This is a genomic window from Hydrogenophaga sp. (genome assembly GCF_048549895.1).
Classification (GTDB): Bacteria; Pseudomonadota; Gammaproteobacteria; order Burkholderiales; family Burkholderiaceae_C; genus Hydrogenophaga.
On sequence record NZ_JBLYYB010000105.1, the window covers coordinates 1 to 54,509 of the forward strand.

Genomic DNA, 54,509 nt, shown 5'->3' on the forward strand with positions numbered 1-54,509 from the left:
CATCATGTAGACCACCGGCTCGGCCACCGCGCTGTTGATGCGCTCGTTGGTCTGCACACCCTCTTGAATGATCACCTCGCTCACCGACTGACCGCCCTGCGTGACCGCCATGTTGGCCTTGGTCTTGGCGGAGAGGTTGTCGATTTCCCGGGCGTCGCGCACGGTGAGGATGCCCATGCCGCCGGTGCCGTTGTCGGCCTTGACCACCACGAACGGCTTCTCGTTGATGCCGTACTCCTTGTACTTGCGGCGGATCTTGCCCAGCAACGCGTCGGTGTTGCTGCGCAGGCATTCCAGCCCTGCGCTGGTGTTGAAATCGACCTGGCCGCACTGGTTGAACATCGGGTTGATGAGCCAGTGGTCCATGCCCAGCAGCTTGCCGAAGCGCTTGGACACCTCCTCATACGCCTTGAAGTGGTGGCTCTTGCGGCGCGTGGACCAGCCAGCATGCAGCGGCGGCAACAGGTACTGCTCGTGCAGGTCTTCCACGATGCCGGGCACGCCGGCGCTGAGGTCGTTGTTGAGCAGGATGGTGCAGGGGTCGAAGTTTTTGAGGCCCAGGCGCCGCTTGGTGCGGATCAGCGGTTCCAACACCACCTTTTCGCCGCCGGGCAGCTCGATGGTGGTGGGCGCCTTGATGTCGTTGGACATGGAGCCCAGCCGCACGTTGAGCCCGGCCATGTAGAAGATGCGCTGCAGCTGGGCCAGGTTGCTCAGGTAGAAGGTGTCGCGCGTGTTTTCGGGAATCAGCAGCAGGTTCTTGGCCTCGGGGCAGATCTTCTCGATCGCCGCCATCGCCGCCTGCACCGCCAGCGGAATCATCTCGGGCGTGAGGTGGTTCCAGCCGCCGGGGTACAGGTTGGTGTCCACCGGCGCCAGCTTGAAGCCGGCGTTGCGCACGTCCACCGAGCTGTAAAACGGCGGCGTGTGCTCCATCCACTCCAGCCGGAACCAGCGCTCGATGACCGGCGTGGACTCGAGGATGCGCTGCTCAAGCTCGTTGATGGGGCCGGTCAGGGCGGTGACAAGGTGGGGGACCATAGGAAAAGGCCTGCGGCGGCAACGGGTGGGGGTAGTCAGTGTAATGGGGCCGGATGACGGGTTTGCAAGGCTTGCCGACGTTTGCCCGTCTCACAAATTGTGCATACAATTTGGCTCCGTGCACATCACCTTCGATCCTGGAAAAAATGAACGGAACATCCTCGAACGCGGTCTTCCGTTCGGGCAGGCAGCGGAGTTTGATTTTGAGAACGCGCTCATCCAGATTGACACCCGGCAAGCGTATGGAGAAACCCGTTACGTGGCGCTGGGTGAACTTCACGGTCGATTGCATGTTCTGTGTTTCACGGAAACCGTTGAGGGCATTCGTGTCATCAGCTTTCGAAAAGCCAACGAGCGAGAGGTAAAACGCCATGCCCAGAGCCAAGCCCCTGACTGACGCCGCAGGCGAAGTGCGCGAACTGACCGTTGCCGACGTGAAGCGTTTCAAGCCGGCGAAGCATGCGCTGCCCGGCAGTTTGTTGGCGAAACTGAACGTGCGCGGGCCGCAGAAAACACCCACCAAGGAGCGGATCACGATCCGCCTTTCACCGGAGGTGGTTCAGGAATTTCGTGACACCGGTGACGGCTGGCAGACGCGCGTGGATTCAGCGCTCAAGGACTGGCTCCGTTCGCACGATCCAGCCAACGTCTAAGCCCCGAAGCGCGCAGCCGTCCGAGCCCGGGCTTTGGCCGCTTCCACCTCCCGATCCCGGGGCGCGGCAGTGGTGCGCATGGATGCGATGAGTTCGCGCGCGGAGTCCGCCACCTGCGCCACCGCGTGGTCGAACGCGGCTTCGTTCGCTTGCGACGGCACATTGAAACCACTGAGCTTGCGCACGAACTGCAGCGCCGCGTCGCGGATTTCCAGCTCGGTGGCGGGTGGCTCGAAGTTGAACAAGGTCTTGATGTTGCGGCACATGGACATCTCCCTCCCGATGGGGCGTTGATCAGCCCCGAACTTCACCCTCGCCCAGCACCACGTACTTCAACGAGGTCAGGCCCTCCACACCCACCGGCCCGCGCGCGTGGAATTTGTCGGTGCTGATGCCGATTTCGGCGCCCAGGCCGAACTCGAAACCGTCGGCGAAGCGGGTGCTGGTGTTCACCATGACGCTGGCCGAATCCACCTCGCGCAGAAAGCGCTGCGCGTGCATGTGGTCTTTGGTGAGGATGGCGTCGGTGTGGTGGCTGCTGTAGCGGTTGATGTGGGCAATGGCCTCGTCCACGCCCTCGACCAGCTTGATGCTGATGACCGGGGCGAGGTATTCCTCCGACCAGTCGGCCTCGGTGGCGTCTTTGAGGTCGGCGCCCGGCACCGCCGAGAGAATCGCCTTGCTCTCGGGGCAGCAACGCATCTCCACCTCCTTGGCCGCGTAGATGGCGCCGATCTTCGGCAGGAACTCGGCCGCCACGCCGCGCGCCACCAACAGGCTCTCGGTCGCGTTGCAGGGGCTGAACTTCTGGGTCTTGGCGTTGTCGGCCACGGTCACGGCCATGGCCACGTCACACGGGTCGTCCACATAGGTGTGGCAATTGCCGTCCAGGTGTTTGATCACGGGCACCTTGGCCTCGGCGCTGATGCGCTCGATGAGACCCTTGCCGCCGCGCGGAATGATCACGTCCACGTACTGCGGCATGGTGATGAGCTGGCCCACGGCGGCGCGGTCGGTGGTGGGCACAAGCTGCACCGCGTCGGCAGGCAGGCCGGCATCCAGCAATGCGCGCTGCACCAGAAGATTGAGCGCGCGGTTGGATTCGATGGCTTCCGAACCGCCGCGCAAGATGGCCGCGTTGCCGCTCTTGATGGACAACGACGCAGCCTCGATGGTCACATTGGGCCGGCTCTCATAGATCATGCCGAACACGCCGATGGGCACACGCATCTGCCCCACGCGGATGCCGCTGGGCATCTGCTTCAGGCCGGTGATGTCGCCAATGATCTCGGGCATGGCCGCGAGCTGCTCGCAGCCCTGGGCACAGGTCTCAATGACTTTGGGTGTGAGCTTGAGGCGGTCCACCATGGGCTCGGCCAGGCCCGCCGCGCGGGCGCGTTCCAGGTCCTTGTTGTTGTCCAGCTGCAGCGCGTCCACATTCGCGCGCAACAGGGCGGCCAGGCCGAGCAAGGCGCGCTGTTTGGTGGCTGCGCTGGCCTTGGCCATGAGCGCCGAGGCCGCCTTGGCCTGCTGGCCCAGGGTGTGCATGAGTTCGGTGGTGTTGGTCGCATTCATGCGAGAGATTTTCGCAGAGGGGCGGTGCTTGTGTCCGACCAGGGCTCAAGTTGCCTTTGCACCGGCCGATACACCGCTTGAGATCCCCACCCATCTGCCCACCATGTCCATGTCGGTCACACCCAGCAGCTCGGCCAGCGCCATCGGCCTGAGCGGCATGCGCGCCGCGCAGCGCCAGCTGGACTCGCACGCCCACAACGTGGCCAATGTGCAGACGCCGGAATTCCGGCGGCAGGTGACGACGCAGGCCGCGCGACCCGACAGCGGTGGCGTGGACACACAGACGGCCCGCGAGACCGGCGTGTCGGCACCGTTTGACCGGCTGGCCGACGACCTGGTGGGCCAGCGCATGAGCCTCTACAGCTTTGCGGCCAACCTGCGCACCGTGCAGACGGAAGACCGGATGTTGGGGACCTTGCTGGACACGCGGGCCTGAGGCTTTACAGGCAGCAGGCGCTCACAACAGGTTGACCACATCTCGAAGGTGCGCAGCGGTTTGCGGCAGACCACGCCGCTCCAGCAAGTCCACCAAAGCTTCTGCGGTGTATTGCGGTCGCTCCCACCGCTCGCGCATGCCTTTGATGGCGGTGAGCGCGACACTGCCCCGCAACATGATCTGGTTGAGCACAAATTCATCGGGTGTTTGCAGCTCGATGCCGAAACGATCCAGCACGCTCGACGGAAAGTCTTTTTCGTTCCACGTGATGATGGCATCGGCATGCCCGGCGATGGCCGCCGCCAGCACATGACGATCGTCCGGGTCGGGCAGATGGAGGCCGTCGATGAGATGCTCGTAGCCCGCCACCAGACAGTCGGGAATCGCAACTTCCATGGCCTCGACCGCAGCTGCGATCCTTTCGCCCTGATCAGGTCGGTCTTTCAGCAGCGAGGCGTCCATTCAGCGCGAATGTGCGGTGTCCATTTGGCGCTGTAGAGATCGGCATGCGCCAGGCTGAGCAACACGTCGCGCAGCAGCGCGGGGTAAAGAACGTTGGCATCCAGCACCGCCGTGTAGCGTGAGCTGCCCGCCATTTACAGCTCTTCCCCCATCTCCTGGGACAGTTTGCTCAGTTTCTTGAGCGCCTCTTCCGACCGTTGCTTCTGCGCCGACTGGTACCGCAACAGTTCTTCAAACTCGATCCGGCGGTGCCGATTGACCAGCCGACAGGCCAGCCGGCTGGCTTCGATTTCCTTGATCACGAAGGGGCGCGACACGTTGAGGAAGGCCGCCGCCTCCTGCGTGGTCAGTTCCAGCTTTTGGGGCACCAGCAGCATCGGCTCGCGTTTGGCCATCTGCCTCAACACATCCGCAAAAAACCGAAGTGCCCGAGGCGGCAGGATCAGCACGGGCGCTTCCCCGCTGTTCACCTCGATGGTCACCTTGATCGACTCGGCCTTCGAATGATCCAGCGCCGCCACAAGGCACGCGCGAGCAGCCCCCGCCATCTCGGCTTCGGCTTCGCTGGCCGGGTCCAGTATTTGTTGGGTCATGGGGGTTTCCTGAACACGTCTTGTTGAAATGCGTGGGCTGGTGAAGCCTGCATGAGGCGCAATATACGCATCATTCGAATTATTCGCAACGCGTTCGATCGCTGATCTCGGGTTCCCCCGCCAAGCCCAGCAGCCACCGGGCCTGGCGGGAGTTCGTCAGAAGGCGGTCAGATCCGCCGCTGGAAAGCTGCACAACTCCCGCTCAGAAGTGAGCGGTTATGAGGAGGCGTCCGTGTGCTCCCCTCAGCGCGTGCCCGCCCCCACCAGCATCTCGCATGGCCCCACGAAGCCCTCCGCCGGGGTTTCGAAGCGGAGCAAGGCTTCTTCGATTTCGCGCCAGGTGTCGGCCCGTTCGTCTTCACCCAGGCCCGCCATCATCTGGTGCAGGGCGCCAAACGACTCGCGCTCGAAGCGCACGCACTCGGCGGCGCTCGGCAGGCGCACGGGGGAATCGACCCGGCGCACCTCCACGTCGCGGAAGCCGGCTTGCTCCAGCGTTTTCGCCAACACGCCTTCGGCCCCCAGGGAGAACGGCCCAGGTTGACCAGGCAGGGGTGGCGGCAGCTGCGCGCGGCGCCGGATGATGCCGACCGGCAGCGCGAAGAAGGGGTTGCGATCGGCGGTGGAATACACCACCGCGGCGAAGCGCCCGCCCGGCTTCAGGGCATGGCGGATGCCGGCCAGCGCGCGCTGCTGGTCGGGGAAATAGATCAGGCCGACGCGCGAGATCGCAGCATCAAACGACGCGCCGGGCACCAGGTCGTGGCGCTCGCCATCGAGCTCCAGGGTGTCCACGTTCGACAGCCCGGCCTGCGCGGCCGCCGCCTGGGCGTGGCGCAGGATGGCCGGCGAGATGTCGGTGGCCAGCACGTGGCCGTGTGCGCCCACACGGCGCGCGGCGACCAGGGTTTGTTCGCCCGCGCCGGCGGCCACGTCGAGCACACGCGAGCCGGGGCCCACCGCCGCCATGTCCAGCATGGCCTCGGTCGAAGGGCCCAGCCAGCGCGCCAGCAAGGGGCCCCATCGGTTCCAGGCTTCGGCGGTGTTCTCCCACTGTGCGCGCGTGGTCTGGCGGAACTTCTCGGCGTCGAAGACGGCCGGTGCAGCGGGGGCGGAAACGAGGGCTTCGGTCATGGCAATGCTCCTTGGGTCTCGACCGGTGCGACATGCACGGTCGGTCGTCAAGGTATGCCCGGTGCCGGGCGCGCTCAAGTCCAGAATCTGGAGTAGGCGTTCCGATGGCCCACGACTAGACTGGTCCGCATGATCGATTACATGCAGTTCTGTACCGTCGCCCGGGGCGCCGAGGTGTTGGGCGAACTGTGGACGCCGCTGGTGGTGCGCGAGCTGCTGTGCGGCAGCCACCGCTTCAACGACATCCACCGCGGCGTGCCGCGCATGTCGGCCACGCTGCTCACGCAGCGCCTGCGCAAGCTCGAAGAGATCGGCGTCATCGAGCGCCGGCGCGTCGAAAAGAACTGGGAGTACCACCTGACGCCGGCCGGGGAGGAACTGCGGCCCATCGTGGTGGGTCTGGGCCACTGGGGCGCGCGCTGGATCGGCAGTCGGCTGCGGCCCGAGCAACTCGACGCCGGGTTCCTCATGTGGGACATCCGCCGCTTCGCGCGCATGGAGGAGTTCCCCGACGCCGAGCGCACGGTGGTCCATTTCCGGTTCAGCGACGGCCCGGCGACCGAGCGGCAGTGGTGGCTGGTGGTGGAAGACCACGTGGCCGATCTGTGCCGGGACGACCCGGGCCACGACGTGAGCGTGCAGGTCGATTCGACGGTGCGCGCACTCACCGAAATCTGGACCGGCGACAGCGCCCCAGAGCGGGAGATCCAGTCGGGCGATCTGACGGTGCAGGGTGCGGGGCGCAATGGTCAGCGGCTTTGGCGCTGGCTGGGGCGCAGCATGTTTGCGCCGACGCGGGCTACGCAGCCTCGTTGAGCCAGCGCGTTGGCCGCGCTGTCCCTCCAATCGGCACCGTTACCACTGGGGAAGCATTGACATATGTAGCTCACAGGCTACACTTGCGCCATGCGTATCGAGCAGACGGATGACTACCGGCAATGGATCAATGGGTTGCGAGATCACGTGGTGCGTGCCCGGATCCTGGTGCGTGTCGACCGGCTGATCCACGGCAACCCAGGCGTGCATCGCAACCTCACCGAGGGGGTTTCCGAACTCAAGATCGACGTCGGCCCTGGCTACCGGGTGTACTACATGCAACGCGGCAATGTGCTGTTGTTGCTGCTGGCGGGTGGAGACAAGTCCACCCAAACCAAAGACATTGCCAAAGCCATCACCTTGGCTAACGGCTACGAGGAGTAACCCATGCGCAAAACCACCAAGACCCAGACCACCGCCTACGACGTGACAGAGTATCTGCGCTCGCCGGAAGACATGGCCGCCTACCTCGACGCCTGGCTCACCGACGCGCCTGACGACGCGGCGGGCATTGCCCGCGCCCTCGGCGATATCGCTCGCGCCAAGGGAATGACGCAGGTAGCCAAAGACTCAGGGCTCAGTCGGGAAAGCCTTTATCGCGCGCTGAGCCCAGAAGGAAATCCGAGCTTTTCGACTGTGCTCAAGGTAGCGCGGGCTTTGGGGGTGAGGTTGCATGTGGAAGCAGCGTAACCCGATGAGGCAGTTTGTGTGATGGACGCAGCACTTTGGGGTTTGCTTGGAACCATCGTGGGGGCACTGGCCAGTTTGGGGGCAACGTGGCTCTCAGGCCTGCACACACTTCGTCTTCAACAAGAAGTAAAGACGCAGGAAAGACAAGAACTCGCGCGTGTTTTCCAGCGCGAAAATCTCCTGGCCCTGCAAGAGGCGTTACATGATGCGATGCGCTTAGTCGCCAGATCACACTTGGAGGATCTGGCTGCTTTTCGCCAAGGCACTCCCTGGGGCAAGTCATACCTCGGTGATGACCTGAGTGAAAGCATGCGACTTGCCAACAGAAAGCTCTGGATACTCATTGAACGAGTAGCAGACGATTACCTTCGGACGGCGCTCAAAACCACCTCGGGCGATCATGGCCTTGTCTGTTCGGCTGAAAGCCATCTTGATGCTGAAGCCGCGTTCATGAAGGCGGCCAACAGCACCAACAAAACCTTGGAACAAATCGGCACTGCCCTTAGAGGTCTCTACTGAGAGCATCCAATCCAGCGGCAGCTTCCAAATATCAAAACGGGTAGTGCCGCGGCGTCGTCTGCACCGTGATCCAGCGCAGTTCGGTGAATTCGGCAATGCCGGCCTTGCCGCCGAAGCGCCCGATGCCCGAGCCCTTGACGCCGCCAAACGGCATCTGCGCTTCGTCGTGCACGGTCGGGCCGTTCACGTGGCAGATGCCGCTGTCGATCTTGCGGGCCACGTTGAACGCGCGGGCGATATCGCCGCCGAACACGGCGGCACTCAGGCCGTACTCGTTGTCGTTCGCGCAGGCAATGGCCTCTTCCACGCCGCTCACGCGCACCACGCATTTCACCGGGCCGAAGGTTTCCTCGTGGTAGATGCGCATGGCGGGGGTGACAAAGTCGAGCACGGTGGCAGGCATGAGCGTGGTGTCGGCCTTGCCGCCGCAAGCGAGCTTGGCGCCCTTGGCCAGCGCGTCGTCGATCAGTTCGTTGCAGTGGTGCACCGTGCCCATGCCGATCACCGAGCCCAGCACCACCGGCTCGGGCTTGCGTGGGTCGCCCAGCGGCAGGGCCTTGGCCTTGTCGGCGAACTTCTTCACGAAGGCGTCCGCAATCTTGTTGTCCACGATGATGCGTTCGGTGCTCATGCAGATCTGGCCGCTGTTGGCAAACGCGCCGAAGGCCGCACCGTTGACGGCGTCGTCGAGATTGGCGTCGTCCAGCACCACCAGCGGTGCTTTGCCACCCAGCTCCAGCACCACGGGTTTCAAGTACTTCGCGCAAGTCATCGCGATGATCTTGCCGACCTTGGTGGAGCCGGTGAAGTTCACGCGGCGCACGGCCGGGTGGGCCACCATGGCTTCAACCACGGCGCCCGCGTCGGCCGGCGCGTTGGTGATGTAGTTCACCACGCCGGGCGGGAAGCCCGCGTCCTGGAACGCCTCGATGATCAGCTGGTGGGTGCGCGGGCAGTTCTCGCTGCCTTTCAAGATGACGGTGTTGCCGCACGCCAGCGGCACACAGATCGCGCGCACGGCCAGGATGATGGGCGCGTTCCAGGGCGCGATGCCGAGCACCACGCCGGCCGGCTGGCGGATGCCCATGGCGAGCGAGCCGGGCACGTCCGACGGGATCACCTCGCCCGCAACCTGGGTGGTGAGCGCGGCGGCTTCGCGGATCATGCCGGCGGCCAGCATCACGTTGAAGCCGCCCCACATGCCGGTGGCGCCGGTCTCGGCCGACACGGCTTCGATGAACGCGGGCGTCTTGGCTTCCAGCGCGTCGGCGGCCTTGAGCAGCAGCGCGCGGCGCAGGCTCGGGCCGGTTTCGCTCCAGGTCTTGAAGGCTTCGGCGGCGGCTTCCACCGCCATCACGGCGTCGGCCGGTGAGGCGGCGGGCGCGCGCGTGGCCACGCTGCCGTCGAGCGGGTTGCGGCGTTCGAAGGTGGCGCCTTTTTCGGCGGTGACCTTGAGGCCGTTGATGAGCATGGACATGTCGGACATGGGGTTCTCCTTGAGGTTGAAATGACACCGTTCGGGCTGAGCCTGTCGAAGCCTTCACACCACTGGGTGGGTGAGCCCTTCGACAGGCTAAGGGCGAACGGAGTGGGGTTGGATTCAGGTTGTGGCCAGGGCCTTCTTTCGCTGCACCGCATCGGCCGCGCTGGTGGTGCCCGTGGCGGGGTCTTTGTCGGCGCCCAGATACGCCTCGCGGATCACGGTGGAGCGTGCGAGCAGCTTGGCCGGGCCGCTGGCCACCAGCATGCCGCGCTCCATCACGTAGCCCCGGTCGGCCACCGCGAGGGCTTTCTTCACGTTCTGCTCCACCATGAGCACGGTGGTGCCCGCGTCGGCAATGCGGCGCACGATGGTGAGCAGCTCGTCCACCATCTTGGGCGCGAGACCGAGCGAGGGTTCGTCGAGCATGAGCAGGCGCGGCGCGCACATCATGGCGCGCGCCACGGCCACCATCTGCTGCTCGCCACCGCTCATGGTGCCCGCCAGTTGCGTGGCGCGCTCCTTGAGTTTGGGAAAGTCCACAAAGGCCTGGGCGAGGCGCTCGGCGCGTTGTGCCTTGGGCACCAGCCAGCCGCCGAGTTCGAGGTTCTCAGTCACGGTGAGCTGCGGAAACAACTGGCGGCCTTCGGGCACCAGGGCCACGCCGGCCTGCACGATCTCGTGCGTCTTCTCGGGCATCTCGGCGCCGTCGAGCAGCAACGAGCCACCGCGCGGGATCAGGCCGTTGAGCGCCTTGAGCAGCGTGGTCTTGCCGGCGCCGTTGGGGCCGAGCACCACGGTCAGGCCCGGCTGGATGTCGAGCTGCAGATCGCGCAACACGAGGAAGGCGCCGTAGCCGGCAGACAGGCCGTTGACCTTGAGCCGCGCGCGCGCGCCGCCACCGAGTTCAAAGGGGGTTGGGCGGTACCACATCATGCGGCGGCCTCCTCGGTTTCGTTCATCTCGTCGCCCAGGTAAGCCTCGATCACCTCGGCATTGCGCACCACCTCGGCCGGTGTGCCGTCGGCGATCTTCTTGCCCTGGTGCAGCACGATCACGCGCTCCACGTGGCGCAGCAGCGTGGTCACGGCGTGCTCAATCCAGACCACGGTGAGGTCGAGTTCGTCGCGCAGGCGGCGGATCAGGCGCGCCATCTCCTCCACTTCGTTTTCAGTGAGGCCGGCGGCCACTTCGTCAAGCAGCAGCATGCGCGGGCGCGTGGCCAGCGCCATGCCGATTTCCAGCAGGCGCTGCTGTGACGGCGTGATGGCGGCGGCGGGCAGGTCGGCCTGCGCCGAGAGGCCGATCAAGCCCAGGATGCTCTCGGGCGTGCGCAGCACCCACGGCACGGTGGTTTCTTCGCCCCACCAGATGTATTTGCGCGGGCGCCGCCCTGCGAACTTGAGGCCGAAGGCGATGTTGTCGCGCACCAGCATGTCGGCAAAGGTGCGCGGCGTCTGGAAGGTGCGGGCAAGACCGTTGGCGGCAAAGCGGTGGGGGCCTTTGCCGCTGAGCTCGCGCCCCTGCATCAGCAGCGCGCCGCTGGTGGGTTGGGTCACGCCCGAGATGGCGTTGAAGAAGGTGGTCTTGCCCGCGCCGTTGGGGCCGATGATGCCGACGAGTTCGCCGGGCATGAAGCGCGCGCTCACGGCGTCCACGGCGGTGAGGCCACCGAAGCGCACGGTGATGTCGCGGGCGTCGAGCAAAGGTTTCTCTAGACCGGTCATGTGTGCTCCCCGACGCGAGCAATGCCGCGAGTGCGGCTACCCAACCCGGGGGTGCCACGGAACCGGCTTTGCCGGGCCGTAGGCACCGCCCCCTTGAGGGGGTCGCGCGGAGCGCGGCGGGGGTGCTTCTCAAAACACATCGCGGCGCTCCCTCAGGCTTTTTTCGAGTTGTTTGCGGCGCTTGGTCTCGCCGCTCAGGTCGTCACGCGTCTCGGTCCACCAGGCCTTGGCGCCATCGCGCCAGCCGCGGAAGGTCTCGGCGCGCAGCGAGGCCAGGCCACCCGGCAGGTACAGCACCGAGAGGATCAGCAGCAGCCCCAGCGACATCATGTAGATCTGCGGCACCTGCAGGCGCAGCGTTTCGGCCAGCACGCTGAAGACGATGGCGGCGATCAGCGGGCCCCACAGCGTGGCCGCGCCGCCGATGAGCGCGATCAGCACGGTCTGGAAACCGATGAAGGGGTTGAACACGGTGTGCGGGTCGATGTAGGTCCAGCGCACCGACATGGCCGCGCCCACCGCACCGGCCACGGCGGCGGTGAGGGCGAAGCCCGCCACTTTCACCCAGCGCGTGTTCACGCCCAGCGTCTGCGCGCGCTGCTCGTCAGCGCCAATGCCGAGCATGGCAAGACCAAAGCGCGTGCGCCGGATGGTGATGGACAGCGCCACCGTGATCACGGCGAGCGCGAGCACGGTGAGGTAGATGGTGTCGCGATCGGGCACCACCATGAGCACGCGGCCCACGGTGCCGGTGACGCTTTTTTCGAAGTAGCTGATCGCGTGGCGGATGAGCTCGGTCATGCCGAAGGTGAGCACGGCAAAGTAGGTGCCGCGCAGGTGCAGCACGGCGGCACCCATGACCACGGCCACGGCGGCGGCAATGAGCGCACCCAGGCCAATGGCCTGCACCCACGACACCTGCTCCAGCAAGATGGCACTGGTGTAGGCGCCGATGCCGAAGAAGGCCGAGGTGGCGAGCGACAAATAACGCGTGGTGCCGCAGAACAGCGCCCAGCTCGACGAGAGCGCGATGTACATCAGGCAGGTGAGCGCCATGGACACGGCGAACTCGCTGGCGAAGCCCGGCAGCGCAATGGCCCAACCGGTGAGGCCGAAGAGGACCAGCAGGTCGCGGATGAGGAATTGTCTTGAGTTCATGACTTGCGGCTTTTCCGGGTGAACAGACCTTCAGGCCGCAACAACAACACGCTGATGAAGACCACGTAGCTCAACAAGGCCTTGAGCGAGGGGTTGGTGAAGTGCATGCCCAGGGCTTCGATCACACCGAGCAACAGGCCGCCGGCCAAGGCGCCGCCCATGCTGCCGAAGCCGCCCAGCGTGATGACGATGAGCGCGGTGACGGTGTAGGGCTCGCCCATGGACGGGCTGATGGTGTACGACATGGACAGGAGCGCGCCGGCCACGCCCGAGAGACCCAGGCCGATGCCGAACATGAGCGGGTGCAGGCGCTGGGTGTTGATGCCCATGAGCTGCGCGCCGGTGGGCGACTGCATGAGCGCGCGCACGCCCTTGCCCAGCAACGTGGTGCGCATGAGCACGATGAGCGCGCCCGAGAACAGCAGCGCCAGCGCGAACACCAGCAGCTTGTTGCCGGCGAACTGCGCCGTGCCGTCGGGCAGCGGAATCTGCACCGGCTCGGTGAGGAAGTCGTAGCCGCGCAGATCACCACCCCACATCCACGACGCGAAGTTCTGCACCAGGAACATGAGGCCAAAGGCCACCATGAGGCCGCGCGCTTCGAAGATGTCGAGGTTGGGCGAGGTGACGGTTAGGCGGCGGAAACACAGGCGGTGGATCACCCAGCCCAGCACGAACAGCATGGCAAACGACACCGGCACCATGAACAGCGGGTTCAAGCCCAGCGAAGTCTGCGCCATCCAGGTGAGGTAAGCCCCGACCATGAGGAACTCGCCGTGCGCGATGTTGAGGATGCGCATCAGCCCGTACTGCAGGTTCAGCCCGAGCGCGACAAGCGCGTAGATGCCCCCGGTGATGAGACCGGAGGCGAGGAGTTCGAGCCAGGCGGAGAAAGACATGTAATTTGGGGGACCAGAAACACAACCCCGTTCGCCCTGAGCCTGTCGAAGGGCTTACACGAACGGGATGTGGATGGGCTTGGACAGGCTCAGCCCGAACGGAATTGGGCTCCGTCCGAACGGATGTGCGGGTAAACGAAGGCGCTTATTTCCACACAGGTTTGTTGGGGTTCAACGCAGCCGTGGCCACCGTCTTCGGCCACACCACCTCGAACTCCCCGTTCTGCCACTGGCCCACCGTACCCGGCGTGCCCACGTTCTCGCTGCCGGCAAACTTGATGTCGCCAATGATGGTTTTGTGCGTCGTGCCCGCCACGTAGTCGCGGATGGCCTTGCGGTCCAGGCCCTGGGCTTTCACCGCGTTGGTGAGGATCTCCAGGCCGGCCCAGCAGGCGCCGCTGGCCCAGCGGTCGGGTTCCTTGCCGGCGAACTTCTTGGTGTGCGCGTCGAAGTAGGCCTTGGCGGCCGGGCTGGTCTTGCCGTTCCACGAGCCCATGCCCAGCACACCTTCGGCGCCGGCGGGCGTCATCACGTTGCGGTAGAGCTGGAAGGCGGTGCCCACCGAGGCGTAGAAGAACTTGGGGTTGAAGCCCACTTCCTTGGCCTGGCGGCTGGCCAAAATGGTGTCGGGCGGGTAGGTGAAGCCCACGAAGGCGTCGGGGTTCTTGTCCTTCATGGAGCGCAGCACGGGCGAGAGGTCTTTCACGCCACCCGGGTAGCTCTTGTCTTCCACCAGCGTGATGCCGCTGCCCTGCAGCGCCACCTTGAAAGCGGCAAAGTTCTCCAGGCCGAACAGGTCGTCCACATAGATCAGCGCCACGGTTTTCACGCCGTTGGCCTTGAGCATGTCGACCAGCGCATTCGTCATGGGCGCGGGCTGCTGCAGCAACAAGAAGAAGTACGGCAGGCGCATCTCGACCAGGCGGCGCGAGAGCGCGGTGGGCGCGAGGAACGGGTACTGGAAACGGTTGGCCAGCGGGGCCACGGCGAAGTTGGCGTTGGAGCCCCAGGGCGGCAGCACCAGGTCGACCTTGTCGCTGCCCATGAGCTTTTCGTAGGTGCGCACCACGGTCTCGGTGTCGCTGCGGTCGTCGCTGCTGATGAGTTCGATCTGGCGCTTCACACCTTTCACGTCCAGGCCACCCGCGGCGTTCTGCTGCTCGGCCCAGAGCAAATAGTTGGGCTCCTGGCTCACCTGCGCGCCACCCGTCCACGGGCCGGTGCGCGACATCGAATACCCGATGCGCACCGGCGCGGACTGCGCCATGAGCCCGGGTGCGAACGACATGGCGCCGACCGCGGCGGCGGCGCTCTTGATGACCAGACGGCGATTGGCTTGAACCATGTTGTGTCTCCTGCAGAGGTGGATGGGCTGGAGCCACGATGGTAGGCACGGCAGACGCCGCGCGCTGTGCTGTGGGTGCACTACCTGCTTGACGGAACGCGCATGACGCCCCGGGAAAACCCTCGACCGCGCGAGCAGCGTGGGCTGGGCAGCGCGGCCGATAATTTGCCTCCCTGACCACCGCCGGAGCCTCCAACATGACAGCCGCCTCCGTGATGAGCACCGACAGCGTCGAGCCGATCGAGCGCGCCGCGATCTGGCGCGACTGGGTGTGGACGCACTTCGGCGGGCTGGAATCCGACCTGTACGGCGACACCGACTTTGACGGCCACATGAGTGCGTCGGCCGCGGGCGACGTGGTGCTCACCAAGCTCGAAGCCAACCGCCACCGCGTGCTGAAAAGCCCGCAGCTGGCACGCGCCAACGACCGCGCCTACCTCAAGATCGTGGCGCCCTGGCAGGGCAGTGCGGCGGTGCAGCAGCAGGGGCGCGAGGCCTGGGTGCGGCCCGGCGGCTGGGCCATCTACGACACCACGGGCAGCTACGAGATCGCCAACCCCGAGCGCGTGGAACATCTGATCGTGATGCTGCCCAAGGAGCAGCTGACCGAGCGCGGTTTGAAGCTGGAGCCGCTGATGGCGCGCCACGTGGGCGGCGTGAGCGGCATCGCGCGCGTGGCGCTGGAGACCATGCGCAGCACCTACCAGGAGCTGCCGCAGATGAGCGAAACAGCGGCGCGCGGCGCGGGCGAACTCATCGTGGAGCTGGTGCGCTTGTCTCTGCAGGAACTCGCGGGGCGCGAGAGCAACGTGACCCAGCTCGAAGCCTTTCGCGACCGCATCCGCGAACACATCGGCCAGCACCTGCGCGACCCCTCACTCACGCTGGACCACATCGCGCAGGCGCTCAACTGCAGCAAGCGCCACCTGCACAACGCCTTCAGCGCAGAAGAAGACACGCCCGCGCACTACATCCAGCGCCAGCGCATCCAGGCCTGCATGCGCGAGCTGCGCCAGACCGGGGGTGCGCAACGCACCATCACCGACATCGCGTTCTCCTGGGGCTTCAACAACACCGCCCATTTCAGCCGCGTGTTTCGGGAGCACACGGGCGTGTCGCCCAGCGATTTTCGGGAAGCGGCCCAGCAGCGCGCCTGAGCCGTCAACGCAGGCTGCAGCCTTGCGTCACTTTCATCGCCATCTGCTGCAAGGCCTGCCAGGGATCGGCCGGCCAACCGGGTGACTTGAGGCCCTTGACGATGCCGTCCACCGTGTGCGCGTCGTCCAGCCATTTCGTGAGCGTGGCCATGGTCAGCAGCGGCAGCGCGCGCTCCATGAGCTTCTCTTTCACGCCCCACACGCGGTTCTCGCGCAACGCCATGGGCAGCGGGCGGCCGGCGTCCAGCGCGGTGCGCACGCGGTGCAGCGTGCGGATGTCTTCGGACAGCGCCCAGTGCACCAGCACCGGCGCTTCGCCCTCGGCTTGCAGGCCGTCGAGCATGCGCTGCACACGCACGCTTTGCCCGCCCAGCACCGCCTCGGCCAGTTTGAAAGCGTCGTAGCGCGCCACGTTCAACACGGCCGACTCCACCTGCTCCAGCGACAACTCACCCGCCGGGTGCAGCAGCGCGAGCTTCTGGATCTCCTGGTGCGCGGCGAGCAGATTGCCCTCCACGCGGTCGGCAAAAAACTGCAGCGTGCGCTGGCCTTCTTCGCCGGCCACCACACGTTGGCCCTGCGCCTGCAAGCGCTGCGCAATCCACTGCGGCAAGGCCTTGCGGTCCACCGCTTCCACACGCACCACAGTGCCGAAGCTGTCGAGCGCGGCGAACCAGGCGCCCTTTTGCGTGGCCATGTCCAACCGGGGCAGGATCACCACCGTGACCGTGCTGTCGTTGTTCTCGGCGCTCTGCGCGATCTGCTGCAGCGCCTGCGAGCCGTCCTTGCCGGGCTTGCCCGAAGGGATGCGGATCTCGATCAGTTGTTTGTCGGAGAACAGGCTCATGGAGCCGCCGCTGGCCAGCACCTCGCCCCAGTCGAAGTGCGCGCCGGCCACGGTGTGCACCGTGCGCTCACCACAGCCCTGCTCGCGCGCCACCACACGGATCGCGTCCGCCGCTTCCTGGATCAGCAGCGGCTCGTCGCCGTGCAGCGTGTAGAGGCTTTTGAGGCCGCGCTGCAGCTGGGCGGCGAGTTGGTGGGCTGCGATCTGCATGGGTCGATCGAGGCCGGATTCAGAGCGACTTCACCGCCGCCAGGCGCCGCACCACCTGCTGCACGATGTCGCTGCGCATGTCGCGGTAGAGCAGTTGCTCTTCGGCGTCCTTGGCCAGCACCTGGGTTTCGTTGAAGCTGATGTCGCGCTCGAGCAGCAGCTCCACGTCGTCGATCAGGATCTTGTCGGTGGGCGTGCGCAGGCGGAACACGAAGCGCGTGCGCAGTTGCAGTTCGCGCACCTGGCCGGCGGCGGTCTGGCCCACCACCACACGCTCGCGCTGGTCGGTGAGCACGGTGAGGATGGCCTGCCCTGTTTGCGCACCGGGACCGGTGGCGGGTGTGCTGGAGGTCAGCACGCGGATGCCGTTGGCCTGCAGCGCATCGCGCAGCTCGCGGCTCACCTGCGTGCCCTCCATGCCTTGCAGGCGCAGCGTGTCGAACGCGAAGGTGGGTGCCTTGCGCAGCGCAAAGCCGCAGCCCGAGAGACCGAGCGCGGTTGCGCCCAGGGCCAGTTGCAGCCAGGCGCGGCGGTGTGGGCTCACAGTGCGTTGGTTCGTCATGCAGGGGCTTTCAGATCACCACGTTGACCAGGCGGCCGGGCACGACCACCACTTTTTTCGGCGCGGCGCCCGCGGCCTGCTTGACGAAGGCCTCGTGGGCCAGCGCGGCCGCTTCGATGGCGGCCTTGTCGGCGTTGGCCGCCACCAGCACGCTGCCGCGCAGCTTGCCGTTGATCTGCAGCACGAGTTCGATCTCGTCGCGCTGCAAGGCGGCCTCGTCGGGCTGGGGCCAGGGCGCGTCGAGCAACTCGCCCGGGTAGCCCAGCCCGGTCCACAGCGTGTGCGCGATGTGCGGCGTGGCGGGGTAGATGCAGCGCAGCAGGATGCCGAAGCTCTCGGCGAGTGCGGCGTTGTCGCCAGCCGAGCCGTCGGGCTTGAAGTCTTCCAGCGCGTTGAGCATCTTCATCGCGCCCGAGACCACGGTGTTGTATTGCATGCGCTGGTAGTCGTAGTCCACCTGCTTGAGCACGGTGTGCATCTCCAGCCGCAGCGCCTTGGCGCCTTTTGAAAGCGACTGCTTCGCGACACCGGCGGCAAGCGCGCCCAGGCCGCTGGTGGCCGAGAGCTTGAGGCCGAAGGCCCACACGCGGCGCAGGAAACGGTAGCTGCCCTCCACCGCCGCGTCGTTCCACTCCAGCGTGGCCTCGGGCGGCGCGGTGAACATGGTGTACAGGCGCGCGGTGTCGGCGCCGTACTTCTCGATCAGGTCTTGCGGATCGACGCCGTTGTTCTTGGACTTGGACATGGTGCCCACGCCCTCATAGTCGATGGGCGTGCCCACAGGCAGCAGGCCGTCACCGCTCGTGGCCGGGTTCTTGAGCTTGGCGCCCACGACCTTGCCGGTCTCGTCGAGCACGTTCTCCACATCGTGTGGCCAGAAATAATCCTTGCCACCCTTCTCGGTGCGCCGGCTGTAGAGGTGGTTGAGCACCATGCCCTGCGTGAGCAGGTGGGTGAAGGGTTCGTCCACCTTCACCAGGTCCAGGTCGCGCATCACCTTGGTCCAGAAGCGCGCGTAGAGCAGGTGCAGGATCGCGTGTTCGATGCCGCCGATGTACTGGTCCATCGGCATCCAGTAGTCGGCACCTTCAGCCACCATCTTGTCGGCGTTCTTCGGGTCGCAGTAGCGCATGAAGTACCACGACGAATCCACGAAGGTGTCCATGGTGTCGGTCTCGCGGCGCGCGGGCTGGCCACACACCGGGCACACCACGCCGGCGTGAAAGCCTTCGTGTTTGTGCAGCGGGTTGCCCGAGCCGTCGGGAATGCAGTCCTGCGGCAGCACCACCGGCAGGTCTTTTTCGGGCACCGGCACCGCGCCGTGTTCGGTGCAATGAATGATCGGGATGGGTGTGCCCCAGTAACGCTGGCGGCTCACGCCCCAGTCGCGCAGACGCCAGGTGGTTTTTTTCTCGCCGAGGCCTTTGGCCGCGAGCTGGGCGGCCACGGCGTCCACCGCCGCCTTGTACGGCAGGCCGTCGAGGGCGCCGGAGTTCACACACACCGCGCGCTGCTTGTCACCGTACCAGTCCTGCCACTCGGCATCCGAAAAAACGGCCGTTCGCCCTGAGCCCACTTCCTCCGTTCGCCCTGAGCTTGTCGAAGGGCTCTCGCGGTGCGGGCTGGCGAGGGCTTCGACAGGCTCAGCCCGAACGGGGATGTCCACCACCTGCTGGATCTTCAGACCGTATTTCTTCGCGAACGCAAAGTCGCGTTCGTCGTGCGCGGGCACGCCCATCACCGCACCGTCGCCGTAGCTCATGAGCACGTAGTTGCCCACCCACACGGCCACGGCCTCGCCGGTCAGCGGGTGCGTCACGGTCAGGCCGGTGGCCATGCCCTTCTTCTCCTGCGTGGCCAGTTCGGCTTCGGTCGTGCCACCCGTCTTGCACTCTTCAATGAACGCGGCCAGCGCCGCATTGGTTGATGCGGCGTGCGAGGCCAGCGGATGCTCGGGCGCCACAGCGCAAAAGGTCACGCCCATGATGGTGTCGGCGCGCGTGGTGAACACGTACATCTTGCCGTCGCCAATCAAGGCACCGTCGCTGCCCTGGATATCGTGAGGGAAGGCGAAACGCACGCCTTCGCTCTTGCCGATCCAGTTCTCCTGCATCAGGCGCACCTTGTCGGGCCAGCCGTTGAGCGTGGCCTTGGGGTTGCCGATCTGCACGTGGTCCAGCAGCTCTTCGGCGTACGAGGTGATGTTGAGGTAGTAGCCCGGGATCTCGCGCTTTTCGACCACCGCACCGGTGCGCCAGCCCTTGCCGTCGATCACCTGTTCGTTGGCCAGCACGGTCATGTCCACCGGGTCCCAGTTCACCACCTGCGTCTTGCGGTAAGCAACGCCCTTCTCCAGCATCTTCAGGAACAGCCACTGGTTCCACTTGTAATAGCTCGGATCGCAGGTGGCCACCTCGCGCGACCAGTCGATGGCCAGGCCCATGGCCTGCATCTGCTGCTTCATGTACGCAATGTTCTCAAACGTCCACTTGGCCGGTGGCACGCCATTTTTCAGCGCTGCGTTTTCCGCCGGCAAACCAAACGCGTCCCAGCCCATGGGCATGAGCACGTTGAAGCCCTTCATGCGCAGGTGGCGCGCGAGCATGTCGTTGATGGTGTAGTTGCGCACATGGCCCATGTGCAGCTTGCCGCTGGGGTAGGGCAGCATGGAGCAGGCGTAGAACTTCTTCTTGCCCGCGTCTTCCGTCACGCGGTAGGCGTCGGTGGCGTTCCAGTGGGCGTGCGCGGCGCGCTCAACTTCCTTGTGGGCGTATTTGTCTTGCATGAACCAGGGTCCGGACCAGCCGGCGACGGTGAGGGGAGAGGCTGCGCGCGGTGGCGCGGGGAGATGCCGGATTTTAGGCCTTGGGCCGCGCGCCGGCCGGGGGCGCGGCGATTCAGCGCGGGGCTGCGGCGTCGGCCACGAAACCGATGCGCGAGAGCCCCACCGATTGCGCCATGCCGATCAGCGAGACCACGCGGCCGTACGACACGCTGGCGTCGGCGCGCAGCTGCAGTTCGGTGGCGGTGTCTCGCTGCGCAGCTTCGACAAGGCGCTGGCGCAAGGTGCCGTCGTCCACGGCCTCGCCGTTCCACTGCATGCGCCCCTGACCATCGACCGACAAGGACACGAAGGGCCCGGGCTGCGCGGGCGTGGCCGTTTTGGGCAACTCGGCCTTGGGCAACTCCAGCGCCAGCCGGTCGACCATGAAGGGCGCGGCGATGATGAAGATCACCAGCAGCACCAGCATCACGTCCACCAGCGGCGTGACGTTGATCTCGCTCATGGGTTTGTGGCCCGCCGGTTTCTCAAGCCTGCCGAAGCTCATGGCCTGTGGACCATCAGTTCACGCAGGTCGCGCGCGAAGCCTTCGAGGTCGGCTTCGATGCGCGCGATCTGTCGACCCAGCACGTTGTAGGCGAGCACCGCAGGAATCGCCACCACCAGGCCGGCGGCCGTCATCACCAGCGCCTCGCCCACCGGGCCCGACACCTGTTCGATGCGGAAACCGCCATCGAGCCCGATGCCGGTGAGCGCGCTGTAGATGCCCCAGACGGTGCCCAACAGGCCCACGAAGGGTGCGGTGGAGCCCACGGTGGCCAGCAGCACCTGGCCGTATTGCAGGCGGTGCAACACGCGGTGCAGCGCGTCGCGCAGCACGCGGGTGAGTTGTTGTGACCGGTCGCCCGCGGCGGCCAGGGTGTGGGGCGCGGTGGTGCTCAAACCCAGGGCTGCCTGCAGCAGGGGCAACACGAGTTGCTGCGCGTCAAAGGTGCCCAGGCGGCGCTGCGCGTCGTCCAGATCGGCGGCCTGCCAGAAAGCCGCGGTGCTCAGCTGCAGATCGCGCGCGGCGCGGCGCAGCAGCCAGCCCTTCCACAGAATCACCACCCAGCTGGCCACCGACATCGCCAGCAGCAAGAACGCCACCACGCGGCCGAGCGCATCGGCCTGTGCCAGCGTCTGCAGAAGACCCTGGCCGGCGCCGTCAATCATTTCAGGTTGAGCACGTCGAACATGTCGAACAAACCGCTGGTCTTGCCCGAGAGGAAACGCACCGCGCGCAGGCTGCCCTGTGCGTAGGTGGCGCGGCTGCTCGACTTGTGCGTGATCTCGATGCGTTCGCCGGTGCCGGCGAACAGCACGGTGTGGTCACCCACGATGTCGCCACCGCGAATGGTGGCAAAGCCGATGGAGGACGGATCGCGTTCGCCCGTCACACCTTCGCGCGCGTAGACCGCGCAGTCTTTCAGGTCGCGGCCCAGCGCGTCGGCAATCACCTCGCCCATCTTGAGCGCTGTGCCGCTGGGCGCGTCCACCTTGTGGCGGTGGTGCGCTTCGATGATCTCGATGTCGTAACCCGTGGCCAACGCCTTGGCCGCCATCTCCAGCAGCTTGAGCGTGACGTTCACACCCACGCTCATGTTGGGCGCCATCACGATGGCGATGGTCTTCGCGGCTTCTGCGATCTCGGTCTTTTGCGCATCGCTGAACCCGGTGGTGCCGATGACCGCATTCACGCCGTGTTTCACGCATTCGCGCAAGTGCGCCAGCGTGCCTTCGGGGCGGGTGAAGTCGATCAGCGCCTGGCTGCCGCGCAGGCCCTGTGCGAGGTCGGCGGTGATGAGCACGCCGCTGGCCTGGCCGGCAAAACCCGCCGCATCCTGGCCCAGCATGGTGCTGCCGTCGATGTCGAGTGCGCCGGTGAGCTGGCAGTCGCCGCTGCTGCGCACGGCCTCCACCAGCATCTGGCCCATGCGGCCGCTGGCACCGGCCACGCAGACGCGGTGCAGACTCAAAGCGCCGCTCATCGGGCGGTCCCCGGCGTCTCCAGGGGTGGGTAGCTCGCAGCGGGTGTGGCCGCAGGGACTGTGGGCTCAACGGGCGCGGTGGTCTTGTTGCGATCGTCGAAGGCCTTGAGCTGGGCTTCGGTGGCCTGCAGCGGCGGCACCTTGCCGAACTTGCGCCCGGCGTCGAGCGAAGCCACGAATTCGGCCTCGGTGGGCAAGGCATCGGCCTCGAAGCGCTCAAGCACGTCGGCCTTGAAAAACGCGGTCAGGCGGCGCTGCTGCGGCTCCTGACCCTGGCGGCGAAACGTGAACACATAGTCCCAGCGGTCGGCGTGAAAGACGCTGGCCAGCAGCGGCGAGCCCAGAATGTCGCGAACCTGGGCGCGGGTCATGCCCGCCTGCAAAGCCGCCGCCTGTTCGCGCGTGACCACGTTGCCCTGCAGGATGTCGATCTTGTACGGTGTGACGAGATTGGTGACGCTCGGCATGCGGCTCGTGACGCTGGAGCAAGCCGAGAGGAGCGTCAGCGCTGCGAGCACGCCAACCGAGCGCCAGGGCCTGCTCGGTCGCTGGCCAGGGGTGGGCAGAAGGACGCGATCGGAAGTGTGGTGAAGCATGGAGTCTGACCGTGGAAGGGGCGTGCGCGCAGGCATTGCCGGAGCAGATAAGCAGCGTGCGCCAGACGCTGACGATATGATCCTTTCATTGTAGTCTTGGGGCCCGGACACCCTGCAACCGCACCCGCCCGCCCGATTCAACGCGCCGCGCGCCCACCGCCATGACCAACATCGAAGAACTCAAAAGCACCGGCCTGAAGGCCACGCTGCCCAGGCTGAAGATTCTGGAGGTGTTCCAGAACGCCAAGCAGCGCCACATGACGGCCGAAGACGTGTTCCGCGTGCTGCTCGAAGAGCGCTCCGACATCGGCCTGGCCACGGTCTACCGCGTGCTGATGCAGTTTGAACAGGCTGGCCTGCTCACACGCAGCAACTTCGAGTCGGGCAAAGCGGTGTACGAACTCAACGAAGGCCAGCACCACGACCATTTGGTGTGCCTGGACTGCGGTCGTGTGGAAGAGTTCTTCGACGCCGAAATCGAAAAGCGCCAGCAGATGGTGGCCAAGACGCGCGGCTTCGTGCTGCAGGAACACGCGCTCTCGCTCTACGCCAACTGCACCAAGACCGACTGCCCGCACAAGGGCCACTCACACCGCGCCTGAAGGGCTCACTCTCCCCGGGACATGGCTGCGCGGTGGCGCGAGACGAATTCCTGGTAAGTGTCGATGCCGCGCAACTGCAGGATGGTGTTGCGCACCGCGGCTTCCACCAGCACGGCGATGTTGCGGCCCGCCACCACCTGAATCACCGCCTTGCGCACCGGCACACCGAGCACGTCCTGGTACAGCGGTTCGTGGGGCATGCGCTCGTAGTCGCGCTCCATGGTTTCGCGGCGCACCAGGTGCACGATGAGCGAGAGGCGCATCTTGCGGCGCACCGCCGTCTCGCCAAAGATCGCCTTGATGTCGAGCAGGCCGATGCCCCGCACCTCCAGCAGGTTTTGCAGCAGCTCGGGGCAGCGGCCTTCGATGCTGGTCTGGTTGATGCGGTACAGGTCCACCGCGTCGTCGGCCACCAGACCGTGACCACGCGAAATGAGTTCCAGCCCCAGCTCGCTTTTGCCCAGGCCCGACTCGCCGGTGATCATGACGCCCATGCCCAGGATGTCCATGAACACGCCGTGCATGGACGCGCGGTCGGCGAAGTGGCGCGAGAGGTAGGCGCGCAGCACGTCGATGACGAACGCCGCCGACTCGTGCGTGGAGAACATCGGGATCTGCGCGCGCTCGCACATGGCGGTGAGCGCATCGGGCGCGGTCTGGCCATCGGCCACCACCAGCACCGGCGGCTCCAGCGTGACGATGCGCGCCACGCGGCGTTTGTTGTCCTCCTCGTTCGGGCTCGTGAGGTAGGCGACTTCGCGTTCGCCGAACACCTGCACCCGGTACGGGTGGATGTAGTTGAGGTAGCCGACCAGATCGGCTCCAGACCGGGCGGCGCGGATGGCCACCTCGTCGAACCGCCTCTCGGAAGCCCCGAGCCCGGCGATCCACTGCCACTTCAGGGCATCCCGATGGTCCTCAAAGAGGACATCGGCGCTGACGACGGTGGGTTTCAAAAGAGATCAGGCTGCGGCGTGGGCCGATTGCCAGGACGTGATCTGTCTGTGCAGTGCGATGGCGTCTGCGGAGGTCTTCATCTGCTCGCGCAAACCGCTGTCGCTCAACAGTTCGGCAATCTCGGAGAGGATTTCCAGGTGCTTCTGCGTGGCTGCTTCGGGCACCAGCAAAAAGATCATCAGCTGCACCGGCTGCTCGTCGGGCGCGTCGAAACCAATCGGGTTGGCCAGCTGGAAGACGGCAGCCAACGGCTGCTTGAGGCCTTTGATGCGTCCGTGGGGGATCGCCACGCCGTGGCCCAGGCCGGTCGAGCCCAGACGTTCACGGGCAAACAGGCTGTCGGTGATGAGTGCGCGGTTGAGTCCGTGAAGGGTCTCGAAAAGCAAACCTGCTTCTTCGAAAGCGCGTTTCTTGCTGGTTGCGTCAACGCTGACAAGCACTTGCGCAGCGGGCAATATGGCGGATAGTCGGTTCATGTGAGCCCTCTTGGAGCGCAAATTATGACCAGTTGAGCGCTGTTGGCTAGACTGAGGGCACAAAAAAGCCGCTTGACTTTCCAAGCGGCCTGCTGCAGTGCAGCATCGGGTTTTCCCGCACGGGCCTTGGCCCGTGATTTCCGTCACATCAAACGCTTCACCGAGTCGTGGTGGTGGTCTTGCGTCTTGTCCTTGTAGCGCAAAACCTGCCTGTCCAACTTGTCGGCCAGTTCGTCAACGGCGGCGTACAGATCGGCGTGTGCGCTTTCAGCGAACAAGTCACGCCCCTTGACGTGGATGTTGCACTCCGCTTTCTGCCTCAGGTCTTTCTCCTTCAGGTTGTCCACTGTCAGCAGCACCTTCATGTCGACCACCTGGTCGAAGTGTCGGGATATGCGTTCAAGTTTGCTGGTGACGTAACCGCGCAGGGCGGGTGTGACCTCAAGGTGGTGACCGCTGATCGTCAGGTTCATAAAAGAGCCTCCATATGCTCCGGGTTGAGACAAGCCGCCTGGGGCAAGACCTCCCGACGGCCACGGGGATGTCTTGAGCCCACTATGCACACGAAACCCATCTGGCGCAAGCCGCCAAGGGCAACAAGGCGTGCGATTGGCCGCGAAAGCGGTGCTGCGTGTTCGATTGCGCGCTTCGTGCGCACCCGGTTTGTTGTGGCATGTCCTATGCTCACGCTCAAGCGCGGACGGACACTGGAGCCCATGTCACTCGACACGATCATCACGCACAACATGTTGGCACCGTCGTCGCACGACGTGCGGCCCGACGCCTGTGCGCTGGTATTGATGGGCGGGGGTGCCCGAACCGCCTACCAGGCCGGTGTGCTCAAGGCACTCGCAGCCATGCAACCGGCCAGCGCCCAAGGATTTCCGTTTGAATGGCTGTTCGGCACCTCGGCCGGCGCGCTCAATGCAGCTTACCTGGGCAGCATCGCGGGGCAGGGCCTGGCGGCCCTGCCGCAGCTCGCTTCGTTCTGGATGGGCTTGCGCTCGGAGCAGGTGTACCGGCTGGAGGCGCCAGGCTGGGTGCGCGCCAACCGGCTGGTGGCGGGCTGGACACTGGCTCGCCAGGTCCGGCGTCACCGGGCGCTGCTGGACACGCTGCCACTGGTGAACACGCTGCACAAGGCGATCGACCTGCCGGGTCTGGAAATGGCGCTGGAGCATGGAGCCATTCACGCGCTGGGCGTGACGGCGTCGAGCTATTCCAGCGGCGAGCACTGGACCTTCTGCCAGACGCGCACCGGCCTGGACGTGCAACCCTGGCACCGCCCGGGGCGCCGTGCGACGTTTCAGCCCATCACCATCGAACACCTGATGGCATCGAGCGCGATCCCGTTCCTGTTTCCCGCAGTGCCGCTGTGGGTGGAGGGCCGCAAGGAACATTTTGGTGACGGCTCCATGCGCCAGCTCTCGCCGCTGTCACCCGCCATCCACTTCGGAGCGCGCCGTGTGCTGGTGATCGGCGTGGGACAGCCTCAACGCTCGGGCATGGTGGCGCGCACCACGGGCGACCCCACCGCCGGCACCATCGCCGGCCACGCCATGGCCAGCGTGTTCCACGACACCTTGCAGGCCGATGTGGAGCAGGCCCAGCGCGTGAGCCAGACCTTGTCGCGTCTGCCGCCCGCATTGGCGGCGGCCCTGCCCTACCGCCCGGTCGAGGTGCTTGCCATCCAGCCCAGCTTCTCGCTTGACGAACTGGCGCGAAAACACATCGGCGAGTTGCCAGCGTCCACGCGCAACACCCTCGCTGGCCTGGGCGCTCTGGACACGGCGCGCGGTGCGGCGGGCAGTGCAGCCTCGCTGGCCAGCTACTTGTTGTTCGAACCCGGTTTCGTGCACGCGCTGATCGAACTGGGCGAGCACGACGCCTGGCGCCGAAAGGACGAACTGATGCACTTCATGGCGCCTCATGCGCCGCTTGCGCACGCAGCGGCGGTGCCATAATCCGGCGGTCGAATCCACCCCCCGGAGAGCCTCATGGACAGCACGCCACCCAGTTGCGTGCTTTCAGCCACCCCCGCCACCGTCTGATCACCGCCGCTTGCGCGGCGACCTGCATCGGGCGGCCTGCTGGCTGAAAGCACCTTCACCGCCCTCGGGCCCGCCCACGCGGCCCGCCTTTCAGACAGCAGACTTCGTCGGGAGCGCCCCATGCTCAACGTGTTCACCCTGGCCAATGGCCGCCTCTTCCAGGAAGAGATCGAGTCGCTCGAAGAGCTCGCGCAATTCAAGCCGATCTGGGTCGATCTGGAAGACCCCACCCCCGAAGAGCGCCGCTGGGTCAAGCAGCATTTCGGCCTGTCGATCCCCGAAGACGCGATGGACGAGGACATCGAGGAGTCGGCCCGTTTCTTCGAAGAAGACAACGGCGAGCTGCATGTGCGCTCCGACTTTTTGATCGACGACGAGGAAGACCCGCGCGCGGTGCGCGTGGCCTTTATCCTGAACGAGCACAACGAGACGCTCAAGAGCCAGGGTGTGCTGTTTTCCATCCACGACGAAGACGTGCCCGTGTTCCGCCTGCTGCGCATGCGCGCGCGCCGCATGCCGGGGTTGATCGAGGACGCCAAGGACGTGCTCTTGATGCTGTTCGACGCCGACGCCGAGTACTGCGCCGACACGCTGGAAGACATCTACGACGAAATCGAAACCGTGAGCAAGCAGGTGCTCAACAGCAACGCCTCGGACAACCTGCTGAGCGAGGCGCTCTCGGCCATTGCACGCCACGAGGACATGTCGGGTCGCATCCGCCGCAACGTGATGGACACGCGCCGCGCGGTCAGCTTCATGATGCGCAGCCGCCTGCTGAGCGCCGAGCAGTTCGAAGACGCGCGCCAGATCCTGCGCGACCTCGATTCGCTGGACAGCCACACCGCCTTCCTGTTCGACAAGATCAACTTCCTGATGGACGCCACGGTCGGCTTCATCAACATCAACCAGAACAAGATCATCAAGATCTTCTCGGTGGCCAGCGTCTCGCTGCTGCCCCCCACGCTGGTGGCCAGCAGCTACGGCATGAACTTCGCGTTCATGCCCGAGCTGCAGTGGCACTACGGCTATCCGCTCGCACTTGCCCTCATGGTGCTCTCTGCCGTGGTGCCGATGCTGTATTTCCGCAAGCGCGGTTGGTTGCGGTAGCCCGACTCAGGGCTGGGTCAACAGCGTGCTGATGATCGCGCTGCTGTAGCGGCTGGCCACCTCGCGCAGGAAGCGCGGAAAGTCCACATGCGCCGCGTCGTCGGCGCGGTCGGAGATGGTGCGCACCACCGCGAGTGGCACGCGGTAGTCGTGGCACACCTGCGCAAAAGCCGCGCCTTCCATTTCCACCGCGAGCGCATCGGGCAGTTCGCGGCGCAAGGCTTCGCTCTCGGCGGTGGTCGACACAAAGCGGTCGCCGCTGATCAGCAGGCCCTGGTGGCACTGGGGCGCGTGCAGGCCGAAGGCGCTGCGCACTGCCTCGGGCAGCTGCGCGGGCAAGGACCGCAACACGCTCTCGCTGGCGCGCAGCAGTTGGGCGGTCAGCGCGACGTCGGCGTCGAAGGTGGAGCGGCCATAGCCCGGCACCTCGTGGCGCGCAAAGAGCGGCGAGGCGTCCATGTCGTGCTGCAGGAACTGCCGCGCCGCCACCACGTCGCCCACGTTGACGCCGGGACGCAGACCACCGGCCACGCCGGTGAACACGATGCGCTGCACGCCGAAGCGCTCGATCAGGACGGTGGCGGTGGTGGCTGCTGCCACCTTGCCGATGCCGGAAAGCACGGCCACCACGTCGTGACCGTGCAGGTGGCCGCGCCAGAAGCTGCGGCCCCCGATGGTCTGTTGCTGCTCGTCGGGCATGAGCGCCAGCACGGCGGCCAGCTCCTCATGCAGCGCGCTGACGATGGCGGTGGGACCGCCCACTACTTTTTGTCGCGCAGTTCGCGGCGCAGGATCTTGCCCACCGGGGTCTTGGGCAACTCGGTGCGGAACTCCACCACCTTGGGCTGCTTGTAGCCGGTGAGGTTGGTCTTGCAGTAGTCGCGCACCTGGGCTTCGGTCAGGGCCTCGTCCTTCTTGACGATCACGAGCTTGACCGCTTCGCCCGACTTGTCGTCGGGCACACCGACCACGGCGCACTCCATCACGCCGGGCAGCTGCGCCACCACGTCTTCCACCTCGTTGGGGTACACGTTGAAACCGCTGACCAGCACCATGTCTTTCTTGCGGTCAACGATTTTGAAGTAACCGCGCTCGTCCATCACGCCCACGTCGCCGGTCTTGAAGTAACCGTCGGGGGTCATGACCTTGGCGGTCTCGTCGGGCCGCTGCCAGTAACCCGCCATCACCTGCGGGCCCTTGATCGCGATCTCGCCCGGCTGGCCGACGGGCACCTCGTTGCCATCGTCGTCCAGGCACTTGAGCCAGGTGTTGGGCAAGGGCAGTCCGATGGTGCCGCTGTAGGCGGTGCTGGTGGTCGGGTTGCAGGTGGCCGAGGGGCTGGTCTCGGACAGGCCGTAACCTTCGCAGATCGGGCAACCGGTCTTCTCCAGCCAGAGCTTGGCCACGGCGCTTTGCACCGCCATGCCGCCGCCCACCGAGACCTTGAGGTTGCTCCAGTTGACGGTGTTGAAGTCGGGGTGGTTGGCGAGACCATTGAACAGCGTGTTGACCGCCGGGAAGCTGTGGAAAGTGTGCTTGCTCAGCTCTTTCAACACAGCGGGCAGGTCGCGCGGGTTGGGGATCAGGATGTTCAGGGCACCGGTGCGCATGCCCAGCATCATGTTCACCGTGAACGCGAAGATGTGGTACAGCGGCAAGGCGCACACGCTGGTGGGCTGTTCGCCCTCGGGCACGCGGCTCATGGCCGGCTCGTTCCACGCGTCGGACTGCAGCAGGTTGGCGATCACGTTGCGGTGCAGGAGCACGGCGCCCTTGCTCACGCCGGTGGTGCCGCCGGTGTACTGCAGCACCGCCATGTCGTCGGGTTTGATGTCGGGGCGCTTGAGCGTGCCGCGCGTGCCTTTGGCAATGGCCTCGTTGAAACGCACGGCCTGGGGCAGACTGAAGGCGGGCACCATCTTCTTGACGTTGCGCACCACGTAGTTCACCAACGCGCCCTTGAGCAAACCCAGCTGGTCGCCCATGGCGCCGAGCACCACGTGTTTGACCGGCGTGTTGGCAATGCACTGCTGCAAGGTGCTGGCGAAGTTTTCGATGATCACAATGGCCTTCGCGCCCGAGTCCTTGAGCTGGTGCTCCAGTTCACGCGGCGTGTACAGCGGGTTCACATTCACCACCACCAGGCCCGCGCGCAGGATGCCGGCCACCGCCACCGGGTACTGCGGCACGTTGGGCATCATGATCGCCACGCGGTCGCCCTTGACCAGGCCCAAGCCCTGCAGGTAGGCCGCAAAGGCCAGCGACAGGCTGTCGGTCTGCGCAAACGTGATCTGCTTGCCCATGAAGCTGTAGGCCGGGCGGCTGGCGTACTTGCCGAAGCTCTCTTCCATGAGGTGCACCAGCGAGCTGTACTGCGCCACGTCGATGTCGGCGGGCACACCCGGTGAATACGAGCCCAGCCAGGGACGGTCGGCCGTTGATGCGGTCATGCGTGATCTCCAGAACTTGGTATTGAAAGCAACCCGCCATTGTCGGGCTGCGGACGGCGGCCAGGCCTCGTGTTTTTCCCTTACGACTTTCTGACGACTGGTCTTCAAGGCCTGTCGCACGGGCGGTCGTTGCTACAAAAACCAAGGGGGCTTGTGTCACCACCAGCCCCCTCGAAGATCCACGAATCGCGGGTCTGAACGGCTATTCGATCGCCTTGGTCATGTCTTCCACGACCTTCTTGGCGTCGCCAAACACCATCATGGTCTTGTCCATGTAGAAGAGTTCGTTGTCCAGACCCGCATAGCCCGCGGCCATGCTTCGCTTGTTCACGATCACCGTCTTGGCCTTGTAGGCTTCCAGGATCGGCATGCCGTAGATCGTGCTGCCCTTCTGCAAGGCGGCTGGGTTCACCACGTCGTTGGCGCCCAGGATGATGGCCACGTCGGCCTGGCCGAATTCACCGTTGATGTCTTCCATCTCGAACACCTGGTCGTACGGCACCTCGGCCTCAGCCAGCAACACGTTCATGTGGCCCGGCATGCGCCCGGCCACCGGGTGGATGGCGTACTTCACCGTGATGCCTTTTTCGGTGAGCTTGTGCGCCAGCTCTTTCACTGCGTGCTGCGCGCGCGCCACGGCCAGGCCGTAGCCGGGCACGATGACCACCGTCTCGGCGTTGCCGAGCACGAAGGCCGCGTCGTCCGCGCTGCCGCTCTTGACGGGTCGCGCTTCCGCCTTGGCACCGCCCGCCGTGGTCGCTTCACCGCCGAAGCCGCCCAGGATCACATTGAAGAACGAGCGGTTCATGGCCTTGCACATGATGTAGCTCAGGATCGCACCCGAGCTGCCCACCAGCGAGCCGGCAATGATCAGCATGGAGTTGTTGAGCGAGAAGCCGATGCCCGCCGCAGCCCAGCCCGAGTAGCTGTTGAGCATGGACACCACCACCGGCATGTCGGCGCCGCCGATGGGGATGATGATCAGCACGCCCAGCACGAACGAGAGCGCGATCATCAGGAAGAACGCGGGCCAGTTTTCGGTGAACGCAAAGAACACACCCAGGCCCACCGTGGCCAGGCCCAGCACGAGGTTGATCATGTGCTGGCCGGAGAACGTGACCGGCGCGCCCTGGAACAAACGGAACTTGTACTTGCCCGAGAGCTTGCCGAAGGCGATCACCGAACCGCTGAAGGTGATGGCGCCGATGGCCGCACCCAGGAAGAGTTCGATCTTGTTGCCAAACGGAATCGGCACGCCTTTGGCGACGATGCCGAACGCATAGGGCTCGGCCACCACGGCCACGGCGATGCACACCGCGGCCAGACCGATCATGCTGTGCATGAAGGCCACGAGCTCGGGCATCTTGGTCATCTCGACCCGGTTGGCCATGATGGCGCCGGCGCCACCACCGACCACCAGACCCACCAACACCCAGACCATGCCCTCGGCCTTGCCGCCGGAGAGCTCGACGATGAGCGCGGCGGTGGTCAACACGGCGATGGCCATGCCGGTCATGCCGAAGACGTTGCCGCGGATGGACGTGGTCGGATGGCTCAGGCCTTTGAGGGCCTGGATGAAACAGATGCTGGCGATCAAGTACAGCAGCGTGACGAGATTCATGCTCATTTGTGAGCTCCCTCAGCAGCCACCGGCGCCTTGCGTTCCTTCTTCTTGAACATCTCCAGCATGCGCCGCGTGACCAGGAAGCCACCGAACACATTGACCGCGGCCAGCGCCACGGCCAGCACGCCCATGGTCTTGCCCAGGTTGGTTTCGGTGAGGGCCGCGGCCAGCATGGCGCCCACGATCACGATGGCCGAAATGGCGTTGGTCACGGCCATCAGCGGCGTGTGCAGCGCGGGGGTGACGTTCCACACCACGTGGTAACCCACGTAGATGGCCAGCACGAAGATGATGAGGTTGAGAACGGTGGGGGATACGGCTTCCATGGTCTTGTCCTTGGTGTCTCGTTCAGCTCTTGCGTTTCACTTCACCGCCCTGCGCCATCAGGCAGGCCGCGACGATGTCGTCTTCCATGTCCACGTGCAGCGCGCCGTCCTTGTTGACGATGAGCTTGAGGAAATCGAGCACGTTGCGCGCGTACAGCGCCGAGGCGTCGGCGCCCACCATGGCGGCCAGGTTGGTCTCGCCCACGATGGTCACGCCGTGTTTGACCACCGTGCGGTCGGTCTCGGTGATGGGGCAGTTGCCGCCCACACCATTGGCGCCCTTGCCGGCGGCGATGTCCACGATCACGCTGCCCGGCTTCATGGACTTGACCATGTCTTCGGTGATGAGCACCGGCGCGGCACGTCCGGGAATCAGCGCGGTGGAGATCACCACGTCGGCCAGCGCCACGCGCTTGGCGACCTCGGCCTTCTGGCGCTCCAGCCAGCTCGGTGGCATGGGCCGGGCGTAACCGCCCACGCCTTCGGCCGCTTCTTTTTCTTCGGCCGTCTCGTACGGCACGTCGATGAACTTGCCGCCCAAAGACTCGACCTGCTCCTTCACGCTCGGGCGCACGTCGGAGGCTTCGATCACCGCGCCAAGGCGCTTGGCCGTGGCAATGGCCTGCAGGCCCGCCACACCCACGCCGAGGATGACCACGCGCGCGGCCTTGACCGTGCCGGCCGCCGTCATGAGCATGGGGAAAAAGCGCTGGTAGTGGTGCACCGCCAGCATCACGGCCTTGTAGCCGGCGATGTTGGCCTGCGAGGACAACACATCCATGCTCTGGGCTCGCGTCGTGCGCGGAGCGGCTTCGAGTGCAAACGCGGTGAGCCCGGCGCGCGCCATGCGCTGCAGGCCTTCGGCGTCAAACGGGTTGAGCATGCCCACCACGGTGGCGCCGGGTTTCATCATCGCCAGCTCGTTGTCGAACGGCGTGCGCACCTTGAGCACCAGATCGGCGCCCAGCGCCCCCGCAGCATCGGTGATCTCGGCACCCACCGCGGTGTAGGCGGCATCGGTCACGCTGGCGGCCAGGCCGGCCCCGGATTGAACGCGCACCGTGTGCCCCTGGGCCACGTATTTTTTGACCGTCTCGGGCGTGACGGCCACTCGTGTCTCGCCCACTGTGGTTTCAGTGGGTACGCCAATCATCATGAACGTCTCCTCGCTCGCGGGTTGGGAAGTCAGCGGCCGAGCTTAACTGAAAGTGTGGTTTGGCCCTGTCTTCTGCGGGCAAGCCCGAGGGCAGACGGGTGGGGATAATCCGCCCATGCCTGATCGATGGAAACCCAGTGTCACCGTGGCCGCTGTCATCGAGCGCAACGGCCAGTACCTGCTGATGGAAGAGCACACACCTGAAGGCCTGCGCCTGAACAACCCGGCTGGCCACCTGGACCCGGGTGAGAGCCCCGCCCAGGGCGTGGTGCGCGAGACGCTGGAAGAAACCACCCACCGCTTCACCCCCACGGCGCTGGTGGGCGTTTACCTCTCCAGGTTCCAGCGGGTGGGCTCGCCGGGCACCGGGGACGAGGACATCACCTACCTGCGGTTTGCCTTTTGCGGCGAGCTGGGGGAGGCGGTGCCAGGACTCAGCCTGGACACCGGCATTGTCAGGACGCTTTGGCTCACGCCCGATGAGGTCCGTGCCAGCGCGGCGCGCCACCGCAGCCCGCTGGTGTTGCGCTGCATGGAAGACCACCTCGCCGGCCAACGCTACCCGCTGGACTTGGTCCAGACCGATCCATCGGTTGCCAGACTCCGCTGAAACCGCCTCGTTTCTTGCGTTTGCGCCAAGAGACGCCATGGATTGCGCCCTGAGCGCTGCGTCAACGCTTTCACATCAATCAAGAATTGAACTTCAATCCAATTCGGTGACAACCGGCATTGCTGAAAATTGAAATGCCCGGCGCTGTCTTGAGTGCCAATTCAAACACGCAAAGATCCTGAAAATACTGCCTGTGCGGTATGTGTGCCGCTCCACGGCTTGCATACGATGGCGGGCTCACTACCGCACAGGCCGGATTCAGTTCTTCGACATCTGGAATCAAATGTCGAACAGCAATCGGAAATTCGCTGGCCCATTTCGCTTGGCACACCATGCAAATCCGATTTCGGTTGATCCCGTATTTCACAATGACCAGTCTGATTGCATTTGCCTGCGTGGCCAGTGCAATGGTCTATTTCCAGACGCGTGAATCGGCGTTGCTGGAATCCGCTCACAGCCAGACGTCAACCCGCTTTGCAGACCTGCAATCCGTGCTGGTGAATCAGGCGGAAACCGCCCTGCGCCGCGATGTGCTGACCGCGCATCAGGACCGCAACCTCGAACTGGCGCGGCTGCTGTCAATCGCACTGTGGGACGAAGCGCTGGCGCCGTTTCTCGCCGCCACCGGAAAGCTCGATTCCAGCCTGTGCCGGCGCCCGAGCCAGCGCAAGGGTGCCACCAACGAGGCGCCTGCATCACCGCAGGCCCGGGTGTGCCTGCGACAGCATGGGCCGCAGATTCAGGCGCTGGCGTCGTACGCCGCACTCGATGCCCGTCTGCAGCGCGCCTTGCAAGGCAGCTCAGTCGCCAAGATCCGCATCCACGATTCGCAAGGCACGACCCTGTATTCAACCGACCGGGCGCAAGTGGGCGAAGACGGCTCCGGCCTTCCCGGCTGGCAGCGTGCCGTGGGCGGGCTGCCAGCCAGCGCGCTGCAACTGCAGGAGCCGTTGGACACCGGGCAACGGTCAACCCCCCGCGATGTGATCGCCAGCCATGTGCCGTTGACCGATCCCCGGACGAACAAGACGCTGGCGGTGTTCGAGGTTCAGTCCGACGTCACGCCCGCGCTGCACCAGTTGCAGCAAACCTCGGTGGGCATCCGCCAGACAGCCGCCGACCAACAAGCGGGCCTGGAGCAACAGTCGCTGGACCAGCGCCGCCATGCGCAGCACTCGGAGCAGATGCAGCTCATGACGCTGGCGGGTCTGCTTGTGCTCCTGTACGCCGTGCTGTACAGCATCGTCCGGCGGGCGCAGGCGGTGATTGAAAAGCAGGCCCAGGAAAGCGACGCAAACAAACAGCGGCTCGCGCAGTCGGAGAAGATGACCTCGCTCGGGAACATGGTGGCCAGCGTGGCCCACCAGCTCAACACGCCGCTGGCGTTCTCGAAAAGCAATGTGTTCATGGCCATCCAGGCGCTCAACGACATGGCCCCCGGCATCCGCAGTGCGGCCCGCGTGCTGGACCGCGTGACCACCCCTGCGGGCGACATGGCGGTGTCCGGGCTTCAGGACCTCGACATCGAATCGGTGCGCTCGCAACTGGGCCGGTGCCCCGATGAACTCGGCATGACGCAGGACATGCTGGGCGACGTGTTGACCGGCCTGAACCAGATGAACGAGATGGTGGACAACCTGCGCAGCTTCACCCGCATGGACCGCTCGCGCACCGCCGAAGTCGACCTCAACACCACCCTGTCCAGCGTGATCTACATCGCCCGGGCGGTCATCTCAACCAAGGTCCAGGTGGTCCAGAAATTCTCCAGTCTGCCCCGGCTGGAGTGCCAGGTCTCGCAGCTCAACCAGGTGTTTCTGAACCTGATCATGAACGCCGCCCAGGCCATCGACGGTGCCGGCGTGGTCACGGTGTCCACCGCCACGCACGGCCACCGCATCCGCATCACGGTTGAAGACACCGGCAGCGGCATTCCCGACGACGTGCTCCCGCGCATCTTCGAGCCCTACTTCACCACCAAACCGCAGGGAACCGGCACCGGTCTGGGCCTGGCGATTGCCAGAGACATCGTGGTCGAACACGGCGGCACCCTCTCCGTCTCCACGCGGATGGGCATCGGCACCACCTTCCAGATCGAATTTCCCATTCCAACAGGTCCATCTGCATGAACACCATCAACCGGCCCCGCGTCCTCTGTGTGGACGATGAACCCAGCGTTCTGCGCTCGCTCAACTGGCTGTTGCGAAGCCGTTTCGACGTGTCTTCGACCACCGATGCCAGCGAGGGTCTCGAGCTCATCCGCAACAGCGAGTTCGACGTGGTGATCAGCGACCAGCGCATGCCGGGCATGACCGGCACCGAGTTCCTCGAACAGGTCAAGGAAACCTCGCCCAACACCATGCGCCTGCTGCTCACCGGGTACTCCGAGTACACCGACGTGCTGCGCTCGGTCAACGACAGCGAGGTGTTCCGCTTCATCAACAAACCCTGGGACAACCAGCACCTGATCGACACGGTGTCGTATGCGGCCGCCGTGGCGCGCGAGGTGCCTCTGCAGCGGCCAGCGAACCCAGCAGCAACGCCCGACGTCGACCCGGAAACGCTGCGGGGTGGCCACACCGAAGCCGTGCTGCTGGTGGACGAAGACCCCGCGATCGAACACCAGCTGCGCACCATTCTGGGCGACGGGCTGCTGATGCTGTGGGCACGCAATCACAGCGAAGCCGTGAGCCTGCTCCACCGCTACAGGGTCGCCGTGATCGTCGCCGACACCCGATGCGGCAACGGTTGCACCCTCGACCTCATCCGGGCCGTCAAGCGCAGCAGCCCGAACATCGTGGCCATGGTCTACACCACCGAGCGTGACAGCAACACCATCAGCCGGCTGATCAACGAGGGCCAGATCTTCCGGTTCATTGCCAAACCCGCCGGCCCGGGCTATGTGAGTCGCATGGTCGGCTCGGCGCTGAAAAAGCACCGCGAGCTCATGGCACAACCCTCCAGCATTGCCAGGCATGCGGTGGAGCGCCCCCGCCATCTGGCGCTCGAGGGAAGTGGACCCGCCTCTGGCTGGGACGCCACCGATGCAGCTCCGCTGGACGCCTCGGCCTTCGGCCCGCTCCCGACCACGGCAACGGACACCGGCCCTGTCTCCGGTGTCGCCTGGCTCAAGCGCCTGTTCGGCAAGTCGTGAGCCGGGTGCTGCGACCCCGGTGGGCAGGCCTGCAACCTCATGCCCGCCTTGGCATACAGTTGGCGGCAGCCCCAACCCACCGAGTCGATGCGCCCATGAATTCGCCCACGAACGCCGCCGCCCGTCCTGCACCGTCCGGCGCCCTGCCACCCGACGATGTCCTGCGCGAAGAGCTGCACAACGAGGTTCATGCGCGACCCGCCGCGCGCATCCGGCTGCCGGTGCTGATCGTGTTTGTGGCGGTGCTCAACGACGGCGTGAGCCGTGAGCAGGAGTGCGAGCACCTGCGCCGACTGCCCGGACAAGACACACTCACACCCGAACAGATGCGCGCCAACTTCCTGCGCCTGCGTTTTGAGGGTTTCACGCTCAAGTGGGAGCGCCACACCGAATTCACCCGCTACTCCATCGTGCAACCCCTGCCCGAGGGCGCTGGCCTGGGTTCGAGCGAGCCCGCACTGCTGGACGCACTCGTGACACCCTCGGGCTGGCTGCGCGACATCCCCGGGCGCACCGTGGCCGCGATCAAGATGGTGATGCTGCAAGCCGAGTTGCCCGATCAAAACGCGGACGCCCAGGCCACGCTCATGGGGCAGGCGCAGCGCTGGTTCGGGGATCGCACACTGGTCGCCTCACAGCTGGGCGGCGGCCATTCGTGGGCCTTGACGGACTTCCACCTGCGGCCCTCGGGCTTCGAGCGCATGCTGGTGATCACCCCGCAAGACACCAGCGAAACGCGGGCTGGCCGCATTTCACAGCGCCTGTTCGAAATCGAAACCTACCGCCTCATGGCCTTGCGCGGGCTGCCCGTGGTCAAGGCACTGGCGCCGGTGCTGGCGCAAGCCGAAGCCCAGCTGGCCAGCATCACGGCCCAACTGGAGAACAAGTCCACCTCCGAGCAGGAACTGCTGGACCAGCTGGTCTCGCTGGCCGCGCGGGTGGAGCGTGCCACCGCCGAGAACACCTACCGTTTCGCCGCGACACGCGCCTATGACGCGGTGGTCACGCAACGCATTGCCGAGCTGCGCGAGAGGCCGATCCCCGGAACGCAGACCATTGGCGAATTCATGCAGCGCCGGCTCTCGCCGGCCATGGCCACGGTGGCGGCCAGCGCACAGCGCCTGGCCTCGCTGTCCGAACGGGTCTCGCGCACCAGCGCGCTGCTGCGCACGCGGGTCGACATCGTGACCGAGGCACAGAACCAGCAACTGCTGGCCAAGCTCACGCGCGGGCAGGAACTGCAGCTGCAACTGCAGGCCACGGTGGAAGGCCTGTCGATTGCGGCCATCTCGTACTACGTGATCAGTCTGCTGCTCTACATCGCCAAGGGCGCCAAGGCCGCGGGCCTGCCGATCCAGCCGGAGATGGCGGCAGGTGCGATGGTGCCGCTGGTGCTGTGGGTGGTGTGGCGCACCACGCGGCGCATTCACGCGCGCCTGAACGCGCCGGTCAAGCCACCCTGAACACCGTCAGGCGCTGGCTGCGTCGGTGGTGATCACACCACCACCCAGGCAGATGTCGCCGTCGTAAATCACGGCGCTCTGGCCCGGCGTCACGGCCCATTGCGGCGCCTTGAACTGCAGGTCGAAGTGACTCTCGCCCTGCGGCTGCAACGTGCAGGGCGCATCGGCCTGGCGATAGCGCGTCTTGGCGCCCACGGCGCCGCCCGCAGGCGCATGGCTGGCCACCCAGCTCACGTCTTGTGCGCTCAATCGTGGCGTGAGCAACCACGGATGGTCGTGGCCCTGCACCACCCACAGCGTGTTGTTCGCCATGTCCTTGCGCGCCACAAACCAGGGCGCGTGGTCGTTGCCGCCCTTCTGCGCGCCCTTGGCCTTGACGCCGCCGATGCCCAGTCCCTGACGCTGACCCAACGTGTAGAAACTCAGGCCCACGTGCTGGCCCAGCACCCGGCCTTTTTCGTCCTTGATCGGACCAGGCTCCTTGGCGATGTAGCGGTTCAGGAAATCGCGGAAAGGCCGCTCGCCGATGAAACAGATGCCGGTGCTGTCTTTCTTCTTCGCGTTGGGCAAAGCAATCTCGGCCGCGATGCGGCGCACCTCGGTCTTGGGCAGCTCACCCACCGGGAACAGCGTCTTGCTCAGCTGCGCCTGGTTCAGGCGGTGCAGAAAGTAACTCTGGTCCTTCAGCGGGTCCAGGCCCTTGAGCAGCTCGAACGACCCGTTGCGCTCACGCACCCGGGCGTAGTGGCCAGTGGCGATTTTCTCGGCGCCCAGGCGCATGGCGTGGTCGAGAAAGGCCTTGAACTTGATTTCGGCGTTGCACAGGATGTCGGGGTTGGGCGTGCGCCCGGCCTGGTATTCGCGCAGGAACTCGGCGAACACACGGTCCTTGTACTCGGCGGCGAAGTTCACGTGTTCGATCTCGATGCCCAGCACGTCGGCCACGCTGGCGGCGTCCACGAAATCGATGTTGGACGAGCAGTACTCGCTGTTGTCGTCGTCTTCCCAGTTCTTCATGAAGATGCCGATGACCTCATGCCCTTGCTGCTTGAGCAGGTACGCACTCACCGCAGAGTCCACGCCACCGCTCAATCCCACCACCACACGCTGCTTGTTTGCCATGGGCGGGATTATCCCAGCGCGGCAATCCCCTCAGGCCTCGAGGTGGCAGGTCGGTGGCTGCGTTACGGCTGCTGACACTCGTCACACAGCGGTTTAAGCCCCATTTCAAGTTCGTTCGTTTCAATGCCCTCACCAGCAACCGCTGGCATCAATACACAAGGAAACGAATCATGAAATCTGTTGTTCTCTCCGCGCTTCTTCTCGCCGTGGCCGGTGCCGCTGTGGCCGGCCCGGCCTGCAACGCACCGAAGGAAAAATGGATGCCCGAAGCGGCGTTCAAGAAGGATGTGGAAGCCCAGGGCTACCAGATCAAGACCTTCAAGGTGAGCAAGGGCCAGTGCTATGAGATCTACGGCACCGACAAAGCCGGCAAGAAGGTCGAGATCTACTTTGATCCGGTGAGCGGCAAGCCCGTCGAGCACAAGTGAGCCCTGTCGCGTCCAAGCGGGTCTGGGACCCGCTGGTGCGCGTCTTCCACTGGTCGTTGGTGGCCTGCGTGCTGCTCAACCTCTTTGTGGTGGACGACGGGGAAGACCTGCACCAGTGGCTGGGCTACGCGGCCGCGGCGCTGGTGGGTGTGCGGGTGGTGTGGGGCTTTATCGGCCCGCGCCACGCGCGCTTTGCCGACTTCTTTCCGACGCCGCGGCGTGTGACCAACCACGTGCGCGCGCTGCTCGGCGGCACCAGCGAACACCACTGGGGCCACAACCCGCTGGGTGGGCTGATGGTGCTGGGCCTCATTGCCATGGTGCTCGGGCTTGGCCTCACCGGCTGGATGCAGGGCCTGGACGCTTTCTGGGGCGAGGAGTGGCTGCAGGACCTGCACGAAGGCCTGGGCGAGTGGTTGATGCCCATGGTGGGACTGCACGCGGCAGCGGCCATCGTCATGGGGCGCATCGAGCGCACGCGGCTGGTGAAAGCCATGGTCACGGGTGTGAAGGAACGGTACTGAGCGCGCGGGGCTGCGTGGCACACTCATCCCATGTCCCCGAGCGTGCATCCCAACGAGGTGGAGTTCACCGCCATCCGCGCCCAGGGCGCGGGCGGGCAGAACGTGAACAAGGTGTCCAACGCGGTGCACCTGCGGTTTGCCATCCACGCATCGTCGTTGCCCGAAGCCATCAAGGAACGCCTGCTCGCGCTCAGCGACCACCGCATCACCACCGAGGGGGTGGTCGTCATCAAGGCCCAGACCAGCCGCAGCCTGGAGCAGAACAAAGCCGAAGCCATGGAGCGCCTGCAGGCGCTCGTGGACAGCGTGGCCACCCTGCCCAAGGCCCGCAAAGCCACCAAACCCACCTTTGGCTCGAAACAGCGCCGGCTGGAAGGCAAGGCCACGCGCTCCACCGTCAAGCAGTTGCGCGGTCGCGTGCGCGGACTCGACTGAGCCGGCGCGCTCACCACCTCACTTCATCGCTTCACTGGGTGCGCGGCTGTGCTCGTTGTTGGTGTCCACCAGCAGGCGCAGCAGCTTCATGAACTCGGCGCGCTGGCGCTCGCTCAGCGGCCCGAGGATCAGGTCTTGCGCGCCCAGCATCGCGGGCACGGCCTCGCCCAGCAGTTGCACGCCGGCGTCGGTGAGCGCCAGCTGGCGGGCCCGGCGGTCTTCGGGCGCGGTCTTGCGTTCCAGCCAGCCGCGCGCCTCCAACCGGTCGACCACGCCGCCCGTCGTTGAAGCGTCGAGTGCGATGGTGCGCGCCAGCGTGCGCTGGTCGATGCCGGGGTGGTTGGCCACGGTCTGCAGCGCGGCGTATTGCACCGGGGTGATGCCGATCTCGCCCAGCTCCTGCAAGAAGATGCCCACCGAGATCTGGTGCAACCGGCGGATGTAATGACCGGGCTGGTGGTCGATGTCGACGGCGGGTGGGCTGCGTTTCATGGCGATGGGGCGCTGGGGTGTGGCCGGTGCCGGCCAGGGGTTGCAGGAATCCTAGCACCGCCCATACAATAAGTATACTGATTATCAGCATGCGGCCCATATCGAGGAGACACCCATGACAACGACACCTTCCGACCTTCCCGTGCTGGTGGCCGGCGGCGGCATTGGCGGCCTGGCCGCCGCGCTCGCGCTGGTGCGCCAGGGCTTTCGTGTGAAGGTGCTGGAGCAGGCGGCCGAGCTGGGCGAGATCGGCGCGGGCATGCAGCTCGGGCCCAACGCCTTTCACGCGTTTGATGCGCTGGGTGTGGGCGAGCAGGCGCGCAAGCGGGCCGTGTACACCGATTTCATGGTGATGCACGACGCGATCGATGAATACCAGGTCGGCAAGATCCCCACCGGCGAGGCCTTTCGCCAGCGCTTCGGCAACCCCTACGCGGTGATCCATCGCGCCGATGCGCACACGTCCTTGCTGGAAGGTGTGCAGGCCAGCGGGCAGATCGAATTCGTCACCTCGACCCGCGTGGCTCGCGTCGAACAGGATGCGAGCGGTGTGACCGTGCACGACCAGCACGGCAAGGCCCACCAGGGCCTCGCACTCATCGGCGCCGACGGTGTGAAGTCGGTCGTGCGCCAGCAGTTCGTGGGCGACGAGGCGCGCGTGACCGGCCACGTGGTCTACCGCGCGGTGGTCGACAAAGCCGACTTCCCCGAAGACCTGCGCTGGAACGCGGCCAGCATCTGGGTGGGCCCCAACTGCCACCTAGTGCACTACCCGCTGCGCGGCGGCGAGCAGTACAACGTGGTGGTGACCTTCCACAGCCGCCAGACCGAAGAATGGGGCGTGACCGAAGGCAGCCAGGCCGAAGTGCAGAGCTACTTTCAAGGCCTGTGCCCCAAGGCGCGCCAGCTGATCGACCTGCCCAAGAGCTGGAAGCGCTGGGCCACGGCGGACCGCGAGCCCATCGGCCAGTGGAGCTTCGGCCGCGTCACGCTGCTGGGCGACGCCGCCCACCCCACCACGCAGTACATGGCGCAGGGCGCGTGCATGGCGATCGAGGACGCGGTGACGCTCGGCGAGGCCTTGCGCGTGCACGGCAACCACATCGAAAAGGCCTTCGACCTCTACCAGCGCTCGCGCGTGGCGCGCACCGCGCGCATCGTGCTGAGCTCGCGCGAGATGGGCCGCATCTACCACGCCAAGGGTGTCGAACGCCTGGTGCGCAACGACCTGTGGAAGGGCCGCAGCCCCGAACGCTTCTACGATGCGATGGAGTGGCTGTACGGCTGGAATGTCCAGAACTGCCTGGCCGACCACTGAACAAGACGGAGACAACCCATGAACGACCTCGGACGACTCGAAGACCTGCCCGCCGACTACGTGGCCGAGCTGCGCGCGCTCAACCTGGTGCCGCTGTGGCCCAGCCTGCGCGGCGTGCTGCCGCCCACCATTCCCACCCGCCAGACCCAGGCCACGCACTGGCCCTACAAGACCATCAAGCCGCTGCTGCTGAAAGCCGGTGAGCTCACCCCCATCGAGAAGGCCGAGCGCCGTGTGCTGGTGCTGGCCAACCCGGGCCACACGCTGGAGAAAATGCAGGCCAGCGCCGCCATGTACCTCGGCATGCAGCTGCTGATGCCCGGCGAGTGGGCGCCCAGCCACCGCCACACGCCCAACGCGGTGCGCATGGTGGTGGAGGGCGAAGGCGCCTGGACCACGGTGGACGGCGAACGCTGCCCCATGAGCCGGGGCGACCTGATCTTGACGCCGACCGGCCTGTGGCACGAGCACGGCCACGACGGCACCGAGCCGGTGATCTGGCTCGATGTGCTGGATTTGCCGCTGGCCTACTACCTGGAGGTGAGCTACCACCTCAACGGCGCCCGACAAGAAACGAAACCGGGCCAGGGCGACCGCGCCTACGCGCGTGCCGGTGTGGTGCCCACGCCCGTGTTTGGCCGAAGCGGCAAGCGCTACCCCATGCTGCGCTACCCCTGGGCCGACGCGAAAGCCGCGCTCGTTTCGCTCGCCGCCGACCGGCCCGATGTGGACGCGGTGCAGGTGACCTACGTGAACCCCGAGACGGGTGAAGACGTGGAGAACATCCTGGGCTTTCACGCCCTCATGCTGCGCCCGGGCCAGACGCTCAAGCTGCCCGCACGCTCACCGGCCGTGGTGTTTCACGTGATCGAAGGCGCGGCGCGCGTGGCCACCGAGGCAAAAGGCTTCGACCTCGTGGAAGCCGACACCTGCTGCATCCCCGGCTACACCGCCACCACCCTCACCAACGCCTCGGCCAGCGCGCCGGCCTTCCTTTTCATCGCCGACGAATCGCCGCTGCACCGCAAGCTCGGCGTGTACGAAGTGCGCCCCGACAACCAACCTCACATGCCCTGACCCCATGACCACTTACCTCTTCCCCCCACCGCCCGTAGCCGCCGTGCCCGTGCGCGGCCACGCCGAGCTGTTCCCCGTCAACCGCCTGTTCTTCGTCGGCCGCAACTACCACGCGCACGCGGTGGAAATGGGCAAGCCGGTGGACAAGTCGGTCGAGCGGCCGTTCTACTTCACCAAGGCACCACAGACGCTCGCGCTCTCGGGCGCGACCACGCCCTACCCCAGCGAAACGGCCAACTACCACTTCGAGATAGAGCTGGTGCTGGCCATCGGGAAGCCGGGCTTTCGCGTGAAGGCGGAAGACGCGCACACCATCATCTACGGCTACGCGGCCGGCCTGGACATGACGCGGCGCGACCTGCAGCTGGTGGCGCGCGACAAGGGCCGCCCCTGGGACCTGGGCAAGGACGTGGAGCATTCGTCGGTGTGCAGCGAGATCGTGCCCATGCCCGGTGTGGTGATCGAACGCGGCGGCATCGAGTTGTCGGTCAACGGCGCGGTGAAACAGAAGTCCGACGTGGACAAGCTGATCTGGAACATCCGCGAAATCATTGCCGACCTCTCGCTCTTCTACCACCTGCAACCCGGCGATTTGATCTACACCGGCACGCCCGAAGGCGTGGGCGCGGTGCTGCCGGGCGACCAGATCACCGGCTCGGTGGACGGTGTGGGCAGTGTCGCGCTGACGGTCGGCCCCAAGGCCTGAACAGACCTGCGGCTCAGCCGCACGAACCGAGGTGCCCGCACTGCGTGCAGTGGTCGCAGCCGTCTTTTCGGATCACCGCGTGCGCGCCGCACTCGCTGCACTTCTTGCCCGGCATCATGCCGGGCGTGGCCTGCACCACCACCGGCGAGGGGGGCTCCGACGAGGGCGTGACGCCTGCGCGCTGCGCAATGAGCGTCTGCACCGCGTAGGCGATGGCCGCCACCACCGAGTCGTGCCACATCGGCACATGGGTGCCGTCGGCCTTCTGGTGGGTGCCCATGCGCACGGGGCCGCGGTCCCACACCACCTTGCGCATGTCGCGCAAGGCGCGCTCCAGGAAACCGCCGCGCGCGGCGAGCGAGAGCAGGCGCATGCTGGACGACACCCACTGCTGCGACTCGCCGCTCTGGCCCACCGGCATGAAGAACTCGATCGCGCGCTCGACCGTGCCCGCGCCGTCGGCCGTGGGCACCGGCAGAAACGACACCAGCAGGTACAGGGTCTGGTGGCCCTCTTGCGTCCAGTACTCGATCTTGTCGGCCACCGCCGAGAGCGCGCCCGGCGGGCGGCTCTCGATCACCGTGCGCATCGGGTCCACCGTGGCCACGCTCGCCGTGGTCTCCGGCGTGGCGCCGGTGTCCAGCACCGAGCCCAGGATCGCGTTGGGCCGGTAGGTCGCCAGGCCCTTGAGCTGCGCGCGCCAGGCCTGCTGATACAAATCCTTGAAATCCTCGTAGGGGTAGTCGGCCGGCACGTTCACCGTCTTGGAAATGGCGGTGTCCACGAAGGGTTGCACCGCCTCCATCATGGCCAGGTGGTCGGTGGCCGGCATGGACAGCGCGTTCACAAAGTACTCGGGCAGTTGCGCCGTGTCGCCACCGAGCTCGCGGTAGAGCCGCCAGGCGTGGTCTTCCACCGCGTAGTCGGTGGTGCTGCCGTCGGCCTCGCGCTTCTTGCGCCGGTACATCCACGAAAACGGCGGCTCGATGCCGTTGGACGCGTTGTCGGCAAAGGCCAGGCTGACTGTGCCGGTGGGCGCAATCGAGAGCAGGTGGCTGTTGCGGATGCCGTGCGTTCGGATGGCGGTGCGCAGCGCCTCGGGCAGGCGGCTGGCGAAGGTGCCCTCGGCCAGATAACCGTCGGCATCGAACTTCGGGAACGCGCCCTTCTCCTGCGCCAGCGCCACCGAAGCGGTGTAGGCCGCGTCGCGCATGCGCTCTGCAATCTGCGCGGCGAGCGCGCGGCCTTCGGCCCGGTCGTAGCGCACACACAGCATGGCCAGCGCATTGCCCATGCCGGTGAAACCCACGCCAATGCGCCGCTTGGCCGCCGACTCGGCGCGCTGCTGCGGCAGCGGCCACCAGGTCACGTCGAGCACGTTGTCCAGTGCACGCACCTGCAGCGCCACGGCATCCTCGAAGGCCTCGAAGTCGAAGCTGGGCAAACCACCGAAACCGAACGGGTGGCGCACGAAGCGCGGCAGGATCACCGGCCCGAGGTCGCAGCAGCCGTAAGGCGGCAAGGGCTGCTCGCCGCATTGCCCCGTCACCAGGCCATTGAAGATCACGGTGTTGTGGTCAGCCTGGGTGGTGTCGTACACCGCTTCCTGGCCGGCGGGCACGATGGAAGCAATCCGGCTGGCGAAGCGCTGGGTTTTTCGCAGAACCTTGTCGGCCACCCAGTCGCGGTAGCGGGCGGTTTTGTAGTCGAGCAGGAAACCGATTTCGCTCATGAACTGCTCGCGGGACTCGCCGTCAATGATGAGCTCGTATTGAGACTTGCAAGCGTAGTCGGCCTGGCCACCTTTGCCGTTGGGCATGGACTTGAGGGTTGCCTCCCTGCGCAAGCGCACGCGGCTGAACACACCGAAATTGGCCAGCAGCACCTGCACGTCTTTCAGCAGTTGTGGGTAGCTGGAGCTCAAACGGATGGAGCAACTCTCGCTGGATGAGGAGACGTTGACCGTGCCATCGGTTTGAAACAGTGCGCGCAGGTAGGCCTTGACGCACGCCTCGCTGCCTTGCCAGACCACCTCCGGCACCCGGAGTTTGGTGTCGCGCGTGAAACCGAGCGCTTCCAGGGCGCGCGCCAGCAGCACGGAGCGGATGAAGACGTGGTTGCGCTCAGCCACCGCCACCGGCGCAACGCTGTAAGTTCGCTGCGTTCGCGACAAGCCGGCGATCATGGCGTTGACCGTGGTGGTCACCCGCTCTGCGAGTTCGCGCTCCTGATTCCAGAGGTTGATGCACACCACCTCCTGCCCTTTTCCCCGGTGGGTGAAATGACCATCGCCTGTGATCAGGCCGAGCAGCAAGCCCAGCTCCTCGCTGCCTTGCTGGCCAAACTGGCCCTTGCCGGATTGCACCCACAGCTCGTCGCCCACCTTCAGGTCCGACAGCTTGAGCTTGCCGCGTGCGGTGTAAAAGTCGTGCCAGGCCGTGGCCTTGATCTCGAACCCGTCTTCGGTGCTGACCTGGAACACATCGGCCAGGCGGGCGGTCATGAACGCAGGCTTGGCGGAACGGACGTCGACACCACGTCCCTCGCCGCCCAGCGCCCGGCGGTCCACCGTGGTCTCCAGGGGCAGTCCGCTGTTGTAGAGGTCGCCGATGCGCACCAGTCCGTGTTGTGTCGCAAGCCGGGTGTCGGCCGTCACACACGGGTTGGTCGCCTCGATGCTTTCGCAGTAACGCAGGTTGTTGTCCTGCTGGATGTGGTCGAGGAACAGGATGCCGGGCTCGGCGAAGTCGTAGGTGGAGCGCATCACCGTGTCCCACAGCGCGCGCGCGCTCAGGCTGCGGTAAACCCACAGGCCATCAGTGCGCTGGTGGGCGCCCTGGGCGATCAGGGCCGCGCCGGGGCGCGCGCGGTGCACCAGTTCCCAGGGCTGGTCATCAGTGAGGGCGCGCATGAAGGCGTCGCTCACGCCCACCGACACGTTGAAGTTGTTCCAGCGTCCGGGTGTGCGCTTGGCGGTGATGAACTCGAGCACGTCGGGGTGGTCGATGCGCAGCACGCCCATCTGCGCGCCGCGCCGCGCGCCCGCGCTCTCCACCGTGGCGCACGACTGGTCGAACACGTTGATGTAGCTGCACGGCCCCGAGGCCAGCGAGGCCATGGTTTTCACCTCGGCGCCGCGCGGGCGGATGCGTGAGAAGTCGTAGCCCACGCCGCCGCCGCGCCGCATGGTCTCGGCGGCTTCGCGCAGGGCTTCATAGATGCCGGGATAACCGCCGTCGTCCAGGCCCTGGATGCAGTCGCCCACCGGCTGCACGAAGCAGTTGATCAGCGTGGCCTGGATGTCCGTGCCGGCCGCGCTCATGATGCGGCCCGCCCCGATGGCGCCAGCCTGCAGGTTGTTGAAGAAGCGTTGTTCCCAGACCTCGGGCTCGGCCTCCACCGAGGCCAGGGCACGCGCCACGCGGCGGTGGATGTCCTGCACGGTGGTTTCGCCGTCCTTGAGGTATTTCTCGCGCAGCACATCCAGGCTGATGGGCTGCTCGCCGATGGCGGTGGGGGCGTTCTTGAGTGCGTCGCGCTTCATGCAGGGCTCCTTCGTGTCTCGACCGGTGGCACTGGGGTGGGGCACCATGGTGCGCCTTTTCGCCGTGGATGCAAGCCGGGGTCGGGCGAGGCCCGCTGGCTATCATGCCCACTTGACTGCTCCGTCCCCCTCCCCCGTTTCTTCATCGCGCACGGTGCGCTGGCTGCTGTGGCTGGCGGGCTCGGTGGCACTCGTGCTGGGCCTCATCGGGGTGGTGCTGCCGGGCCTGCCGACCACACCGTTCATCTTGCTCGCCGCCGCCTGCTATGCCAAAGCCTCGCCCCGACTGCACGGCCGGCTGCTCAACCACCGCTTCCTCGGCCCCATGGTGCGCGACTGGGAGACGCACCGCAGCCTCACGCGCCGCAGCAAGACCGTGGCGCAGGTGAGCATGGTGGCGATGGTGGGCCTTTCGGCCTGGGGCTTGCGAGAGCGGCCGGTTGTGCTGGCGATCGTGCTGATCGCCGCAGCGGTCGGGGTACTGGTCGTGGCCAGCATCCCAACCCGAAAACCCTGAATCAGCCAGCAGCCCTGCGGGCAAGCACCTCAAACGCCGGCAGCGTCTTGCCCTCCAGCACCTCCAGAAACGCGCCCCCCCCGGTGGAGATGTAGCCCACATCTTTCTCGATGCCGTACTTGGCAATGGCCGCCAGCGTGTCGCCACCACCCGCAATGCTGAAGGCGCTGCTCTTCGCAATGGCTTGGGCGATCGCCTTGGTGCCGTTCTCGAACGCCGCGAACTCGAACACACCGACCGGGCCGTTCCACACGATGGTGCCGGCCTTCATCAGCTGTTCGGCCAGCTTGGCGGCGGTCTGCGGGCCGATGTCGAGGATCAGGTCGTCGTCGGCCACGTCGGTGGCGGCCTTCACCGTGGCCACCGCGTCGGCGCTGAAGGCCTTGGCGGTCACCACGTCGGTGGGAATCGGCACCTCGGCGCCGCGCGCCTTCATGGCGTCGATCACGGCCTTGGCCTCAGCCACCAGATCGGCCTCGGCCAGGCTCTTGCCGATCTTCAGGCCCGCGGCGAGCATGAAGGTGTTGGCGATGCCACCACCCACGATGAGCTGGTCGACCTTGCTCGCCAGGCTTTTCAGGATGGTGAGCTTGGTGCTGACCTTGCTGCCCGCCACGATGGCCACCAGCGGGCGTTTGGGTGCGAGCAGCGCGGCGGCAATCGCGTCCATCTCGGCGGCCAGCAGCGGGCCGGCGCAGGCCACGGGCGCGGTCTCGGCGATGCCGTAGGTCGTGCCTTCGGCGCGGTGCGAGGTGCCGAAGGCATCGTGCACAAAGATGTCGCACAGGGCGCCGAGCTTCTTGGCGAGTTCGGGGCTGTTCTTCTTCTCACCCACGTTCAGGCGGCAGTTTTCCAGCAGCACGACTTCACCGGGGCTCACGGAGAAGTCACCGTCGACCCAGTTCGCCACCAGGCGCACTGGGCGGTCCATCAGGGTCGAGAGGCGCGCGGCCACCGGCTGCAGCGAGTCCTCAGACTTGAACGCGCCTTCGGTGGGGCGGCCCAGGTGGCTGGTGACCATGACGGCCGCGCCCGCGTCCAGCGCCATCTGGATCGCCGGGATGCTCGCGCGGATGCGGGTGTCTTCGGTGATGCGTCCGGTGTCGTCCTGCGGCACGTTGAGGTCGGCCCGGATGAACACGCGCTGGCCTTGGACGCGGCCACTGGAGCAGAGATCGGAGAAGCGGATGAAGGACATGGTGCTGTGCAGGTGGGTGGATGACAAACCCCCGCATTGTAGGAAAGGCCCCCAGCGCAGACCCCTGCCGCAAACCCGCACCCGGCATGCACATCAGCTGGCGGGCCGGTGCGGCGCTTCACCCGTGCGGGCGTAAGACGCCACACAAGGCGCCAGGATGTCCAGCGACAGCTCGTGCGCCGTGGTCTGCACGTCCATCAAACCCAGCACCGAGTGGAACAGGTTGTCGTGCGAGAGCGGCTTGTCGGCCTGGGCGCGCAGGCACGCATGGCCCACGCCGCTGCGCTGTTGCAGGCCGGGCGAGAGCCACGCCACCATGGGCACATGGGTCTGCTGCTTTGGTGCCAGCGCGTACGGCACACCGTGCAGGTACAGGCCGTTTTCGCCGAGCGATTCGCCGTGGTCCGAGAGGTAGATCAGCCCGGTCTGGAACGCCCCGGCCTTCTCTTTCGCCTTCAACCACTGCAACGACAGGTCGAGGAAGTGGTCGGTGGTCGCGATCGAGTTGTCGTAGGCGTTGACCAGCTGTTCGGGCAGACAGTCGGAAAGCGTGTTGCTGGTGCACTCGGGCATGAAGGGCTTGCGGTCCGCGCTGGAACGGTGCGAGTACGCCGGCCCGTGGCTGCCCATCTGGTGCATCACCAGCACCACGCCGCGCGCGCGGCGCACCGGGTCGAGCGCGGCGATGCGTTCGTCCAGGCCCACCAGCATGGCGGGGTCCAGGCACTCGCCGCCATCGCACAGGCCGGGCAGTTTCAGGTCCAGCGTGCTGGCGTTGGGCACGCGGGCGCACACCCCCTTGCAGCCGGCCTGGTTGTCGATCCACAGCACGGCCAGACCGGCGCGCTGCAACACGTCGAGCAGGTTCTCGTGCTCGGGTGTCTGGTCGCCACCTTGCGCGCGCGTGAGCGGCGAGAACAGGCAGGGCACCGAGACCTTGGTGTTGGTGCCGCAGGACTGCACCTGGCTGAAGTTGACCAGGCCTTCCTCAGCCTGCCAGCGCGCGAGCGCGGGGGTGGTGTTGCGCGCGTAGCCGTTGAGGCCGAAGTTCTGCGCGCGTGCGGTCTCGCCCACCACCAACATCAACAGCGGCGGCCTGGCTTGGGCGGCGTAGCTCGCGCCGAGCTGCGCGTCTTCGCCCACCGGCTTCAGTGACTGCACCTGCCGGGGCAGCTGGTCCACCGCCAAGCGGCTGGCGGCGTACACGGTGTTGACCGGGTTGACCATGTAGCGCAGCTCCTTGTGGTTGCGCATGAGCGAGGCGAGGTCCTGGTAGGTGAGCAGGGTGGCGCCCACCACCGCGACCACACCAACCACTGCACCCAGCGCGTTGCGCCCGGTCTGCGGCAACCAGCTGCGCAGGGCCAGCGGGCGGCGCCACACCACCCACAGCGGCAGACCCGCCACCAGCAACACGGTGAGCGGCAAGGTCCACGACATCAAATCACGCACTTCGCGCACGTCGGTCTGCACCACGTTGGCCAGCATGGTCGGATCGATCACCGCGCCGTACTGCAGCATGAAGTGGGTGTTGAAGGCGCTCACCAGCACCAGCGCGGTGGCCACCGGGCGGAACACGCGCGGCCAGGCCAGCAGCGAGAGCAGCGCGGCCGTGATGCCCAGCACCACGAAGCCGAAGCCGGCGAGCAAGGCCAGGCGCTGGGTCGGCGTGCCGGCGAGTTCGTTCACGCGCAACCACAGCGGCAGGTTGCCGGCCAGGGCCAGCCACAGCGAGAGCAGCCACACGGCGTGAACGGGGCGCCAGGTCGGGCGCGCCGCGAGCGAAACAACGGGAGACGCCGGGACAGGATGTGAAGGCATGGGCAAAGCGGTGAAGCCGGCACATGCCGACCCACCCAGCTTCGCGTTCGCGCGTTAAGTGATCCTTATGGCACCGGGCGCGACCAGCGCAGCGTGAAGCGCGTGGTCATGGGGGCTTCGCCGGTGTCGCGCTGCAGCGTGGCGCCCAGCTGTTCGGCAATGCGCTCCACCAGGCGCAGACCCAGACCCAGACCTGATGAACCGTGTGTCTGGGCAAGCAGCGGCGCGCCGGCCCGCTGCCCATCGTCGCCGACCGACACGCCGGCCTCCGCTTCGGTCTGCCAGACCGCCACCACCACCTGCGTGCCCGCCGGGGTGTGGCGCAAGGCGTTCTCGATCAGGTTGCGCAGTGCGAGCTCCAGCAGCATGGGCTGCACGTGCAAGACCACGGGTTCTTCGGGCTGCTCCAGCGACAGCTCGTGGCGGCTCTCGAAACCTTCTTGCGCATGCGAGGCGATCAAGCCGGCCGCCACATCACCCAGCGCAACGTCCCTCCAGGCCACACGGCCGGTGCCGTCGCGCTGCGCGCGCGCGAGCTCCAGCAACTGCGACAGGATGTGCCCGGCCCGCAGGGCGGTGGCCTCCAGCTGCGCCAGCCGCTCGGGCGTGGGGTCGTGCTGCGCGGCGCTCGCCTGCAGCGAGAGCGCGGCCAGGGGCGTGCGCAACTCGTGCGCCACGTCCGACGCAAATTCGCGCTCGCGCCGCGCCTGCGTCTGCAAGGAATCCACCAGGGTGTTGATGGCGCGCACGGTGCTGGAAAACTCGTGGAAGCGGTGCGCCGTGTCCAGCCGCTGGCCGCCCAGCCCGTCGAGCGCGGCCACGTCGCGCGAGAGCCGCACCAGCGGACTCAGACCCCGGCGCAAGGCCCACCACAGCAGCAAGGCCACCAGCGGCAGCACCAGCAAGGCCGGGCGCGCGAGCTTGAGCGCCATGTCACGGCCCAGGTCGACCCGGTGGTCCATGTCCATCAACACGGCCACAAAGTCGGCGGCGTGTTCGTCCTGGCCTGCGGCGGCGTAAACGCGCCAGCGCACGTCGCCGCTGCTGGTGGTCTGCACCCGGTTGGTGAAACCGCGCGCGGGCGGCTGGGTGATGCCGAGGCTGCCGGCCAGGCTGTGCGTGTCGGTGAACAGCTGGCCATCGACCCAGTGCAGCACGGCCACGTCCTGCACGTAGGCCCGCGCCCGGTCGGAGGCAATCGGTTCGGGGATGGACAAGGTCTTGTTCGGCTCCACCGAGAGCCACAGGCGCGCCACCGACTCCAACTGCCCATCGGTGATTTCTTCGGCCTCGTGGTGGCCGGTGTACCAGGCCACCAGCAGCAGCGTGGTCCACACCACCAGCAGCGCGCCCACCACCCAGCTCCAGAGGTAGCGCCCCAGGCTGGGCAGGCGGGTATGCATGGATTGCGCCGTCATGCGGGTGGGTCTTGTTGCGGCACAAAGTACCCCACGCCACGCACCGTCTTGATGAGCGACTCGCCCAGCTTGCGCCGCAGGTGGTGGATGTGCACCTCGATCGCGTTGCTCTCCAGCGCCTCGCCAAAACCGTACAGCGACGATTCCAGGCGCGCCTTGGACAGCACCTGCGGCCGCGCCTGCAGCAAGGCCATCAACAGCGAAAACTCCTTGCCGCCCAGCGGCACCAGTTCACCCGCGCGCAGCACGGTGTGGGACGCGGGGTCCACCACCAGGTCGCCGTGCGCGATCACCGGGCTGCTGCGGCCCACCGCGCGGCGCAGCATGGCGCGCAGGCGGGCCAGCAGCTCGTTGGCGTCGAAGGGTTTGACGATGTAGTCGTCGGCGCCGCTGTCCAGGCCGCTCACGCGGTCGCTCACGCCGTCGCGCGCGGTCATGATCAGCACCGGCAGGTCGTTGCGCGGCAAGGCGGTGCGCCCAGCCACAGGCTGGGCCTGGCGGCGCAGGCGGGCCAGCAAATCGAGCCCGTCCCCGTCGGGCAGGCCGAGGTCCAGCACCAGCACGTCGATGGGCTCCACCGACAACACATGCCACGCCGCCTCCAGCGTGCCGCACACGTCCACCGCGTAGCCGGCCTGCTTGAGCGAGGCCTGCAGGCCGCTGGCGATGCCGGGGTCGTCTTCCACCACGAGTGCGCGCATTGTTGGATCGGACGCCGGGTCCGCTGGTTGAGGGATCGTTTCATTATTGGGGATGCCGCTTAAGCCGCACTTAACGGGGGCCGCTCACAGTGGCGCCTTGCACCGCTCTCGCCCCACCGCCTGGCTGCTCGGCCTGCTGGCCTTCACCCTGCTCTGGGACGCCTCGGGCCTGGACCTGCCCGTGATGCAGGCCATCGGCACGCCGCAGGGTTTTGCGCTGCGCGACGCCTGGCTGCTCTCGGCGGTGCTGCACGACGGCCTGCGCAACACGATGACCGTCGCCTGGCTGCTGCTGGTCGTCTGGGCCCTGTGGCCGGGCCTGCAGCTGCCGCGTCGCGAGCGCTGGCGGGTGGTGGCACTGGTGAGCCTGTCGCTGCTGGCGGTGAACCTGATCAAGAACGCCAGCCTGACCAGTTGCCCCTGGGACCTGCGCGCTTTCGGTGGCCCCGCCGGGCATGTGTCGCACTGGGCTCGGGGTCTCGCCGACGGCGGCCCCGGGCGGTGTTTCCCAGGCGGTCATGCGTCC

Annotated in this window: 57 protein-coding genes and 1 pseudogene (1 of these 58 running past the window's edge); 23 read left to right on the forward strand and 35 right to left on the reverse strand. The window is 66.2% G+C overall.

Translation table 11 applies throughout. The annotated features are described in order from the left end of the window. Positions 1-1,041: glutamate--cysteine ligase (gene gshA, locus ACN4F8_RS11065; RefSeq protein WP_419473645.1), on the reverse strand; the 1,041-nt coding region annotated here is incomplete at its 3' end. A 118-nt stretch (positions 1,042-1,159) separates the two neighbouring features. Here gshA and ACN4F8_RS11070 point away from each other — a divergent pair. Both ACN4F8_RS11070 and ACN4F8_RS11075 read left to right on the forward strand, forming a co-directional pair. Continuing rightward, positions 1,160-1,438 (forward strand): BrnT family toxin, encoded by a 279-nt coding sequence (locus ACN4F8_RS11070; protein WP_419473646.1) that lies wholly within the window; start codon positions 1,160-1,162, stop codon positions 1,436-1,438. Continuing rightward, entirely contained in the window at positions 1,413-1,694 is a 282-nt protein-coding gene (locus tag ACN4F8_RS11075; RefSeq protein WP_419473647.1) for a BrnA antitoxin family protein, read from the forward strand. The genes ACN4F8_RS11070 and ACN4F8_RS11075 overlap by 26 nt, the downstream gene beginning before the upstream one ends. Here the strand turns inward: ACN4F8_RS11075 and ACN4F8_RS11080 are convergent. Together ACN4F8_RS11080 and ACN4F8_RS11085 are read right to left on the reverse strand one after the other, a co-directional pair. Further along, on the reverse strand, positions 1,691-1,960 hold the full coding sequence (locus ACN4F8_RS11080; RefSeq protein WP_419473648.1) for a DUF2277 domain-containing protein: 270 nt from the start codon (positions 1,958-1,960) through the stop codon (positions 1,691-1,693). The two genes, ACN4F8_RS11075 and ACN4F8_RS11080, sit on opposite strands and share 4 nt — an antisense overlap. Before the next feature lie 28 nt (positions 1,961-1,988). Further along, entirely contained in the window at positions 1,989-3,269 is a 1,281-nt protein-coding gene (locus ACN4F8_RS11085; RefSeq protein WP_419473649.1) for a glutamate-5-semialdehyde dehydrogenase, read from the reverse strand. A gap of 103 nt (positions 3,270-3,372) precedes the next feature. On the opposite strand from ACN4F8_RS11085, the gene ACN4F8_RS11090 reads away from it, so the two are divergent. Beyond that, complete coding sequence (locus ACN4F8_RS11090) at positions 3,373-3,705, forward strand: flagellar basal body rod protein (protein ID WP_419473650.1); 333 nt, start codon at positions 3,373-3,375, stop codon at positions 3,703-3,705. 21 nt (positions 3,706-3,726) lie between these two features. On the opposite strand, the gene ACN4F8_RS11095 is transcribed toward ACN4F8_RS11090, so the two are convergent. The 4 genes from ACN4F8_RS11095 to ACN4F8_RS11110 all read right to left on the reverse strand — a co-directional run bounded on the left by ACN4F8_RS11095 (position 3,727) and on the right by ACN4F8_RS11110 (position 5,894). Next, complete coding sequence (locus ACN4F8_RS11095; protein WP_419473651.1) at positions 3,727-4,167, reverse strand: PIN domain-containing protein; 441 nt, start codon at positions 4,165-4,167, stop codon at positions 3,727-3,729. Beyond that, positions 4,149-4,301 carry a hypothetical protein gene (locus tag ACN4F8_RS11100; protein WP_419473652.1) on the reverse strand — a complete coding sequence of 51 codons (153 nt, stop codon included), beginning with the start codon at positions 4,299-4,301 and terminating at the stop codon, positions 4,149-4,151. Before ACN4F8_RS11100 ends, ACN4F8_RS11095 begins: the two co-directional genes overlap by 19 nt. Continuing rightward, entirely contained in the window at positions 4,302-4,760 is a 459-nt protein-coding gene (locus tag ACN4F8_RS11105; protein ID WP_419473653.1) for a helix-turn-helix domain-containing protein, read from the reverse strand. A 243-nt stretch (positions 4,761-5,003) separates the two neighbouring features. Then, a complete protein-coding gene (locus tag ACN4F8_RS11110) occupies positions 5,004-5,894 on the reverse strand; it encodes a class I SAM-dependent methyltransferase (RefSeq protein ID WP_419473654.1) in 891 nt (296 codons plus the stop codon). 129 nt (positions 5,895-6,023) lie between these two features. Between ACN4F8_RS11110 and ACN4F8_RS11115 the strand changes: the two genes are divergently transcribed. The 4 genes from ACN4F8_RS11115 to ACN4F8_RS11130 all read left to right on the forward strand — a co-directional run bounded on the left by ACN4F8_RS11115 (position 6,024) and on the right by ACN4F8_RS11130 (position 7,919). Further along, positions 6,024-6,710, forward strand: a complete 687-nt coding sequence (locus tag ACN4F8_RS11115; RefSeq protein WP_419473655.1) for a winged helix-turn-helix transcriptional regulator — start codon at positions 6,024-6,026, stop codon at positions 6,708-6,710. A 90-nt stretch (positions 6,711-6,800) separates the two neighbouring features. Then, on the forward strand, positions 6,801-7,094 hold the full coding sequence (locus tag ACN4F8_RS11120) for a type II toxin-antitoxin system RelE/ParE family toxin (RefSeq protein WP_419473656.1): 294 nt from the start codon (positions 6,801-6,803) through the stop codon (positions 7,092-7,094). A gap of 3 nt (positions 7,095-7,097) precedes the next feature. After that, the gene (locus ACN4F8_RS11125; RefSeq protein WP_419473657.1) at positions 7,098-7,400 is read left to right on the forward strand and encodes an addiction module antidote protein; all 303 of its coding nucleotides are present in this window, start codon (positions 7,098-7,100) and stop codon (positions 7,398-7,400) included. Positions 7,401-7,421: 21 nt separating this feature from the next. Further along, positions 7,422-7,919 carry a hypothetical protein gene (locus tag ACN4F8_RS11130; RefSeq protein WP_419473658.1) on the forward strand — a complete coding sequence of 166 codons (498 nt, stop codon included), beginning with the start codon at positions 7,422-7,424 and terminating at the stop codon, positions 7,917-7,919. 31 nt (positions 7,920-7,950) lie between these two features. On the opposite strand, the gene ACN4F8_RS11135 is transcribed toward ACN4F8_RS11130, so the two are convergent. From ACN4F8_RS11135 to ACN4F8_RS11160, 6 genes are all read right to left on the reverse strand, one after another. Next, positions 7,951-9,405, reverse strand: coding sequence for an aldehyde dehydrogenase (locus ACN4F8_RS11135; protein WP_419473659.1), 1,455 nt, complete (start codon positions 9,403-9,405; stop codon positions 7,951-7,953). A gap of 114 nt (positions 9,406-9,519) precedes the next feature. Beyond that, positions 9,520-10,335: an ABC transporter ATP-binding protein gene (locus tag ACN4F8_RS11140; RefSeq protein ID WP_419473660.1), complete on the reverse strand. Its 816-nt coding sequence runs from the start codon at positions 10,333-10,335 to the stop codon at positions 9,520-9,522. Next, positions 10,332-11,126 carry an ABC transporter ATP-binding protein gene (locus ACN4F8_RS11145; RefSeq protein WP_419473661.1) on the reverse strand — a complete coding sequence of 265 codons (795 nt, stop codon included), beginning with the start codon at positions 11,124-11,126 and terminating at the stop codon, positions 10,332-10,334. Before ACN4F8_RS11145 ends, ACN4F8_RS11140 begins: the two co-directional genes overlap by 4 nt. A gap of 129 nt (positions 11,127-11,255) precedes the next feature. After that, complete coding sequence (locus tag ACN4F8_RS11150; protein ID WP_419473662.1) at positions 11,256-12,284, reverse strand: branched-chain amino acid ABC transporter permease; 1,029 nt, start codon at positions 12,282-12,284, stop codon at positions 11,256-11,258. Further along, complete coding sequence (locus ACN4F8_RS11155) at positions 12,281-13,183, reverse strand: branched-chain amino acid ABC transporter permease (protein WP_419473663.1); 903 nt, start codon at positions 13,181-13,183, stop codon at positions 12,281-12,283. The genes ACN4F8_RS11150 and ACN4F8_RS11155 overlap by 4 nt, the downstream gene beginning before the upstream one ends. A gap of 145 nt (positions 13,184-13,328) precedes the next feature. After that, positions 13,329-14,528 carry an amino acid ABC transporter substrate-binding protein gene (locus ACN4F8_RS11160; RefSeq protein WP_419473664.1) on the reverse strand — a complete coding sequence of 400 codons (1,200 nt, stop codon included), beginning with the start codon at positions 14,526-14,528 and terminating at the stop codon, positions 13,329-13,331. Between the two features lie 197 nt (positions 14,529-14,725). Here ACN4F8_RS11160 and ACN4F8_RS11165 point away from each other — a divergent pair, with 197 nt between their 5' ends. Further along, positions 14,726-15,685: a helix-turn-helix domain-containing protein gene (locus tag ACN4F8_RS11165; RefSeq protein WP_419473665.1), complete on the forward strand. Its 960-nt coding sequence runs from the start codon at positions 14,726-14,728 to the stop codon at positions 15,683-15,685. Positions 15,686-15,689: 4 nt separating this feature from the next. Here ACN4F8_RS11165 and holA read toward each other — a convergent pair whose 3' ends face one another. The 7 genes from holA to ACN4F8_RS11200 form a co-directional block, all read right to left on the reverse strand. Then, positions 15,690-16,742, reverse strand: coding sequence for a DNA polymerase III subunit delta (gene holA, locus ACN4F8_RS11170; protein WP_419473666.1), 1,053 nt, complete (start codon positions 16,740-16,742; stop codon positions 15,690-15,692). A gap of 19 nt (positions 16,743-16,761) precedes the next feature. Beyond that, positions 16,762-17,304, reverse strand: a complete 543-nt coding sequence (lptE, locus tag ACN4F8_RS11175; protein WP_419473667.1) for an LPS assembly lipoprotein LptE — start codon at positions 17,302-17,304, stop codon at positions 16,762-16,764. A 10-nt stretch (positions 17,305-17,314) separates the two neighbouring features. After that, on the reverse strand, positions 17,315-20,089 hold the full coding sequence (gene leuS / locus ACN4F8_RS11180) for a leucine--tRNA ligase (RefSeq protein ID WP_419473668.1): 2,775 nt from the start codon (positions 20,087-20,089) through the stop codon (positions 17,315-17,317). Positions 20,090-20,201: 112 nt separating this feature from the next. Beyond that, positions 20,202-20,591 (reverse strand): ExbD/TolR family protein, encoded by a 390-nt coding sequence (locus ACN4F8_RS11185; protein WP_419473669.1) that lies wholly within the window; start codon positions 20,589-20,591, stop codon positions 20,202-20,204. 38 nt (positions 20,592-20,629) lie between these two features. Next, complete coding sequence (locus ACN4F8_RS11190; RefSeq protein ID WP_419473670.1) at positions 20,630-21,298, reverse strand: MotA/TolQ/ExbB proton channel family protein; 669 nt, start codon at positions 21,296-21,298, stop codon at positions 20,630-20,632. Then, positions 21,295-22,113, reverse strand: coding sequence for a 4-hydroxy-tetrahydrodipicolinate reductase (gene dapB / locus ACN4F8_RS11195; protein ID WP_419473671.1), 819 nt, complete (start codon positions 22,111-22,113; stop codon positions 21,295-21,297). Before dapB ends, ACN4F8_RS11190 begins: the two co-directional genes overlap by 4 nt. Beyond that, positions 22,110-22,580 (reverse strand): outer membrane protein assembly factor BamE, encoded by a 471-nt coding sequence (locus tag ACN4F8_RS11200; protein WP_419473672.1) that lies wholly within the window; start codon positions 22,578-22,580, stop codon positions 22,110-22,112. The genes dapB and ACN4F8_RS11200 overlap by 4 nt, the downstream gene beginning before the upstream one ends. Positions 22,581-22,870: 290 nt before the next feature. Here ACN4F8_RS11200 and fur point away from each other — a divergent pair, with 290 nt between their 5' ends. Then, the gene (gene fur, locus ACN4F8_RS11205) at positions 22,871-23,311 is read left to right on the forward strand and encodes a ferric iron uptake transcriptional regulator (protein ID WP_322273813.1); all 441 of its coding nucleotides are present in this window, start codon (positions 22,871-22,873) and stop codon (positions 23,309-23,311) included. Positions 23,312-23,316: 5 nt separating this feature from the next. On the opposite strand, the gene hprK is transcribed toward fur, so the two are convergent. The 3 genes from hprK to hpf all read right to left on the reverse strand — a co-directional run bounded on the left by hprK (position 23,317) and on the right by hpf (position 25,217). Beyond that, entirely contained in the window at positions 23,317-24,267 is a 951-nt protein-coding gene (hprK, locus tag ACN4F8_RS11210) for an HPr(Ser) kinase/phosphatase (protein WP_300652320.1), read from the reverse strand. Between the two features lie 6 nt (positions 24,268-24,273). After that, positions 24,274-24,744, reverse strand: a complete 471-nt coding sequence (locus tag ACN4F8_RS11215; protein ID WP_419473673.1) for a PTS sugar transporter subunit IIA — start codon at positions 24,742-24,744, stop codon at positions 24,274-24,276. A 143-nt stretch (positions 24,745-24,887) separates the two neighbouring features. Continuing rightward, a complete protein-coding gene (hpf, locus tag ACN4F8_RS11220) occupies positions 24,888-25,217 on the reverse strand; it encodes a ribosome hibernation-promoting factor, HPF/YfiA family (RefSeq protein ID WP_069048333.1) in 330 nt (109 codons plus the stop codon). Positions 25,218-25,460: 243 nt separating this feature from the next. Here hpf and ACN4F8_RS11225 point away from each other — a divergent pair, with 243 nt between their 5' ends. Together ACN4F8_RS11225 and corA are read left to right on the forward strand one after the other, a co-directional pair. Continuing rightward, positions 25,461-26,708: a patatin-like phospholipase family protein gene (locus ACN4F8_RS11225; RefSeq protein ID WP_419473674.1), complete on the forward strand. Its 1,248-nt coding sequence runs from the start codon at positions 25,461-25,463 to the stop codon at positions 26,706-26,708. A gap of 207 nt (positions 26,709-26,915) precedes the next feature. After that, a complete protein-coding gene (gene corA, locus ACN4F8_RS11230; protein WP_419473675.1) occupies positions 26,916-27,902 on the forward strand; it encodes a magnesium/cobalt transporter CorA in 987 nt (328 codons plus the stop codon). 6 nt (positions 27,903-27,908) lie between these two features. Here the strand turns inward: corA and ACN4F8_RS11235 are convergent, their stop codons facing one another. The 5 genes from ACN4F8_RS11235 to ACN4F8_RS11255 form a co-directional block, all read right to left on the reverse strand. After that, positions 27,909-28,664, reverse strand: a complete 756-nt coding sequence (locus ACN4F8_RS11235) for a 5'-methylthioadenosine/adenosylhomocysteine nucleosidase (protein ID WP_419473676.1) — start codon at positions 28,662-28,664, stop codon at positions 27,909-27,911. Then, positions 28,664-30,352: a long-chain-fatty-acid--CoA ligase gene (locus tag ACN4F8_RS11240; RefSeq protein ID WP_419473677.1), complete on the reverse strand. Its 1,689-nt coding sequence runs from the start codon at positions 30,350-30,352 to the stop codon at positions 28,664-28,666. The genes ACN4F8_RS11235 and ACN4F8_RS11240 overlap by 1 nt, the downstream gene beginning before the upstream one ends. 202 nt (positions 30,353-30,554) lie before the next feature. Beyond that, a complete protein-coding gene (locus tag ACN4F8_RS11245) occupies positions 30,555-31,979 on the reverse strand; it encodes an NAD(P)(+) transhydrogenase (Re/Si-specific) subunit beta (protein ID WP_419473678.1) in 1,425 nt (474 codons plus the stop codon). Further along, positions 31,976-32,302: an NAD(P) transhydrogenase subunit alpha gene (locus tag ACN4F8_RS11250; protein ID WP_069048190.1), complete on the reverse strand. Its 327-nt coding sequence runs from the start codon at positions 32,300-32,302 to the stop codon at positions 31,976-31,978. Before ACN4F8_RS11250 ends, ACN4F8_RS11245 begins: the two co-directional genes overlap by 4 nt. 22 nt (positions 32,303-32,324) lie before the next feature. Further along, positions 32,325-33,458, reverse strand: coding sequence for a Re/Si-specific NAD(P)(+) transhydrogenase subunit alpha (locus tag ACN4F8_RS11255; RefSeq protein ID WP_419473679.1), 1,134 nt, complete (start codon positions 33,456-33,458; stop codon positions 32,325-32,327). Positions 33,459-33,573: 115 nt separating this feature from the next. Here ACN4F8_RS11255 and ACN4F8_RS11260 point away from each other — a divergent pair, with 115 nt between their 5' ends. From ACN4F8_RS11260 to ACN4F8_RS11275, 4 genes are all read left to right on the forward strand, one after another. Beyond that, positions 33,574-34,068, forward strand: coding sequence for an NUDIX hydrolase (locus ACN4F8_RS11260; protein ID WP_419473680.1), 495 nt, complete (start codon positions 33,574-33,576; stop codon positions 34,066-34,068). Between the two features lie 368 nt (positions 34,069-34,436). After that, positions 34,437-36,194 (forward strand): sensor histidine kinase, encoded by a 1,758-nt coding sequence (locus ACN4F8_RS11265; protein WP_419473681.1) that lies wholly within the window; start codon positions 34,437-34,439, stop codon positions 36,192-36,194. Beyond that, complete coding sequence (locus tag ACN4F8_RS11270) at positions 36,191-37,219, forward strand: response regulator (protein WP_419473682.1); 1,029 nt, start codon at positions 36,191-36,193, stop codon at positions 37,217-37,219. Before ACN4F8_RS11265 ends, ACN4F8_RS11270 begins: the two co-directional genes overlap by 4 nt. 95 nt (positions 37,220-37,314) lie before the next feature. Beyond that, positions 37,315-38,682: a DUF3422 family protein gene (locus tag ACN4F8_RS11275; protein ID WP_419473683.1), complete on the forward strand. Its 1,368-nt coding sequence runs from the start codon at positions 37,315-37,317 to the stop codon at positions 38,680-38,682. 6 nt (positions 38,683-38,688) lie between these two features. Here ACN4F8_RS11275 and mnmA read toward each other — a convergent pair whose 3' ends face one another. Then, on the reverse strand, positions 38,689-39,804 hold the full coding sequence (gene mnmA / locus ACN4F8_RS11280; protein WP_419473684.1) for a tRNA 2-thiouridine(34) synthase MnmA: 1,116 nt from the start codon (positions 39,802-39,804) through the stop codon (positions 38,689-38,691). A 170-nt stretch (positions 39,805-39,974) separates the two neighbouring features. Here mnmA and ACN4F8_RS11285 point away from each other — a divergent pair, with 170 nt between their 5' ends. The 3 genes from ACN4F8_RS11285 to arfB are packed head-to-tail and all read left to right on the forward strand — an operon-like array spanning position 39,975 to position 41,191. Then, positions 39,975-40,232 (forward strand): PepSY domain-containing protein, encoded by a 258-nt coding sequence (locus tag ACN4F8_RS11285; RefSeq protein WP_419473685.1) that lies wholly within the window; start codon positions 39,975-39,977, stop codon positions 40,230-40,232. Continuing rightward, entirely contained in the window at positions 40,229-40,756 is a 528-nt protein-coding gene (locus tag ACN4F8_RS11290) for a cytochrome b/b6 domain-containing protein (protein ID WP_419473686.1), read from the forward strand. The genes ACN4F8_RS11285 and ACN4F8_RS11290 overlap by 4 nt, the downstream gene beginning before the upstream one ends. Before the next feature lie 30 nt (positions 40,757-40,786). Further along, the gene (gene arfB / locus ACN4F8_RS11295; protein WP_419473687.1) at positions 40,787-41,191 is read left to right on the forward strand and encodes an alternative ribosome rescue aminoacyl-tRNA hydrolase ArfB; all 405 of its coding nucleotides are present in this window, start codon (positions 40,787-40,789) and stop codon (positions 41,189-41,191) included. An 18-nt stretch (positions 41,192-41,209) separates the two neighbouring features. On the opposite strand, the gene ACN4F8_RS11300 is transcribed toward arfB, so the two are convergent. Further along, positions 41,210-41,683 carry a MarR family winged helix-turn-helix transcriptional regulator gene (locus tag ACN4F8_RS11300; RefSeq protein ID WP_419473688.1) on the reverse strand — a complete coding sequence of 158 codons (474 nt, stop codon included), beginning with the start codon at positions 41,681-41,683 and terminating at the stop codon, positions 41,210-41,212. 115 nt (positions 41,684-41,798) lie between these two features. Here ACN4F8_RS11300 and ACN4F8_RS11305 point away from each other — a divergent pair, with 115 nt between their 5' ends. Genes ACN4F8_RS11305 through ACN4F8_RS11315 form a run of 3 tightly spaced genes read left to right on the forward strand, consistent with a single transcriptional unit; the run spans position 41,799 to position 44,784 of the window. Continuing rightward, the gene (locus ACN4F8_RS11305; protein ID WP_419473689.1) at positions 41,799-43,001 is read left to right on the forward strand and encodes a 3-hydroxybenzoate 6-monooxygenase; all 1,203 of its coding nucleotides are present in this window, start codon (positions 41,799-41,801) and stop codon (positions 42,999-43,001) included. A gap of 18 nt (positions 43,002-43,019) precedes the next feature. After that, complete coding sequence (locus tag ACN4F8_RS11310) at positions 43,020-44,078, forward strand: cupin domain-containing protein (protein WP_419473690.1); 1,059 nt, start codon at positions 43,020-43,022, stop codon at positions 44,076-44,078. Between the two features lie 4 nt (positions 44,079-44,082). Further along, complete coding sequence (locus ACN4F8_RS11315; protein WP_419473691.1) at positions 44,083-44,784, forward strand: fumarylacetoacetate hydrolase family protein; 702 nt, start codon at positions 44,083-44,085, stop codon at positions 44,782-44,784. 13 nt (positions 44,785-44,797) lie between these two features. Here ACN4F8_RS11315 and ACN4F8_RS11320 read toward each other — a convergent pair whose 3' ends face one another. After that, the gene (locus ACN4F8_RS11320; RefSeq protein ID WP_419473692.1) at positions 44,798-48,328 is read right to left on the reverse strand and encodes an LAGLIDADG family homing endonuclease; all 3,531 of its coding nucleotides are present in this window, start codon (positions 48,326-48,328) and stop codon (positions 44,798-44,800) included. Between the two features lie 112 nt (positions 48,329-48,440). Here ACN4F8_RS11320 and ACN4F8_RS11325 point away from each other — a divergent pair, with 112 nt between their 5' ends. Further along, positions 48,441-48,845 carry a YbaN family protein gene (locus ACN4F8_RS11325; RefSeq protein ID WP_419473693.1) on the forward strand — a complete coding sequence of 135 codons (405 nt, stop codon included), beginning with the start codon at positions 48,441-48,443 and terminating at the stop codon, positions 48,843-48,845. A gap of 1 nt (position 48,846) precedes the next feature. Here ACN4F8_RS11325 and ACN4F8_RS11330 read toward each other — a convergent pair whose 3' ends face one another. The 4 genes from ACN4F8_RS11330 to ACN4F8_RS11345 form a co-directional block, all read right to left on the reverse strand. After that, positions 48,847-50,043: a phosphoglycerate kinase gene (locus tag ACN4F8_RS11330; protein WP_419473694.1), complete on the reverse strand. Its 1,197-nt coding sequence runs from the start codon at positions 50,041-50,043 to the stop codon at positions 48,847-48,849. Between the two features lie 93 nt (positions 50,044-50,136). Next, on the reverse strand, positions 50,137-51,864 hold the full coding sequence (locus tag ACN4F8_RS11335) for a phosphoethanolamine transferase (protein WP_419473695.1): 1,728 nt from the start codon (positions 51,862-51,864) through the stop codon (positions 50,137-50,139). A 65-nt stretch (positions 51,865-51,929) separates the two neighbouring features. Then, the gene (locus ACN4F8_RS11340; RefSeq protein ID WP_419473696.1) at positions 51,930-53,282 is read right to left on the reverse strand and encodes a sensor histidine kinase; all 1,353 of its coding nucleotides are present in this window, start codon (positions 53,280-53,282) and stop codon (positions 51,930-51,932) included. Then, positions 53,279-53,983 carry a response regulator gene (locus ACN4F8_RS11345; protein ID WP_419473697.1) on the reverse strand — a complete coding sequence of 235 codons (705 nt, stop codon included), beginning with the start codon at positions 53,981-53,983 and terminating at the stop codon, positions 53,279-53,281. Before ACN4F8_RS11345 ends, ACN4F8_RS11340 begins: the two co-directional genes overlap by 4 nt. Positions 53,984-54,254: 271 nt before the next feature. Between ACN4F8_RS11345 and ACN4F8_RS11350 the strand changes: the two are divergent. After that, positions 54,255-54,509 (forward strand): annotated as a pseudogene (locus ACN4F8_RS11350) (phosphatase PAP2 family protein); its annotated part runs 210 nt beyond the window's last position; the annotation flags it as partial.

Coding starts and splice junctions, on each gene's coding strand:
- ACN4F8_RS11135 (WP_419473659.1), bottom strand. CDS start 9,405: ATGTCCGACATGTCCATGCTCATCAACGGCCTCAAGGTCACCGCCGAA.
- ACN4F8_RS11305 (WP_419473689.1), top strand. CDS start 41,799: ATGACAACGACACCTTCCGACCTTCCCGTGCTGGTGGCCGGCGGCGGC.
- ACN4F8_RS11110 (WP_419473654.1), bottom strand. CDS start 5,894: ATGACCGAAGCCCTCGTTTCCGCCCCCGCTGCACCGGCCGTCTTCGAC.
- ACN4F8_RS11080 (WP_419473648.1), bottom strand. CDS start 1,960: ATGTGCCGCAACATCAAGACCTTGTTCAACTTCGAGCCACCCGCCACC.
- ACN4F8_RS11320 (WP_419473692.1), bottom strand. CDS start 48,328: ATGAAGCGCGACGCACTCAAGAACGCCCCCACCGCCATCGGCGAGCAG.
- ACN4F8_RS11075 (WP_419473647.1), top strand. CDS start 1,413: ATGCCCAGAGCCAAGCCCCTGACTGACGCCGCAGGCGAAGTGCGCGAA.
- ACN4F8_RS11145 (WP_419473661.1), bottom strand. CDS start 11,126: ATGACCGGTCTAGAGAAACCTTTGCTCGACGCCCGCGACATCACCGTG.
- fur (WP_322273813.1), top strand. CDS start 22,871: ATGACCAACATCGAAGAACTCAAAAGCACCGGCCTGAAGGCCACGCTG.
- mnmA (WP_419473684.1), bottom strand. CDS start 39,804: ATGGCAAACAAGCAGCGTGTGGTGGTGGGATTGAGCGGTGGCGTGGAC.
- dapB (WP_419473671.1), bottom strand. CDS start 22,113: ATGAGCGGCGCTTTGAGTCTGCACCGCGTCTGCGTGGCCGGTGCCAGC.
- arfB (WP_419473687.1), top strand. CDS start 40,787: ATGTCCCCGAGCGTGCATCCCAACGAGGTGGAGTTCACCGCCATCCGC.
- ACN4F8_RS11300 (WP_419473688.1), bottom strand. CDS start 41,683: ATGAAACGCAGCCCACCCGCCGTCGACATCGACCACCAGCCCGGTCAT.
- ACN4F8_RS11270 (WP_419473682.1), top strand. CDS start 36,191: ATGAACACCATCAACCGGCCCCGCGTCCTCTGTGTGGACGATGAACCC.
- ACN4F8_RS11330 (WP_419473694.1), bottom strand. CDS start 50,043: ATGTCCTTCATCCGCTTCTCCGATCTCTGCTCCAGTGGCCGCGTCCAA.
- corA (WP_419473675.1), top strand. CDS start 26,916: ATGCTCAACGTGTTCACCCTGGCCAATGGCCGCCTCTTCCAGGAAGAG.
- ACN4F8_RS11225 (WP_419473674.1), top strand. CDS start 25,461: ATGTCACTCGACACGATCATCACGCACAACATGTTGGCACCGTCGTCG.
- ACN4F8_RS11285 (WP_419473685.1), top strand. CDS start 39,975: ATGAAATCTGTTGTTCTCTCCGCGCTTCTTCTCGCCGTGGCCGGTGCC.
- ACN4F8_RS11165 (WP_419473665.1), top strand. CDS start 14,726: ATGACAGCCGCCTCCGTGATGAGCACCGACAGCGTCGAGCCGATCGAG.
- ACN4F8_RS11140 (WP_419473660.1), bottom strand. CDS start 10,335: ATGATGTGGTACCGCCCAACCCCCTTTGAACTCGGTGGCGGCGCGCGC.
- ACN4F8_RS11260 (WP_419473680.1), top strand. CDS start 33,574: ATGCCTGATCGATGGAAACCCAGTGTCACCGTGGCCGCTGTCATCGAG.
- ACN4F8_RS11190 (WP_419473670.1), bottom strand. CDS start 21,298: ATGATTGACGGCGCCGGCCAGGGTCTTCTGCAGACGCTGGCACAGGCC.
- ACN4F8_RS11265 (WP_419473681.1), top strand. CDS start 34,437: ATGACCAGTCTGATTGCATTTGCCTGCGTGGCCAGTGCAATGGTCTAT.
- ACN4F8_RS11130 (WP_419473658.1), top strand. CDS start 7,422: ATGGACGCAGCACTTTGGGGTTTGCTTGGAACCATCGTGGGGGCACTG.
- holA (WP_419473666.1), bottom strand. CDS start 16,742: ATGCAGATCGCAGCCCACCAACTCGCCGCCCAGCTGCAGCGCGGCCTC.
- ACN4F8_RS11250 (WP_069048190.1), bottom strand. CDS start 32,302: ATGGAAGCCGTATCCCCCACCGTTCTCAACCTCATCATCTTCGTGCTG.
- ACN4F8_RS11125 (WP_419473657.1), top strand. CDS start 7,098: ATGCGCAAAACCACCAAGACCCAGACCACCGCCTACGACGTGACAGAG.
- hpf (WP_069048333.1), bottom strand. CDS start 25,217: ATGAACCTGACGATCAGCGGTCACCACCTTGAGGTCACACCCGCCCTG.
- ACN4F8_RS11340 (WP_419473696.1), bottom strand. CDS start 53,282: ATGACGGCGCAATCCATGCATACCCGCCTGCCCAGCCTGGGGCGCTAC.
- ACN4F8_RS11095 (WP_419473651.1), bottom strand. CDS start 4,167: ATGGACGCCTCGCTGCTGAAAGACCGACCTGATCAGGGCGAAAGGATC.
- ACN4F8_RS11335 (WP_419473695.1), bottom strand. CDS start 51,864: ATGCCTTCACATCCTGTCCCGGCGTCTCCCGTTGTTTCGCTCGCGGCG.
- ACN4F8_RS11240 (WP_419473677.1), bottom strand. CDS start 30,352: ATGACCGCATCAACGGCCGACCGTCCCTGGCTGGGCTCGTATTCACCG.
- ACN4F8_RS11120 (WP_419473656.1), top strand. CDS start 6,801: ATGCGTATCGAGCAGACGGATGACTACCGGCAATGGATCAATGGGTTG.
- ACN4F8_RS11115 (WP_419473655.1), top strand. CDS start 6,024: ATGATCGATTACATGCAGTTCTGTACCGTCGCCCGGGGCGCCGAGGTG.
- ACN4F8_RS11160 (WP_419473664.1), bottom strand. CDS start 14,528: ATGGTTCAAGCCAATCGCCGTCTGGTCATCAAGAGCGCCGCCGCCGCG.
- leuS (WP_419473668.1), bottom strand. CDS start 20,089: ATGCAAGACAAATACGCCCACAAGGAAGTTGAGCGCGCCGCGCACGCC.
- ACN4F8_RS11255 (WP_419473679.1), bottom strand. CDS start 33,458: ATGATGATTGGCGTACCCACTGAAACCACAGTGGGCGAGACACGAGTG.
- ACN4F8_RS11085 (WP_419473649.1), bottom strand. CDS start 3,269: ATGAATGCGACCAACACCACCGAACTCATGCACACCCTGGGCCAGCAG.
- ACN4F8_RS11155 (WP_419473663.1), bottom strand. CDS start 13,183: ATGTCTTTCTCCGCCTGGCTCGAACTCCTCGCCTCCGGTCTCATCACC.
- ACN4F8_RS11100 (WP_419473652.1), bottom strand. CDS start 4,301: ATGGCGGGCAGCTCACGCTACACGGCGGTGCTGGATGCCAACGTTCTT.
- ACN4F8_RS11200 (WP_419473672.1), bottom strand. CDS start 22,580: ATGCCGAGCGTCACCAATCTCGTCACACCGTACAAGATCGACATCCTG.
- ACN4F8_RS11275 (WP_419473683.1), top strand. CDS start 37,315: ATGAATTCGCCCACGAACGCCGCCGCCCGTCCTGCACCGTCCGGCGCC.
- ACN4F8_RS11185 (WP_419473669.1), bottom strand. CDS start 20,591: ATGAGCGAGATCAACGTCACGCCGCTGGTGGACGTGATGCTGGTGCTG.
- ACN4F8_RS11090 (WP_419473650.1), top strand. CDS start 3,373: ATGTCCATGTCGGTCACACCCAGCAGCTCGGCCAGCGCCATCGGCCTG.
- ACN4F8_RS11345 (WP_419473697.1), bottom strand. CDS start 53,983: ATGCGCGCACTCGTGGTGGAAGACGACCCCGGCATCGCCAGCGGCCTG.
- ACN4F8_RS11310 (WP_419473690.1), top strand. CDS start 43,020: ATGAACGACCTCGGACGACTCGAAGACCTGCCCGCCGACTACGTGGCC.
- lptE (WP_419473667.1), bottom strand. CDS start 17,304: ATGACGAACCAACGCACTGTGAGCCCACACCGCCGCGCCTGGCTGCAA.
- ACN4F8_RS11315 (WP_419473691.1), top strand. CDS start 44,083: ATGACCACTTACCTCTTCCCCCCACCGCCCGTAGCCGCCGTGCCCGTG.
- ACN4F8_RS11245 (WP_419473678.1), bottom strand. CDS start 31,979: ATGAGCATGAATCTCGTCACGCTGCTGTACTTGATCGCCAGCATCTGT.
- ACN4F8_RS11215 (WP_419473673.1), bottom strand. CDS start 24,744: ATGAACCGACTATCCGCCATATTGCCCGCTGCGCAAGTGCTTGTCAGC.
- ACN4F8_RS11105 (WP_419473653.1), bottom strand. CDS start 4,760: ATGACCCAACAAATACTGGACCCGGCCAGCGAAGCCGAAGCCGAGATG.
- ACN4F8_RS11150 (WP_419473662.1), bottom strand. CDS start 12,284: ATGAACTCAAGACAATTCCTCATCCGCGACCTGCTGGTCCTCTTCGGC.